The organism is Crocinitomix algicola (assembly GCF_001661595.2).
In the GTDB taxonomy this organism is placed as follows: Bacteria; Bacteroidota; Bacteroidia; order Flavobacteriales_D; family Crocinitomicaceae; genus Crocinitomix; species Crocinitomix algicola.
In genome coordinates this window covers 57,044-114,066 of record NZ_LYPF02000018.1, presented here as the reverse complement: position 1 = coordinate 114,066, position 57,023 = coordinate 57,044, and the positions used below count along the sequence as shown (strand labels likewise).

The window sequence follows — 57,023 nt, the reverse complement described above, 5'->3', positions numbered from 1 at the left end:
GTTATGCTTCAACATTTGGTGATTGGAGAAATCGACTGGTGTTAATGGCGGATGACGAAGATTCTGGTCAATTTATTTTAGATTGTGAGTCGATGAGTGATACAACTGAAAAATATTTTCCTGAAATGAATATTGTAAAGGTGTATTTGGATGCTTATAAACAAATTGTTACTTCAGGAGGTGGACGATACCCCGATGTAGAAGAAGCAATTAATCAAAATATGAACAAAGGTGCACTTGTTTTTAATTATGTTGGACATGGTGGTGAAACAGGTTTGGCTCATGAGCGTGTGGTAACCATTCCAATGATCCAAAATTGGGCCAATGTTAATAACATGACAGTCTTCATTTCTGCTACTTGTGAATTTAGTCGGTTTGATGACCCAGCTCGAGTATCAGCTGGTGAATTTACTTTAACAACACCTTATGGAGGTGCCGTTGGATTATTGACAACTACGCGTTTGGTGAATATTGGGACGAATACAACGATGGTTAGAAATATGTACACCCAATTGTTTAAGGAAGAAGATGGAAAGGCGCTAACATTAGGTGAAATTATCAGACGAACAAAGAATTTGACGGCTGGCGATCAGAATATGAGAAATTTTACGCTTTTAGGTGATCCGGCTATGGAGTTAGGTAAACCAAAACCACGAATTGTAACCGATAGTATTAATGGAGTCAGCATCACAATGGAAACAGATTCCATTAAGGCGCTTTCAAAAATTACAGTGAAAGGTCACCTTGAAAATGAAATGGGTGAGTTGTTAAATAGTTATAACGGGTATGTAACACCTACCGTTTATGATAAATGGAAAACACGCTATTCTTTAGGGCAAGATCCTGAGTCTCCGGTTTTACCATTTGAAACTCAAAACAATATAATTTATAAAGGAAAATCCACGGTTACCAACGGTGAGTTTGAGTTTACTTTTGTTGTACCAAAGGACATTGATTATGCTTACGGCAAAGGAAAAATAAGCTATTACGGGAATACTGAAAATGAGAATAATTACGGATATGATACATCTATAGTTGTAGGAGGTGTCAATCCAGATGGTCTTGATGATGAAATTGGTCCGGAGATTGAATTGTATATGAACGATGAGCACTTTGTGAATGGTGGGATGACCAATAAAAATCCACTTTTTATAGCTCATATTTCTGATGAAAATGGTGTCAATACAACGGGCAATGGAATTGGTCATGATATTACTTTGATATTGGACGGGAACACGTCAGATCCAATTGTGCTGAACAATTTTTATGAAGCCGATTTGGATACCTATCAAAGTGGTAAAGTTAATTATCAACTGTCTGAACTAGAGGAAGGTTCACATACAATTACTTTTAAAGTGTGGGACGTAAACAATAACTCATCAGAATCTACTTTGGAATTTGTGGTACATAATGAAGAGGAAATAGGGATTTCACATTTGTTAAATTATCCAAACCCATTTACAACCAATACCGATTTTTACTTCGAACATAACCAAGTTTGTAATTCTTTGGATGTAAAGGTTGAAATTTTTACAGTTTCAGGAAAATTAGTCAAAACAATTCTTCAAACTGTTCATTCGCAAGGTTTCAGAAGTGACGGTATTAATTGGGATGGAAGAGATGATTTTGGAGATCGTTTAGGTCGTGGAGTTTACGTTTATCGTTTATCTATTGAAACAGAGGAGGGTAAAAAGGCTGAAAAAATTGAGAAGTTAGTTTTGCTCTAGACGGCAATTGAACGATTTTAAAAATAGATTCAACGAAATTTTATATTCGTTTACAATAAAGCTTTGATTAATACGTATATTTGGGTCAAGTATAGAGATTCAGTCAGTTTGAGGCGGCAGAACAGAGCTTTAGGCTTGATGAAATTGAACTGAAATATTTACAACAGATTATTTTTAAATGAAAAAAAGTATAGCTTATATCGCATCGCTGCTATTTGTAACCGGTGTAAATGCGCAAAATGTGTCTAAGGATGGAGATGAATTTCCTATCCAACTAAACACGATAACCACTGCTGTTCCATTCGCGATTATCGCTCCCGACTCACGTGCAAGTGCTATTGGTGATGCCGGTGCTGCGACTAGCGCTGATGCAAATTCTTTTCATTGGAATACAGCAAAATTGGCTTTTTCCAAAGAGAAAGCTGAATTTGGGGTGTCTTATTCTCCTTGGTTAAAGCAACTTGTTGATGATATTCACCTCTCGTACATTAGCGGGTATACAAAAGTTGGTAAAAACCATACCTTTGGAGGTTCGATGCGATACTTTTCACTTGGTAACATCACATTTACAGATAATCAAGGAAATTTAATTCGCGAATTTAGTCCAAATGAATTTGAAATACTCGGAGGTTATGCCTTTCAAATGTCTGATCGAAGTGCAATAGGTTTTAATGGTAAATTTATTTACTCGAACTTAACTGGTGGTGTAAATTCTGGTAATACAGCGACAAAAGCTGGGTTGGCAGGAGCGGTTGACTTGTCATATTCTTATGTCAATGAAGATGTTGATGTGGCTGATTATGATGCTGTTTTCTCTTGGGGTGCGACAATCTCTAATATTGGAAATAAAATGTCTTACACCGATGAAGCAGATAGGGATTTTTTACCCACCAACTTAAGACTGGGGTCAGCAATGAAGTTTATTTTTGATGACTATAACTCATTAACAACAACAGTAGACTTTAATAAACTTCTTGTGCCAACATTGCCAAGAAGAAATGGAGATGGCGAAATTTTGTCGGGATATGAAAACAACGTCGGGGTAACATTAGGGATGTTGCAGTCATTTTATGATGCTCCAGGTAATGTAATTGAAGATGATAATGGTGATTTTGAAGTACAAAGTGGCAGCCGATTAAAAGAAGAATTAAATGAAATAAATATTGGAGGTGGTCTAGAGTATTGGTATGGTGATGTACTCGCATTAAGAGGAGGTTACTTTTATGAGCATAGAGCTAAAGGAAATCGTAAATATTTTACATTTGGAGCAGGTTTATATTATAGCGTTTTTGGTATTGACGTTTCATACTTAGCAGCTCTTCGAAGAAATAATCCGCTTTCTAATACTGTCAGATTCTCGCTTAAATTTAAATTTGGTAACAATAAATTAAATAATGCAGCTGGAGAATAGTTCGATGCCTAATATTCGAATTGGCTTTGGTGTAGATATTCACCAACTTGTACCTGGCCGTGATCTAATTATTGGAGGGGTGAAATTTGATTCCGAATTTGGTGCGCTTGGACATTCTGATGCCGATGTATTGCTCCATGCAATATGTGATGCTATTCTAGGTGCGGCAAACTTGAGAGACATTGGATTTCATTTTCCAGATACTGATCCACGATATAAAGGTGCAGATAGTAAGAAGCTCCTAAAAGAATCGTATAAATTAATTAAAGATAAAGGGTATAAAGTTGGAAATATTGACTGCACGGTCTTACTTGAGGCGCCAAAAGTTAACCCCCATATTCCTGCGATGCAAAATGTGATTGCAGAGCTTTTGCAGGTAGATATTGACAGGATTTCTATAAAGGCTACGAGAGGAGAAAAAATGGGGTTTGTAGGAAATGGTGATGGCATACAGGCGTATGCTTCGGCTTTAATCTATGTTTAGTTATTACTTACAACCACTTCAAAATCAACATGCGTTTGATTACCTTTTTCATCAATTATCATTAATCGGTGTTTTCCGGTTGTTGGCTTAAATTCTATTTGATGAATTTTATTAGTTTGACCAATGAAATTTTCATCTAAATGCCAGTATAAAGTGTGAGCACTATTCACTAAAGTAGCTTCAAAGAAAATAGATTCATTTTCCTCTTCAAAATTTAAAGGTATAAAAATCGTACTATTAGATTTGGGGTAAAGGATTGCTAGTTCTTCATTGTCATTTTTTCCGCTACACCCTGGGAAATAGCTTGGGGGTTTTTTGAAGTTGGGATCGTGATTCTTATAATAAAATTCGGCAATAGCAGGAAGTTTAAACCAAGGTGTTTTTATTGCGTTAGATAATGGGTAGCAGGATGCATTGACTTGATACTTTTTTGTACTGTCCAGATGAATGAATTTATGATAGATACATTCTTTAGTTTTTAATGACGATTTGGGTACATAGGATAGATTGATTTGCTCGCATGCGGAATTAGCTCGATAACCAGTTTTACTACAAATTTTTACTTGCTCTAATTCGTCAAATGGCGGATTAAACCATTCAGCTTTTGGTAAGCTCGAAAAAACGTCAAATAGTATGGGGGCAGCAGCTGTTCTTCCAATTAGACCAGGTCTTCCTTCTCCATCGGCATTGCCTACCCAAACTCCTACTACATATTTTGAGTTGGTACCCACGGCCCAAGCATCTCTGAATCCAAAACTAGTTCCTGTTTTCCATGCTATTTCTTGTGAGGTATTGAATAATTCCCAGTTTATATCTTCTTCTGGTCGTTCAACTTCGCGCATAGCTTTGAAAGTGAACCAGCAAGTGGCAGCCGAGAAAATGGGGCGTTCCATTTCATAATTGTGGTCTTTTTTTAAATAACTTGCATCACGATTTACGCCTTTTTCAATAGTTGGGTATTGATTCAAACAACGAGCCATTTTAGCATAGATATTTACTAAATCCCATAAGTTAACTTCTGCTCCGCCTAAGATTAACGATAGTCCATAATGTTTAGGGCTTTTAGTAATCGTTGTAAAGCCAATTTTTTTTAAAGTATAGTGAAATTTTTCAATTCCAAACTGGGTTAATAATCTAACCATTGGAACATTTAATGATCGTGATAGAGCTTCGTCAATAGGAACGATGCCGTCATACTTCAAGTTATAGTTTTTTGGAGAATAACCTGACATGACTGTTGGAATATCTTGAACTGCCATACTAGGTGTAATAGTACCACTTTCAAGGTTTGAGGCATATAAAAATGGTTTTAATATGCTCCCCGATGATCTTGGAGCTGTTATAATATCTACGTCTTTACTGTGTTCAGTTCCCGTGCTTAAAACGTTTCCGTTGTAGGCTAAAACCTCACCTGTTTTTACATCCATTACCATAACGGCAGCATTATGAATTTCATTTTCTGATAATTGGCGATGGTGATGTTTTAAAATTGCATTAATTCGCGCCTGTAAACCTGCGTTTACAGTTGTTTTAACTACCTGACCAGATAGCCCGTCGGCAATTGCACGATTCATTAAATGTGGTGCTATTCTAGGTATTGGATGTGGCTTGCTGGGGAGTGGTTCAAGCTTCGATAATTCCCACATGATAGAGTCCATTTCTCCAACCTCATAAAGTCTATCGAGTAAGCGGTTTCTTTTTGCTTTAAGGGCAACTCTATTTTTTCCAGGATGCATCAGAGATGGTGCATTTGGCAAAACGGCAAGAGTCGCAGTTTCTGCCCAAGACAACTCGTTAGCGGATCGCCCAAAATATCTCCAAGCTGCTGCATCTAATCCTACAACATTCCCACCCATGGGCGCATTTGAAGCATATATTGCTAGTAATTCATCTTTGTTAAAACGCCATTCTGCTCTACTCGCCCAGAACATTTCAATTATTTTTTGCCAAATAGTTCTCGACCTATTTCCTCTGCTCATGCGCATTATTTGCATGGTAATAGTACTTCCTCCACTTACTTTTTTACCTGATTTTAAATTTTGATACAATGCTCTGCCTATTCCTTTAACGCTAATTCCCAGATGATTCCTGAAATTCCTGTCTTCAAATTGTATTATAGCTTTTTCAAATTTATAAGGTACAGAATCGTTTTGAGGAAACCTCCATTGACCGTCTTCTGCAATACTCGCAGCTAATAAATTACCGTCTTGATCCAAAATAACAGTGCTTGTAGGTTTGTCGAACAATTGGTCTGGTAGGCAAAAATACCATGTTGTGAATAGAATAATAGAGAATAGAGCAATAGGATAGCGCTGTTTTTTTATAAACATCATGAATCCGTCTTTTATTTTTTTTATCCGTTTCAAATAGTATCTTTAGATTGTTTAAACTTATGCGATTTTTATGTTTTTATTGACATACTTCGAAACGAATCTAATGAAATAATCTAATAATTAAAACGACTTTTATTATCCGAGTACGTTCATTTTTTATACGACCGTTTGTGCCTAATTTGTTGAAGAGCTTATTTGTTTCTTTTCTAATAATAATTGGATCCTCACAATTATTTGCACAGGCATATAATTTTAATTTTTTATCTATTCAAAACGGTTTACCGCAATCTCAGGCTTTTTGTTTGGATTTTGATGATGATAATCAAGTTTGGATCGGAACGCAAGGAGGGGGACTTTGCCGGTATGATGGTAAAGAGTTTCTATATTTCACTAAAAATGACTCTTTGTTGTCAAATAGAATATATTCTTTAGAGAATATTAATAACCAGCTATGGATTGGACAAAAAGGAGGGGTGTCAGTCTTTAATTCTGATGGTAGTTTTGTTTGCAACTATTATTCTGATAACCCAAATCAAACCATTCAAGATATAGTGTTTTTCGATGATCAGATCTACTTAGCAAGTAATGATGGCTTGTTAACTATAAATGAAAATAAGGTTGAGCCTTTTCTTGATAATCCGAATCTAAAACAACTGAACATTTTTAAGTTTTTTACCCCTGACTCATCAAATTTATGGCTCTGTACTGAAAAGGGCTTAATAAGTTTCGACAATGTTTTTGGTAAATTGAATAAAGGAAAGGGATTGTCTCATAATAATGTGCAAGAAGTTGTTGTTTTTAATGATGAATGGGTATTAGGTACTTACGGAGGTGGGCTTAATTTTTATAAGAAAAATGAAATTTATCAAAAGGAGAAATTCAGAGATTTAAATGATGCAATTATTTTATCGTTATATGTCTCTAAGCAGAATGAATTATGGATCGGAACATTAAACAAAGGAGTTTTTAGATATGTTGCTGAAACCGACGATCTTCGAAATTTTAAGACATCTAATGGGTTATCTGGAAATCATATCAAAACTATTAAATCTGATGTTTGGGGTAATATCTGGATTGGGACTAGTGGAGGAGGTATTTCAGTTTATCAAAATAGCCCTTTCCTAAAATATACTAGTTCTTCTGGTTTAAATGGGAATTATGTTTTCTCCGTATTAAATGATTCTAAAAATAATCTGTGGCTCGGAACGGAGGGTACAGGGGTCATGAGAATAAATGATACTTCGCGTGTTTTGTTTGATGAGGAGTATGGGTTTTATTCGGAAAAGGTCAAAGCAATTTTTGAAGATAGTCAAGGAAATATTTGGTTGGGTACAGAGGGTAAAGGCGTAGGTCTCTACAGTTCTGTTGATAATAAAGACACCATATATAAATTTAATGCAAGCGCTGGTCTTTATGGTAACTGGATAAGAAGTTTCGCTGAAGATCAGAAAAATAAACGTATTTATATCGGTTCATCCGAGAATGGAATTTTTTACATGAATTATAATTCTAAAAATTATCAGAATATTAGTTTCAAGCGTTTAAAGGATGAAACATTAGGTGATCTTAAAGGAGTGGGTGATTTGCATTTTAATAATAACCGCCTGTGGTATGTAACTGCTGCTGGAGATTATGGCTTTTATTCTTCAAATCAGGAATGTAAACGATTTTTTGAGCCGAAGGTTAGCTTTAGGAATATAGTTGGAAGTGATAGTGTTTTTTGGTTAGGAACAAAAGATAATGGTATTCTTAAAATTAAAATATCAGGTGACAGTTTAGTCCATACAAAGTGGATCACCGCTGCCAACTCTGGAGTAATTGCATCGAATAATGTGTATCAATTGGTATTGCATAAAAACCAATTATGGGTGGGAACAGAGAGAGGGTTGGATCGTTTGGAGTTGGATTCAAGCCATGTTATCCAAAAATCAGAGCATTTTGGGTATGAAGAAGGATTCGAAGGTGTTGAAACAAATATTAATGCAGGTCATTTTGATAAAGCAGGTAACTTTTGGTCTGGTACAGTTGACGGCTTGTATTTGTATAAGGGGCTAAGCCCAAATATATTGCGTGAAAATCCACCAACATTGACTTTAAGTGATTTTCGAATTGTTTTTGAATCAATTGAAAATACCAGATTTGCCAAGAATTTTGAGAAAGGTAAGGTGATTAAGTCAATTCTTTTGAATTATAATGAGAATCATATAAGCTTCTCTTTTAAAGCCATTCATTATAGTTTTCCTGAACGAATCAAGTACCGCTGGAAGTTAGATGGTGTTGAATCTGATTGGAACCCCGCTACTAAAGTTAATATTGCAACTTATCCAAACTTGTTACCTGGTAAATATACTTTTAATGTTCAAGCTTCAGTGGATGATCAATGGAAATTAACCCCATTGACTGTAGATTTTACTATCGACAAACCTTATTGGGATAAATTCTGGTTTAAATTTGCGTATTACTCCACTGGAGGATTGATTTTAATCTTAGTTATATTGCTCTTATTTAAAAGACAAAAACGAAAAAATAAAGAATTAAACGAGAAGTTAAAGCTTGAAAAAAATCTTCTTGAGTTAGAACAAAAAGCATTGAGGTTGCAGATGAATCCTCATTTTATATTTAATGTTCTCAATTCAATTCATAACCTAATAATATTAAATGACTCTGATAAGGCGAGGTATGCCTTGTCAAAATTTTCAAAATTGATGCGTCAAGTACTTGAAAATTCTCGCGAAAAACTGATTTCCATTGATGACGAGATGAAGACGTTAAAGAATTATGTTCAATTAGAGCGTTTAACATCTAATATTGACGTAGAACTTGAGTTTATAATAGGTGATTTAGTCGATACAGAAGAGGAGGTACTACCGCCATTAATGATTCAACCATTTGTTGAAAATGCTATTATCCACGGATTAATGGGAAGTGGTAAAAAAGGTAAGATTGTTGTTTCTTTCGATTGGATGAATGAAAACGTTTTAGTTTGCAGTGTTCAAGATAATGGCGTGGGAAGAATGGTTTCCGCAAAAAGAAATGCGCAAAAAGATGTCTATCATAAATCCACGGCATTACAAGTGGCACAAGAACGATTGGCTAATATCAATCAAAGCCAAAATTTCAATCCATTCGAAATTGTAGATCTATTTGAAGAGAACGGGACCTCAAAAGGAACAAAAGTAATTATGCGGCTTCTGGTCTAGTCTACAATTTCAAGTTTCGCGAATTTTAATAATAATTGTTTGTTTCCAGCTTTCGGAAAGAATACTGTTGCTTTTGAAGGTGGATTACCATCCAAACCTACCACTTTACCTTTACCGAATCGTTCATGAATTACATTATTACCTACCTTCAAATCTAAGTTATTCGCAGTTACACCCTTGGTCGCTTTTTTAGGTTTGGCTTGATTGACAGGTGTGAGTTTTCGCCTTTCTGAAAATAAAGGCTGTTTTTTCGAACCTATTTTTCTTTCCATGTTTACTTGATTCATGGATCTTCCTCCACCCAAACTGCGTCCGCCTGGTATATTCAATAATTCCAAATGTTCGTTGTCAATTTCTTCTATGAACCGGCTAGGTTCACTTGTGACTATATTTCCCCATCTAAATCGACTCGTCGCATAAGAAAGCGTAGCTTGCTTCTCTGCTCTAGTAATTGCTACATAAAATAACCGCCGCTCTTCTTCTAATTCCGTTCTAGAGTTTAATGCCAATTGCGAAGGGAATAGGTTCTCTTCCAATCCTACAATATAGACATAGGGGAACTCAAGTCCTTTTGAAGCGTGAATGGTCATTAATGTAATTTTGTCTTTGTCTTCTTCTGTGTCTTGATCTGCATCAGTTAACAAAGCTACATCAACCATAAAATCACTCAAATATGCGGTCTCATTCTCATCAGTTGATTCAACAAATTCCTTTATACCAGAAAGTAATGCTTGTATGTTTTCATGTCTGGACACACCCTCCGGCGATTTATCTTCATACAAGTCTCTTAATATTCCGGAGTTTTTTGCAATGTGCTCGGCAAGTGAGTACGCGTCAAGTTTTTCTAACTGTACAGCATAACTGTTAATAGAAGTCACAAAAGCATTAATTTTTTGCTTGGCAGTACTGCTAATTCCAACATTAAATTTTGGCAGATTGGTAATAATTTCCCAAAGACTTGTTTCATGTTCTACTGCGGCAATTATAATTTTTTCAATCGTAGTTTTACCAATCCCTCGTTTGGGGTAATTAATTACCCTTTTTAAGGCTTCTTCATCTGTGGGATTTGCAGTCAATCTAAAATAGGCTAATAAATCTTTAATCTCTTTACGTTGATAGAAAGATAAGCCTCCGTATATTTTATAGGGTAAATTTAATTTCCTTAAGGATTCCTCAAATGATCTCGATTGCGCATTAGTTCGATACAAGATGGCAAAATCAGAGTTGGCCGCCTGTTCCAAATTTTTTGTTTCAAAAATCATGTTACTTATCGCTTTACCTTCTTCATTGTCTGTTAAGGAGCGTAGTACTTTTATCTTATTCCCTTCATTATTGTCTGTCCAAACAGTCTTTTGGATTTGGTCTTTGTTTTTAGCTATTACGCTATTGGCTGCGTTAACTATAGTTTTTGTGCTGCGATAATTTTGCTCTAGTTTGAATATACGATGATCTTTATAGTCATTCTTAAAATTTAAGATGTTCTCAATATTTGCTCCTCTAAATGAATAGATACTTTGAGCATCGTCTCCTACAACACATATATTATTGAAGACGGCAGCGAGTTTTTTAACAATTAAATATTGGGAATAGTTGGTGTCCTGATACTCATCAACCAAAATATATTTAAACTTATGCTGATAGTAATGCAACACATCGGGATGGTCCCTTAAAAGGATGTTAGTTTTAAAAAGAAGGTCATCAAAATCCATCGCACCAGCCATAAAACATCGCTTTTCATATAAACGATAGACTTCAAAAAGCCGGGGTTTACCGCTCATTCGATCTTCAGCAACAATTTCAGTATTGGCCTCATAGGCTGCCGCTGAGATAAGGTTGTTTTTCGCTGATGAAATTCTACCTGAAATTAAATTCGGTTTATACATTTTATCGTCTAACCGAAGTTCTTTAATTATCGTTTTTAATAAACTTCTTGAATCTTGTGTGTCATAGATTGTAAAATTGGACGGGTAACCTAACTTATCAGAGTGATGTCGAAGAATTCGTGCAAACACAGAGTGAAATGTCCCCATGGAAATATTCTTCGCTTCACTACCTCCAATTATTTGAGAAATACGTTCCTTCATTTCTTTTGCTGCCTTGTTGGTAAATGTTAAGGCTAGGATGTTGAAAGGATCAACGCCATTTTTAATCATGTGCGCTATACGATATGTTAGTACTCTCGTTTTACCTGATCCAGCTCCTGCGATAACCATTGTTGCTCCTTCAGTATGTAAAACTGCATCCCGCTGTGCAGGATTTAACGTCGATAAATAATCCATAGGAACAAAAATATATAAATATTAATGATCCTGATTTATCTCTATTTAATTTAGTTCTATTTTTGTGTTTTTAAAGAGGATTTTTTCATCCGCTTCTTTTCATGCCATTTTATATTTTCAACAGTAATTTGTGAAAAATCAAAAAATTAACAAGGCAAAAGTTGTATAATAAAAAAAACTTAATACCTTTGCACTCCGAATTTTTACGAATTTGGGCGCAATATATTGTGAAATAAATAGATAAAAACAACATTTAAAGGTACTATGCCAACTATTCAACAATTAATTAGAAAAGGTAGAGTAGCGCAGGTGAAAACGAGTAAGTCAGCGGCTCTCGATTCTTGCCCGCAGCGAAGAGGAGTATGTGTAAGAGTTTACACTACCACACCGAAAAAACCGAACTCAGCTATGCGTAAAGTAGCTAGGGTAAGACTAACCAATGGTAAAGAAGTGAATGCTTATATCGGAGGAGAAGGTCATAACTTACAAGAGCACTCAATTGTTCTTGTGCGAGGAGGAAGAGTAAAAGATTTACCAGGAGTTCGTTATCACATTGTTCGTGGTGCATTAGATACTGCAGGTGTTGAAGGAAGACTACAAAGAAGATCTAAATACGGTGCTAAACGTCCTAAGAAATAAGTGAATCATGAGAAGAAGACAAGCAAAAAAACACACGATATTGCCTGATCCTAAGTATAAGGATGTATTGGTAACTAAATTTGTTAATAATTTAATGCTTCACGGAAAGAAGAGTGTTTCTTTCAAGATTTTCTACGATGCAATGGATATCGTTGCTGAAAAGAATGAGGAAGAGAGCCCTGTAGATGTATGGAAAAGAGCATTGAATAATGTTACTCCTAATGTAGAGGTTAGAAGTAGAAGAGTTGGTGGGGCAACTTTCCAAATTCCTACTCCTGTTCGAGATAATAGAAAACAATCTCTTGCAATGAAATGGTTAATTGGTTTCTCTAGAAAAAGAAACGAGAAAACAATGGCTCAAAAATTAGCATTCGAAATTATGGCGGCTGCTAAAGAAGAAGGTGCTGCTTTCAAAAAGAAAGAAGATATGCACAGAATGGCAGAAGCAAATAAAGCATTTTCACACTTTAATAGATTCTAGTAATGGCTAAGAAAAGAGATTTAACATATACAAGAAATATTGGGATTATGGCCCATGTTGATGCAGGTAAAACTACAACAACTGAGCGTATCCTTTTTTATACTGGTGTAAGCCATAAGATTGGTGAGGTTCATGATGGTGCTGCTACTATGGACTGGATGGAGCAGGAGCAGGAGAGAGGTATTACAATTACTTCTGCTGCAACAACTTGTTTCTGGAAATATCCAACGGTACAAGGGCAACCTGTTGATAATACAAAAGATTATCGTATTAATATTATTGATACTCCAGGTCACGTTGACTTTACCGTTGAGGTAGAGCGTTCTTTACGTGTTTTGGATGGTGCAGTAGCTCTTATTTGTGCTGCGTCGGGTGTTGAGCCACAATCAGAAACTGTTTGGAGACAAGCAGATAAATATGGTGTTCCAAGAATTTGTTTCGTTAATAAAATGGATCGTGCTGGTGCAGACTTCATGCGTTGTGTGAAAGAAGTGCGTGAGCGTCTTGGTGGTAATCCGTTGCCACTTCAAATTCCAATTGGAGCTGAAGATGAATTCAAAGGTGTTGTAGACTTAATTACAATGAAAGGAATCATATGGGATGATGAGAATTTCGGATCAACATATGAGGAAGTTGAAATTCCTGCTGATTTAGTAGATGAGGCACAAGAGTGGAGAGACAAGTTAATTGAAGCGGTAGCTGAATCTGATGAAGCGCTTATGGAAAAATTCTTCGAAGATTCTGATTCAATTACTAAAGAGGAAATGTTTGCTGCTATCAGAAAAGCAACAATAGATATGTCTATCCAACCTATCATGTGTGGATCTGCTTTCAAAAATAAAGGGGTACAAACTATGTTGGATGCGGTAATGGCATTCCTTCCTTCTCCAATGGATAAAGAGGCTGTTGAAGGGATCAACCCTAAGACTGATGAGCCTGCATTCAGAAAACCAAGTATTGATGAGCCTACAGCGGCTTTAGCGTTTAAGATTGCTACTGATCCATTCGTAGGAAGACTTTGTTTCTTTAGAATGTATTCTGGTAAAATTGATTCAGGTTCTTATATCCACAATACTAGAACGGATAAAAAAGAGCGTATTTCTCGTATCTTCCAAATGCACTCGAATAAACAGAATGCAATTGATATGATCGAGGCTGGTGATATAGGTGCCGGTGTAGGTTTCAAAGATATCAGAACTGGTGATACATTGTGTGATGAAAAACACCCAATCGTATTAGAATCAATGGATTTCCCAGATCCAGTAATTGGTATCGCAATCGAGCCTAAAACACAGGCTGATGTTGATAAATTAGGAATGGGTCTTAATAAATTATCTGAAGAGGATCCAACTTTCCAAATTTCTACAAATGATGATTCTGGTCAAACTGTAATCTCTGGAATGGGTGAGCTTCACCTTGAGGTTTTAATTGATCGTTTGAAAAGAGAGTTCGGTGTAGAAGTAAATGAAGGTGCTCCTCAGGTTGCCTACAAAGAGAAAATTAATGCTTCAGTTGAGCACAAAGAGGTGTATAAAAAGCAATCTGGTGGTCGTGGTAAATTCGCAGATATTTCTGTTAAAATCTACCCACAAGAAGATGCTGAAAAAACTGGACTTGAATTTATTAACAACATTAAAGGTGGTAACATTCCAAAAGAATTTATCCCTTCTGTTGAAAAAGGATTTAAGGACTCAATGAAGAACGGTGTATTAGCTGGGTTCCCAATTGATAGCCTTGTAGTTGAATTGAACGATGGTTCGTACCATGATGTTGATTCAGATGCACTTTCATTTGAAGTTTGTGCTAAAATGGCTTATAGACATGGATTGAAAAATGCAAGTCCTGAGTTATTGGAGCCAATTATGAAAGTTGAAGTGGTTACTCCTGAAGAGTATATGGGAGATATCGTTGCCGATTTGAATAAACGTCGAGGACAAATTAATGGTATGGATGATCGCTCTGGAGCGAAAGTTGTTAAAGCAGATGTTCCATTGGCAGAAATGTTTGGTTATGTTACGACATTAAGAACATTATCGTCTGGTCGTGCGACATCAACTATGGAGTTCTCGCATTACGCAACTACTCCTAAGAATATTGCTGACGCAGTAATTAAGAAAGTACAAGGTAAAATTGAAGCATAATAAAGAGCTATAAAAATGAGCCAAAAAATTAGAATAAAATTAAAGTCTTACGATCATAATTTAGTGGATAAATCTGCTGAAAAGATTGTAAAAGCAGTAAAAGCGACAGGTGCAGTGGTAAGTGGACCAATTCCTCTACCAACGCACAAAAGAATTTATACTGTATTGAAATCACCACACGTAAATAAAAAAGCAAGAGAGCAATTTCAATTGTCTGCATATAAGAGATTAATTGACATCTATAGCTCATCATCTAAAACGGTTGATGCTTTGATGAAGCTCGAATTGCCAAGTGGTGTTAACGTTGAAATTAAAGTTTAATTAGTAATAAGTAAAGTATGCCAGGGATTATTGGAAAGAAAATCGGGATGACTAGCATCTACAGTGCCGAGGGCAAGGCAACGCCATGCACAGTGATAGAGGCTGGTCCTTGCGTTGTGACGCAAGTTAAAACCGAAGAAAAAGATGGGTACAAGGCTGTACAATTGGCTTTTGGAGACAAAAGAGCTAAGAACACACCAAATGCCCTACAAGGTCATTTCAAAAAAGCTAAAACTACGCCAAAAGCTAAATTGGTTGAGTTTGACGGTTTTGAAGATTTAAATCTTGGAGATGTTGTCAGTGTTGATATTTTTGAGGAAAACACTTTTGTTGATGTAATCGGTACGTCAAAAGGTAAAGGTTTTCAAGGGGTAGTTAAACGTCACGGTTTTGGTGGTGTTGGACAATCTACTCATGGTCAACATAACCGTTTAAGAGCACCAGGTTCAATCGGTGCAGCTTCTTATCCTGCAAGAGTATTTAAAGGAATGAGAATGGCAGGTCAAACGGGTAACGCTCGCGTTACTCAACCAAACTTGCAAATATTAAAAGTTTTAACTGATAAGAATTTGATTTTAGTGAAAGGTTCTATACCTGGAGCGAAAGGTTCTTACGTAATAATTGAGAAATAAGATGGATATTAAAGTAGTTGACATAAAAGGTAAGGAGACTGCCGCAAAGGTTAAGCTTGCTGATTCTATCTACGGTATCGAGCCAAATGATCATGCAATTTATCTTGATGTAAAACAGTATTTAGCTGCTCAACGTCAAGGTACGCACAAGTCAAAAGAAAGAGCTGATATCGCTGGATCAACACGTAAGATCAAAAAGCAAAAAGGTACAGGTACAGCTCGTGCGGGTAGCATTAAATCTCCGGTTTTCAGAGGTGGTGGACGTGTTTTTGGTCCAAAACCAAGAAATTATGACTTTAAATTGAACGTGAAATTAAAACGTTTAGCACGAAAGTCTGCATTATCATACAAAGCTCAAGAAAAAAATATTATTGTCGTAAATAATATGGATTTGAATGAGGTTAAAACGAAAAACTTTATGAGTATCATGGCTGATATGGAGATCGCTTATGAAAAAGTATTGTTTGTTTTACCAGAAGATAACAAAAATGTTTTTCTTTCTGCTCGCAATATTCAAGGCGCTAATGTTGTGACTGTTGATAGCTTAAATACCTACGAAATTCTTAACGCTAATAAGTTAGTGATCGTAGAAGGAGCTGTTGAAAAAATTGAATCTATATTGAATTAATAGTTGAAGAGATGAACAGTATTATAAAAAAGCCTTTATTAACAGAGAAAGCAACGTTGGATAGCGAAGTAAACAACAGATATGCTTTTGTTGTTGATAGAAGAGCAAATAAATTGGAAATTAAAGATGCTATTGAGAAAGAATATAGCGTCACAGTAGAAAACGTTCGTACAATGACCTATGGTGGCGGGAAACCAAAAAAGAAGTATACTTCAAGAGGTATTTCCGAAGAGTCTAAACCGGTATGGAAGAAAGCAATTGTAACAGTTGCTGAAGGTCAGGATATTAACTTGTACGAAAACATTTAAGATTAGTTAAAATGGGAGTTAGAAAGTTAAAACCAACGACACCGGGTCAAAGACATAAAATCGCAAGTGATTTTAGTGAAATAACTAAATCAACGCCAGAAAAGTCTTTGTTAGCGAGCAAGAAAAAATCAGGCGGTAGAAATAATGCCGGAAAAATGACCATGAGATACCTCGGTGGTGGTCACAAAAAGAAGTACAGAATAGTAGACTTTAAAAGAGAAAAATTTGGTATCCCTGCAACGGTAAAAGCGATCGAATATGATCCAAATCGTTCAGCAAGAATTGCCTTATTGTTCTATGCTGATGGTGAAAAAAGATATATCATTCATCCAGAAGGATTAAAGGTTGGGGCAGTGATTAATTCTGGAAAGGGTGTTGAACCTGAAGTAGGAAATACACTTTATCTTGCTGATATTCCTCTCGGAACAGTTATTCACAATATTGAATTGAAACCTGGAAAAGGTGCAGCAATAGCGCGTGGAGCTGGAACTTATGCACAATTACAAGCACGTGAAGGTAAGTACGCAATCGTAAAATTGCCTTCTGGTGAAACAAGAATGATTTTAACGACTTGTTTAGCGACGATTGGTGCAGTTTCCAATTCTGAACACATGTTATTGGTTTCTGGTAAAGCAGGACGTTCAAGATGGAAAGGTCGTCGACCAAGAGTAAGAGGTGTTGTTATGAACCCAGTTGATCACCCAATGGGTGGTGGTGAAGGTAAGTCTTCAGGAGGTCACCCAAGATCAAGAAACGGTATGCCGGCTAAAGGATACAAAACAAGATCGAAGAAAAAATACTCTTCTAAGTATATAATTGAAAAGAGAAAGAAATAATTAAGGCATGAGTAGATCATTAAAAAAACCACCTTTTGTACATTATAAATTAATGCAAAGAGTAGAAGAAGCACAAGAGTCTCAGAAGAAAGCTGTGATTAAAACTTGGTCGAGATCTTCAACTATCACGCCAGATTTCGTGGGCTTAACAATCGCGGTTCATAATGGAAATAAATTCATTCCTGTTTATGTTACTGAAAATATGGTAGGTCATAAATTAGGTGAATTTGCTCCGACTAGAACCTTTAGAGGTCACGCGGACAAAAAGAAAAAGAAATAATTGGCTAAACATCAGATAACATGGGAGCTAGAAAAAGATTAAAGGCTGAAAAGCTGAAGGAAGAAAAGTCGCAAGTAGCAATTGCTAAATTAAACAATTGTCCTATCTCGGCTAGAAAAATGAGACTTGTAGCTGATATCGTAAGAGGTGTTGAAGTAAATAAAGCTTTAAATATCCTTTCTCACAATTCAAAAGAAGCAGCAGGTCGTTTAGAGAAATTGTTGCGTTCTGCAATCGCTAACTGGGAACAAAAAAATGAAGACAAAAATTTAGAGGATGAAACCCTAATTGTGTCTGAAATTCGAGTAGATGTTGCAGGTATGTTGAAGAGAATTCAACCAGCACCGCAAGGTAGAGCACATAGAATTAGAAAAAGATCAAATCACACAACTATCATCGTTGATAGTGTAAAAACAAAATAAGAATGGGACAAAAGACTAATCCAATAGGTAATAGATTGGGATTCATCCAAGGATGGGAATCAAACTGGTTTGGTGGAAATGACTATTCTGCTAAAATTGTTGAAGATCAAAAAATTAGAGAATATCTATCTGCTCGTTTGCAAAAAGCAAGTATCTCTAAAATTATCATTGAACGTACAATTAAATTAGTAACAGTAACAATTAATACGGCTCGTCCTGGTGTTATCATCGGTAAAGGTGGTCAAGAGGTTGACAAACTAAAAGAAGAGCTTAAAAAGATTACTGGTAAAGAAGTTCAAATCAATATTTTTGAAATTAAGCGTCCTGAGCTAGATGCAAAATTAGTTGCTGATAGTATTGCTCGCCAAATTGAAGGAAGAATTTCTTTTAGAAGAGCAATTAAAATGGCAATCCAATCTACAATGAGAATGGGTGCCGAAGGAATCAAGGTAAAGATTTCTGGTCGTTTAAATGGGGCTGAGATGGCACGTAATGAAATGTATAAAGATGGGCGAACTCCATTGCATACTTTTAGAGCTGACATCGATTACGCATTATCAGAAGCACACACAACTTACGGAAGAATCGGAATTAAAGTTTGGATTTGTAAGGGTGAGGTTTATGGTAAAAGAGACCTTTCGCCGAATGTTGGTTTACAACAAAAGAAAGGTGGGAAACGTAATCCTAAATTTCAGAATAGAAGAAAATAATTAGTTAAAACATTAGAGAATGTTACAACCGAAAAGAACAAAATTTAGAAAAGCTCAAAAGGGAAGAAACACTGGTCTTGCACACCGAGGAAGTCAGATCGCTTTCGGATCTTTTGGATTAAAGTCACTTGAGCCAGGATGGTTGACTTCTAGACAAATTGAAGCTTCACGTATAGCCGTTACTCGTTACATGAAGAGAGAAGGTAAAGTCTGGATTCGCGTTTTCCCTGATAAACCAATTACTGCAAAACCAGCAGAGGTACGTATGGGTAAAGGTAAAGGTGCACCAAGTCACTGGGTAGCAGTGGTACGACCAGGTAGAATATTGTTTGAAGCAGAAGGTGTTGACGTTGAAACTGCCAGAGAGGCAATGCGTTTAGCAGCTCAAAAACTTCCGCTTAAATGCAAGTTTGTGGTTCGTAAAGATTACGTAGGTTAATCTACGTGTAATAGTTAATATTAAGAACAAATGAAAGCAGCGGAAATAAGAGAATTTTCTTTGGAAGACCTAAAAGAAAAATTGGATGAAGCAATTGCACAACACAAAAGCCTTGTGCTTACTCATGCAGTTTCTCAACTGGAAAATCCAATTCAAATTAGAGAGGGGCGTAAAACAATCGCTCGTTTAAAAACAGAAATTAAAAGCCGTGAGCTAAAAGCTTAAGCTTTTATTTATTAATGACTTTCTAGTATGGAAAATAAAAGAAATTTAAGAAAAGAGCGTATTGGCGTGGTAACCAGCGATAAAATGGATAAATCTGTTGTCGTTTCGGTAGAAAGAAAAGTAAAACATGCCAAATATGGTAAGTTCGTGAAAAAAACTACTAAATTTGTCGCCCACGATGAAAAAAATGAGTGTAATCAAGGTGATACTGTGCGTATCATGGAAACGCGACCACTCAGTAAAAATAAGTGTTGGAGACTAGTAGAAATTGTTGAAAGAGCTAAATAATATACAATGATTCAATCAGAAAGTAGATTAGCAGTAGCCGACAATAGTGGAGCAAAAGAAGTTTTGTGCATCCGTGTACTCGGAGGAACAAAAAGAAGATATGCTTCTGTTGGTGATAAAATTGTTGTAACTGTAAAGAGTGCTATTCCTGCCGGAAACGTGAAAAAGGGACAAGTGACTAAAGCAGTTATTGTTAGAACAAAAAAAGAAATCAGACGTCCTGATGGGTCGTATGTTAGATTTGATGACAACGCTGTTGTATTGCTTAACGAAGCAGGAGAAATGAGAGGTACTCGTATCTTTGGACCTGTTGCAAGAGAGTTAAGAGATAAACAATACATGAAAGTTGTTTCACTAGCACCTGAGGTACTTTAAAATTAAAGAAAATGCAAAAGAAACTACACGTAAAAGTAGGAGACACTGTAAAAGTGATCAGCGGTACATCAAAAGGTAGCGAAGGAAAAGTGCTACGTATTGATAGAAAGAAAAATCGTGCAATTGTTGAGGGTGTAAACATCGTAAAAAAACATGTGAAGCCTAGTGCGTCTAATCCGCAGGGTGGTATTGAAGAGACTGAGGCTGGAATTCACTTATCAAATATCATGGTCGTGGTTGACGGTGTCGCTTCTCGAGTTGGAAGAAAAGAAGACGAAAACGGTAAATTAGTTAGATTTTTAAAAAAGAATGGGGAGGTAGTTAAATAATGAGCTATACACCAAGACTAAGAGAAAAGTACGCGAATGAAATCGCAAAAAAATTGCAAGAGCAATTCGGTTTCAAATCGAATATGCGCGTACCTAAACTCGAAAAGATCGTTTTAAGCCAGGGAGTTGGTGACGCGATCGCAGATAAAAAGTTAATCGAATCAGCTGTTAATGACATGACATTAATCGCAGGTCAAAAGGCTATCGCTACTAACTCTAAAAAGGATATCTCTAACTTTAAACTAAGAAAAGGGATGCCAGTTGGAGTAAAGGTTACTTTAAGAGGTGATAAGATGTATGAATTCTTAGATCGTCTTATTAACATTGCTTTACCTCGTACAAGAGATTTTAGAGGGGTAAAAGCGAATGGTTTTGATGGTACTGGTAACTTTAATATGGGAATTAAAGAGCATATCATTTTCCCAGAAATCGATATTGATAAAGTGAATAAAATATTCGGAATGGATATCACCTTCGTAACGAGTACTTCTTCTGATGAAGAAAGTAAAGCGTTATTAAATGAGTTTGGTTTCCCTTTCGTTAAAAATTAGTAAGATGGCTAAAGAATCAATGAAGGCGAAACAACGCAAAAAAATTAAAATGGCTGATCAATATGCTGAGAAAAGAGCAGCATTGAGAAAAGCTGCAAATGAAGGTGATTGGGATGCTATGATGGCATTACAAAAGTTACCAAAAAACTCTATGAAGATTAGAGTGCACAATAGATGTGGATTGACTGGTAGACCAAGAGGTTATATGAGACAATTCGGAATTTCAAGGGTAACATTTAGAGAAATGGCTCTTGCAGGTAAAATCCCAGGTGTAACTAAAGCAAGCTGGTAATTAGTATAAATTAGAAACTGCGGCTGTCGTTTGAAAAGTTCAAATTGATGGTCACAAGTCTAAAAATAAGAAAAATGAATTCAGATCCAATAGCAGATTATTTGACACGTGTGAGAAACGCACAATTGGCAAGACACAAAGTTGTGGAAATTCCAGCGTCAGGTATCAAAAAAGAAATTACAAAAATCCTTGAAGATAAAGGTTATATCCTTAGTCATAAATTTGAAGATGACAACAAACAAGGTATTATAAAGATTGCATTAAAATATACTAATGGTACGCCAGCAATTCGTAAAATCCAAAGAGTTTCTACTCCTGGATTAAGAAAGTATGTAGGTGCAGGTGAGTTACCACGTGTAATCAACGGTTTAGGAATTGCAATTCTTTCAACTTCGAAAGGTGTAATTACTGATAAAGAAGCGAGAAAAGAAAACGTAGGTGGTGAAGTCATTTGTTACGTTTATTAATAATTAGTAAAGAAAATTAGTTATGTCTAGAATTGGAAATGCACCGGTTACCATTGAAAGTGGAGTCGAAGTTAAAATTGAAGAGGGAGCGATTTCTGTAAAGGGACCAAAGGGCGAATTAACGCAGAGTATAGACCCGAGTGTTACAATTAAACAAGAAGATGGAACACTAACTTTCGAAAGATCAAGCGATCATAAAGATGTTCGTGCTAAACATGGTTTGTACCGTGCTTTAGTGAATAATATGATTGAAGGAGTATCGAAAGGTTTCACAAAGAAATTAGAATTCCACGGTGTTGGATATAGAGCTACTGCTAGTGGTCAAAAACTTGAAATGGTTATTGGATACTCGCACCCAGTTATTATCGAATTACCTTCAGAAATTAAATTAAGCGCAGAAACTCAAAAAGGTAAAGCGCCAATTGTTACATTAGAGTCGCATGACAAACAATTATTAGGTTTGGCTGCTGCAAAGATTAGATCTTTAAGAAAACCTGAACCTTACAAAGGAAAAGGAATCAGATACTCTGATGAGTTTATTAGAAGAAAAGCTGGTAAATCAGCTGCGAAATAATTGATATTATGGCTTTAGATAAAGTAGCAAAAAGAGCAAAAATAAAAAGAAGAATCAGAAAGAACGTTTTCGGTACTTCTGAACAACCAAGATTAAGTGTGTTTAGATCAAATAAACAAATCTATGCGCAAGTAATTGATGATAATAAAGGAGTGACCTTGGCGTCAGCTTCATCTTATAAAAACAATGCTGTAGAAGGTAAAAATAAAACTGAAGCAGCTGCAATCGTTGGAAAAGATGTTGCAGAAAAAGCGATTAAAGCAGGCGTAACGCAGGTTGTTTTTGATAGAAATGGATACCAATACCACGGAAGAGTGAAATCACTTGCTGAAGGCGCAAGAGAAGGTGGACTTAAATTTTAATAAAGATGAAAGCAAATATAGTTAGATCTACAGATTTAGAATTAAAAGATAAGCTTGTTGCACTTAATCGTGTAACTAAAGTTACTAAAGGTGGTCGAACCTTTACTTTCTCTGCTGTAGTAGTGGTTGGAAACGAAGAAGGTGTCGTAGGACACGGTCTAGGAAAAGCAAAGGAAGTTGTCGAAGCAATTTCTAAAGGTGTAGACGATGCAAAGAAAAATTTAATTCGTGTACCTGTTATTAAAGGTACAGTTCCTCATGCTCAAAAAGGTAAGTTCTCAGGAGCACGTGTTTTCTTAAGACCTGCAGCTCATGGTACTGGTGTTATTGCTGGTGGTGCGATGCGTGCGGTTCTTGAAAGTGCTGGTATTACTGATATCCTTGCAAAATCTCAAGGTTCTTCAAACCCGCACAATGTTGTGAAAGCGACTATGGATGCTCTCGAGCAGATGAGAGACGCCGTACAAGTGGCTCACGATAGAGGTGTTTCATTAGATAAAGTTTTTAACGGTTAATCAAGACAATTATGGCAACTATTAAAATTAAACAAGTAAAAAGTGCTATCAATCGTCCAAAAGATCAGAAAAGAACGATTGAAGCATTAGGGTTTAGAAAACTGAACCAAGTAATCGAAAAAGAAGCTACACCACAAATTTTAGGTATGGTGAAAAAAGTTTCTCATATGATTGAAATAATTGAGTAAGAATTCTATAAGCATTAGTACAATGAATTTAAATAATATTAAACCGGCTAAAGGAGCGACGAAAAGCACAAAACGAATCGGTCGAGGACAAGGTTCTGGACACGGTGGAACTTCGACAAGAGGACATAAAGGTGCTAAGTCACGTTCTGGTTACAGCCGTAAAATCGGTTTCGAAGGTGGACAAATGCCACTTCAAAGACGTGTACCTAAGTTTGGCTTCACTAATATGAACCGTGTAGAATATAAGGGAATAAACCTTGATACACTTCAAAATTTAGTTGAAAAGCTTAACATTAAGGAAGTTAATTTAGATGTAATCCGTGAAAATGGATTGGCGCAAAAGAAAGATTTGGTTAAAATTTTAGGAAGAGGAGAATTAAAAGCATCTATTAAGGTAACGGCAAATGGATTTTCTGCATCTGCAAAAGCGGCAATCGAAGCTGCTGGTGGTTCTGTAGAAACTGTTTAATTCTAATAAACACCTCGAATGAAGAAATTTATAGAAACAATAAAAAATATTTGGAAAGTTGAAGAACTTAGAAATAGAATAGGGTTAACTCTAGGGTTAATCCTAATCTATCGTGTGGGTTCATTCATCATTATCCCTGGTGTTGACCAAGGTGCTTTAGCTATTAATAGCAGTGGTGAAAGTGGTGGTCTCGTCGGTCTATTGGACTTGTTCGCAGGTGGAGCTTTCTCTAAAGCTTCAATCATGGCCTTAGGGATTATGCCGTATATCTCTGCTTCTATTATCATGCAATTATTGGGTATGGCCGTTCCTGTTGTGCAAAAAATGCAAAAAGATGGGGAAAGTGGTCGTCGAAAAATTAATGGGTATACCCGTTTCTTGACGATTGCGATTTGTGCGTTTCAAGCGCCTTCTTACTTAACGATGTATGTCTTAAATTATGAAGCAGCTGTAGATCCTTCTCTAATGTGGTGGACGACGTCTATCGCTTTATTAATCGCAGGAACAATGTTCGCAATGTGGTTAGGTGAAAGAATTACAGACAAAGGTATTGGTAATGGTATTTCATTGCTAATTACGGTTGGTATCCTCGCTCGTTTCCCTGGTTCTGTCCTTACCGAATTTGGTGTGCGTATTGATGGTGCTGGAGGTATATTCATGTTCTTAGTAGAATTAATCGTATTCTTTGCAATAATTATGGTAACTGTTCTTATCGTTCAAGGTGTAAGACGTGTTCCAATTAATTATGCAAAAGAAGTTGTTGGTGGTCAAGGTGCAAGTATGGGTGCTTCTTCAAGAAGTTATATTCCGTTAAAGGTAAATGCTTCTGGGGTAATGCCTATAATCTTTGCTCAAGCAATTATGACGGTACCTGCGATGATTGGTCAAGATTCAATTCTTGGGTTTATGGCTGACTTTAGAGGATTCTGGTATAACTTTATATTTGCTTTAATGATTATCATTTTTACGTATTTCTATACGGCAATTACAATTAATCCGAAGCAAATTGCAGACGATTTGAAGAGAAATGGTGGTTTTGTTCCTGGAGTTAAACCGGGGTCTGAAACAGCTGATTTTCTAGATAATATTTTGTCAAGAATTACACTTCCTGGATCTTTAATGTTGGCGGCAATTGCAATAATTCCAGCATTTGCTATGATGTTTGGTATTGGTGAAGGCTTTGCAATGTTCATGGGCGGTACATCAATGTTAATTATGGTTGGTGTGGTTTTAGATACCCTGCAACAAATAGAAACCTATTTATTAAATAGACATTACGACGGTTTGATGGAAGGCGGCGCCATTCGTGGGCGAAGAGGTGAGGCTCCAGTTGGTAATGTGATATAAAGATTTATGGCAAAACAAGCATCAATAGAACAAGACGGAACGATAATCGAGGCATTATCAAATGCAATGTTTAGAGTTGAGTTGGAAAACGGTCATACGATTACAGCTCACATTTCAGGTAAAATGAGAATGCATTACATTAAAATTTTGCCTGGGGATAAAGTAAAATTAGAAATGTCGCCTTATGATTTGTCGAAAGGGCGAATTACTTATAGGTATAAATAAAAAATTAGACGAAAGATAAAAGACAACGTGGATGACGAGAAAAGGCGATTAAGAAGATGTCTTTTTTCTTCGAAAAAGAAAACTATCTACGTCCAAAATTGGAAATTATGAAAGTAAGAGCATCAGTAAAAAAACGATCTGCTGACTGTAAAATCGTTAAAAGAAAAGGGAAAGTTTACGTGATAAACAAAAAGAACCCAAAGTTTAAACAAAGACAAGGATAAAATCTTCTGAGAAAGAATCGGTAAAATTAAATTATTAGTATTACTTTTGCCGAAAATTTTTTGGAAGCTATTAAATAAGAATTATGGCTAGAATCGCTGGAATAGATATCCCAAAGAACAAAAGAGGGGTAATTAGTTTGACCTATATTTACGGTATTGGAAACAGTACTGCTGCAAAAATTTTAGATGATTGTGGAGTAGATAGAAATATCAAAGTTCAAGATTGGACGGATGATCAGACTGGAAAAATTCGTGCTGCAGTTGCAGAAATGAAAGTTGAAGGTGCATTAAGATCAGAGGTTCAATTGAACATCAAACGTTTGATGGACATTGGATGTAACAGAGGAATCAGACATAGAGCTGGTTTACCTTTGAGAGGTCAACGTACAAAGAATAATTCAAGAACCCGTAAAGGGAGACGAAAAACAGTTGCAAACAAGAAGAAAGCAACTAAATAATTAGTAATCAGAATTTAAGTTCAAGCAAGAGTATTTCTTGTGGAGTGATTTATATTCTAACTAAATAAATATGGCAAAAGCAGGTAAAGTAAAAAAGAAAAATGTTAAAGTTGAAGCGGTGGGACAAGCTCACATTCAAGCTTCTTTCAATAACATTATTATCTCGTTAACAAACAATGCTGGACAAGTAATTTCTTGGTCAAGTGCTGGTAAAATGGGATTTAGAGGATCTAAGAAAAATACTCCTTATGCAGCGCAAGTTGCAGCTGAGGATTGTGCTCGTGAAGCACATGACCTTGGTTTAAGAAAGGTAAAAGTATACGTAAAAGGTCCTGGTTCAGGTAGAGAATCTGCCATCAGAGCAATTCATAATTGCGGTGTCGAAGTTACTGAAATTATAGACGTAACACCTATGCCTCACAATGGTTGTAGACCACCGAAACGAAGAAGAGTTTAATTAAGAATTTTGTAAAAAAGAGAACATGGCAAGATATACTGGCCCTAAATCTAAGATAGCTAGACGATTCAGAGATCCAATTTTTGGACCTGATAAAGCATTGGAAAGAAAAAATTACGGACCTGGTCAACACGGTCCTAACAAGAGACGAGGTAAACAATCTGAATATGCTATTCAGTTAATGGAGAAACAAAAAGCTAAATATACTTACGGTATTTTGGAAAGACAATTCTCTAATTTGTTTAAAAAAGCTTCACGAATGAAAGGAATTACTGGTGAGAACCTTCTAATCCTTTGTGAGTCTCGTTTAGATAATACAGTTTATCGTTTGGGTATTTCTCCAAGTAGACGTGGAGCAAGACAAATGGTAACGCATAGACACATTACTGTGAATGGAGAGATCGTAAATGTACCTTCTTATACATTAAAAGAGGGTGATGTTGTAGCAGTTAGAGAAAAATCTAAATCATTAGAGGCTATTTCTTCATCTGTTGCTGCGAATATTAACTCATTCGAATGGTTAGACTGGAATGCTTCTACAATGGAAGGTCGTTTCGTAAGTAAACCATCTCGTGAAATGATTCCTGAAGGAATTAAAGAGCAGTTAATCGTCGAATTATACTCGAAATAATAAAGCCTCTTTATAAAAGAGCATTAGATTAAATTAATCATTGCGTTTTAGCAGAAAGGGTTGATCGGTATAATCTTCAAACGGATTAACCGCGCAACTAAAACGCAATTAAAACGAAGATAAAACATGGCTATTCTAGATTTTCAGAAACCGGATAAGGTAATTATGATTGAATCGGATGACTTTCGTGGTCAATTCGAATTCAGACCATTGGAACCAGGATACGGTGTAACAATTGGTAATGCACTTAGAAGAATTTTACTTTCTTCTTTAGAAGGTTTCGCTATCTCATCTGTGAAGATTGAAGGCGTAGATCACGAATTTTCAACAATTAAAGGTGTTGTAGATGACGTGACAGAAATTATATTGAACTTAAAACAAGTTCGCTTCAAACAACAGATTGAAGGAACTGATTCTGAAAAAGTAATAGTTTCCGTTTCAGGTCAAGAAGCTTTAACTGCAGGAGATATCGGGAAATTTACAACTGCTTTCCAAGTATTAAACCCGGATTTGGTAATTTGTAAAATGGAACCAGGTGTTAAGTTTAATATGGAAATTGAAATCGTAAAAGGTCGTGGTTATTTACCAGCGGAGGAAAATAAAAATTCTGGTGCTGCATTTGGAACCATTGCGGTAGATTCAATTTTTACGCCAATCAAGAATGTAAAATATTCAATTGAGAATTATCGTGTAGAACAAAAGACAGATTACGAAAAATTGGTTTTCGATATTCAGTCAGATGGTTCAATTACACCAAAAGATGCGTTGCAAGAGGCGGCAAAGATTTTAATTCACCACTTCATGTTGTTCTCTGATGAGAGAATTACTTTAGATACGGAGATTAAATCAGAGACTGAAGAGTTTGATGAGACTTCTTTACACATGCGTCAATTATTAAAGTCTAAGTTGGTAGATTTAGATTTGTCTGTAAGAGCGCTTAACTGTTTAAAAGCTGCAGATGTTGAAACGCTTGGTGATTTAGTTTCTTACAACAAAAATGATTTATTGAAATTTAGAAACTTTGGTAAAAAATCTTTGACTGAGTTGGAAGATTTAGTTGAAGCAAAAGGTTTAGCTTTTGGAATGAATGTTTCAAAATATAAATTGGATAAAGAGTAAAAATTGGTTTAAGTATCACACAGGTGAGCTTTGAGAACTAATTCGAAATAATTTAAAGTACACGAAGATTTTGTCAACGTGTACTTTCTATTTCCCAAAATCCTTGTGAGGGAATTAAAACTAAAAGTAAGGTAAAGTTTAAGTTAAACAACATCTAAATACTAAAAGAGGTTTAGATGAAAATAAAGAGAAATGAGACACGGAAAAAAATTCAACCATTTAGGTAGAAAAACTGCTCACAGAAAAGCAATGTTATCAAATATGGCTTGTTCTTTAATCGAGCACAAAAGAATTACTACTACAGTTGCAAAAGCAAAGGCTTTAAGAGGTTTTGTTGAACCGTTAATTACGAAATCGAAAACGGATTCTACACATTCAAGAAGAATTGTGTTCCGTGCTTTACGTAATAAGTATTCAGTAACTGAATTGTTTAGAGAAGTAGCTCCAAAAGTGGCTGACCGTCCAGGAGGATATACTCGTATCATCCGTACAGGAAAACGTTTAGGTGATAACGCTGAAATGTGTTTAATAGAGCTAGTTGATTTCAATGAGATCTATGGAACTGAAACTAAAAAGAAAACAACAAGAAGATCTCGAAGAGGTGGAAAAGCTGCTGGTGCTGCAAAAGAAACAGAAGCAAAAAAAGAAGAAGAGTAAGATCGACTTTTCACATTATGTTAAAAAGGGAAACTATTTGGTTTCCCTTTTTTTCGTTTTTGCTGTTGTATAAAATGGTAATAAGTGATTATTAACAAGAATTGGAAAGACTTTTTAGGAATCTTATTAAGAAATTTTGCACATTCCTAGTTTGATCTTTTTATATATCTTAAATTTGCATTCCAATAACCAGATTTCGCATTCGAGTTTGAAATCGAATTAAAAAATAAAAAATGGAGCAACATCCAGCAGTAATTTTATTAGAAGATGGAACGGTTTTTCATGGCCGTGGAATTGGAAAAATTGGAACAACAACCGGAGAAATTGCCTTTAACACGGGAATGACAGGTTATCAAGAGGTTTTCACTGACCCTTCTTATTTAAAGCAAATTTTAATAATGACAACGGCACATATAGGAAATTATGGTGTGCACGAGGAAGAAGTTGAATCGGACTCAATTAAAATTTCAGGTTTAGTGACGAAAAAATTCTCTTCGATGTATTCAAGAGTTTCCGGTACTGATTCACTCCAAAATTTTATGGAGAATGATGGCGTGGTTGGAATTGCAGATGTTGATACTAGAGCCTTAGTGCGTCATGTGCGTAACAAAGGAGCTATGAATGCCATTATTTCAAGTGAAGATTTAAATATTGATAGCCTAAAAGCCAAATTAGCAAAAGTACCTTCTATGGAAGGGTTGGAATTGTCATCTGAGGTAAGTACTAAAACACCTTATATCGTTGGAGATGACAACGCAGCAAAAAAAGTTTCGCTTTTGGATTTGGGTGTGAAAAAGAATATCGTAAGATGTTTAGTTGAAAGAGGATGTCAAGTAAAAGTGTTTCCCTCTACTGCTACTTTGGAAGATTTAAAATCGTTTAACCCTGATGGAATTATGTTGTCAAATGGACCAGGTGATCCAGCAGCAATGCCAAACGTTAGAGAAAATATCAAAGAAATGGTTGAAAGTGATTTACCAATTTTTGGAATTTGTCTCGGTCATCAGTTGTTGGCGTTAAGTCAAGGCTTAACAACGGAAAAGATGCATAATGGTCATCGAGGAATTAACCATCCAATTAAAAACTTGATTACGGGTAAAGGTGAGGTTACTTCACAAAATCACGGTTTCGTGGTTTCAAAAGAGTCTGTAGAAAAAAGTGAAAATGTTGAGCTAACACATATTCATTTAAATGATGAGTCGGTTGCAGGTATTCGCTTAAAAGGGAAAAAAGTGTTTTCTGTTCAATATCATCCCGAAGCTTCTGCTGGTCCACACGACTCTAGATATTTATTCGACCAATTTGTGAAAAATATGAATTAATTCGCCTTTAAGGATTGGGCAAACTAAAATAAACTGACTATGACTTATATCGCAAAAGTAATTGCAAGACAAATTTTAGATTCAAGAGGAAACCCAACCGTAGAGGTTGATGTTTATTCTTCGAATGGTGTTATGGGAAGAGCTGCTGTTCCTTCAGGTGCATCAACAGGAATTCATGAGGCAGTAGAGTTGAGAGATGGTGATGAAGGCTTTTACCTTGGTAAAGGGGTGATGAAAGCTGTAAATAATGTAAACACAGTGTTAAACGAGGCGCTTGAAGGGCAATATTTATTTGATCAAGCTGCACTTGATAATTATATGCGTTCAATTGATGGGACTGTGAATAAGAGCAAGTTGGGTGCGAATGCTATTTTGGGTGTTTCGATGGCCATTGCAAAGGCAGCGGCTCAAGAAACAGGAATGCCTTTATACCGATATATTGGTGGTGTTGGAGCCAACACATTGCCTGTTCCGATGATGAACATATTAAATGGTGGATCTCATGCGGATAATAAAATCGATATCCAGGAATTTATGGTGATGCCATTTGGTGCAAAATCATTTAGTCAAGGACTACAGATTGGAACTGAAATATTTCACACATTAAAGGCCGTTTTAAAAGATAAAGGACATAGCACAAATGTTGGAGACGAAGGCGGTTTTGCACCGAATTTAGGTTCGAACGAAGAAGCAATTGAAGTTGTATTAGAGGCAATTTCTAAAGCGGGATATCGCCCGGGTGAGGATGTGTATATAGCCTTAGATGCCGCATCTTCTGAATTTTACAAAGATGGTCAATACAAGTTTGATTCGACTGGAGACGTGAGGACTTCAGGAGAAATGGTTGACTTCTGGAAAGAATGGACCAGTAAATACCCAATTGTGTCAATCGAAGATGGTTTGGCAGAAGACGATTGGGATGGCTGGAAAGCACTGACGGATGCGATTGGCGATAAAGTCCAAATAGTGGGCGATGATTTATTTGTAACCAATACACAGCGATTGGGACAAGGAATTCAAAATGGAATTGCCAATTCAATTTTGGTTAAAGTAAATCAAATTGGAACTTTATCAGAAACTATTGATGCCGTTAATTTAGCAACAAAAAACAGCTATACATCTGTAATGAGTCACCGAAGTGGAGAAACAGCAGATAGTACTATTGCGGATTTGGCTGTGGCTTTAAATACAGGACAAATTAAAACAGGTTCAGCCTCACGATCTGACCGGATTGCTAAATACAATCAGCTATTAAGAATTGAGGAAGAACTAGGAGCCATGGCTTATTATCCAGGTAAAAATTTCAAATTCTTATAGCAAAACTTTTGCTTAAAATTTATTAGATCCCGTTAAGTAATTATTAACGGGATTTTTTTATACCCTTTTTATGGTATTCACCATCAAGTTTAACAAAACATAATTGGTAACGCTAAATTAACATCAGGGAATTATTTATATTTGTTCTAAATAAAAAGTGAATGCGTTTAAGTGATTTAAAGAGTAATGAATTTGGTGTAATCAAAGAAGTTTTGGAACATCATTTATCAGCTAAATTAATTGAATTCGGAGTGATTCCTGGAGCGCAATTCGCTATCTTAAATAAAGCGCCGTTTAAAGGACCGATTTTTATTGAAATCGATAATAATCGAATCGCCTTAAGGAGAAAAGAAGCGGCTTTTATCATTGTAGAATGATTAAACAAGAACCCTTGAAAATAGCATTAGTTGGAAATCCCAACTTAGGTAAGACTACCCTTTTTAATAAACTTTGTGGCTTAAAACAACATACTGGGAATTATCCGGGTGTTACGGTCGACAAAAAAAAGGGAGAGTTTATTCGATCGAATAAAAAATATGTTGTAACTGATTTACCGGGTATTAATTCGCTTTATCCTACGTCTAAAGATGAAGAGTTGGTGGTGAAATACCTTATGAATCAACAATCAAATGATTTTCCGGATAAGATAGTCTTAATGCTTTCCGCTCTTAACTTAAAACGAAATTTATATCTCTATGAGCAAATAAGGGATTTAAATATTCCTATGGTTGTTGCTGTTAATATGGTGGATGTTGGCGCCAAAAGAGGGGTGTTTGTTGATATCGAACAATTGAAAGCAAAATTAGATGTTCCAGTTGTTCAAATTAGTGCTAAATCGGGAGAGGGTTTCGATGAGTTGTTTTCTTATCTCAATCAACCCTTGAAAATAAGCGAACGTCCTCAATTGTATATTCAACAGGAAGATCAAGAGTACTTAAAAAAGTTCGCTGATGTTAGAGCGGAAAAAAATTTATACATTAATTTTTTACGATTAACAGATGTTTCATTAGAAGCTGATAAGTCTCATAAAGATGCATTTATAGAAGGAAATAATCTCAATGTTCGGTCGTGGAAGAAAAATGCATCCATTTTACGCTATAAACACATTAAATCATATTTGAATGATGTTTTAACGATTGATAAAGCTAAAGCAACCGATTTTACATCACGTATTGATCGTATTTTATTACATCCTGTTTTTGGATATTTAATTTTCTTAGCAATTATCTTTTTAATTTTTCAATCTATTTTTTGGATAGCAGACTATCCAATGGGATGGATTGAAAGCCTATTTGAACAAATTCAAGTTTCGCTTACAGCGTTACTACCTGAAGGTTATTTGTCAAGATTGGTAACCGAAGGTTTGGTTCCCGGTATTGGAGGTGTGGTCATTTTTATACCACAAATATCAATTTTGTTTTTCTTTTTCTCGATCCTAGAAGAAAGTGGTTATATGTCAAGAATTGTATACCTCACTGATCGACTGATGCAGGGATTTGGAATGAGTGGAAAAAGTATTGTCCCATTAATATCCGGAATGGCTTGTGCTATTCCTGCTATAATGTCCGCACGTACCATTGAAAATAGTCGGGAACGTTTAATTACAATACTTGTTACACCACTGTTAACCTGTTCGGCCCGAATACCAGTTTATGTTTTACTGATTGCGCTAATCGTTCCGGATAAGGATATTGGCATATTTAATCAACAGGGACTAGCCTTAATGGCGATGTATTTATTGGGTGTTTTAATGACATTTATTGTCGCATTCATTCTAAAAAATATCATGAAGCCTACTTATAAAAGCTACCTTTTAATGGAGATGCCTGAATATTTAACTCCTGGTATTAAAAATGTACTCATAAGTATGTGGACCAATGTTAAATCATTTATTTGGAATGCTGGTAAGATTATAGTTGCAACAACAATTGTTTTATTTGTGTTAGTTACAAATGGAGGAGAAGATTTTAAAAATGCTGAATCTATAGTTACTGAAAATTACCCGGAACTGTCAGAGGAAGAGCTTGAAAATAAAATTGCGTCATACGAGCAAGAAAATTCTTATTTAGGAACAATTGGCAAAGCAATTGAACCAGCTATTGCACCTTTAGGATACGATTGGAAGATTGGGATCGCACTTATTTCTTCTTTGGCAGCACGTGAAGTTTTTGTTGGAACGATATCAGTTATTTATTCAGTAGGATCCGAAGAAATTTTACCAATTAGAGATCGTTTGAAAGCAGAAATTAATCCAAAAACAGGTTTACCGGCATTTAGTTTTGCAACTTGTATTTCACTGTTATTGTTCTATGCTTTTTCTTTACAATGTATGAGCACAGTAGCAGTGACTTATAAAGAAACCAAATCGTTAAAATGGACCTTGCTTCAATTTGGTTATATGACGTTATTAGCTTATTTTATGGCATTAATAGCCTTTCAGTTATTAAAATAGAATTTTAGCATATGACGCAAGAAATAATTGTTTATTTGCTTTTTTTCGGTGCAACAACCTTCTTAGGATTGCGAATGTATAAGAAGTATTTCAAAAAGAAATTAGTTGGTAATTCTGAAAAGTCTTGTGGAAGTGATGATTGTGGTTGTGGCTAGATTTTACCTTAACATCAGCCATAAAACACTTATTCCTAAACCGATACTAACAGCAATATTTAGTAGTGCAATCCAATAAAACCCTTCCTGAAACAATTTGAAAGTCTCAATACTAAACGTAGAGAAAGTAGAAAAACCCCCACAGAAACCAATAACCACAAGGTATTTTAACCAATCATTTTCTAAAAGTCTTTCTTTGAAAAAATAGAGTGTTAATCCCAAGATAAAACATGCTAATGTGTTGGCAATGAATGTGCCTACGGGAAATTTTGAATGTTCAAATAAGTTGAGTGCTAATTTCCCAACTCCATGACGACTTACACTTCCAAGCCCTCCACCTAAAAACACGAATAGAAACGCCGTTAAATCACTCATTATTTTTCCATTTAAAAAGGTTGACTCTTAGTGAGATCCAGTATAAGAAAGCTCCGATACTTCCTCCTAAAATCATACCTCCAATGATATCAGCAGGATAATGAACCCCTAAATAAATACGTGTGTAGGATACAAGAAGCATCCAAATAAAAATGAATACCCAGTACTTTGAGAATTGACGTAAATGTAAAAATGTAAAAACTGCCAAGGAAGCAGTGTTGGTAGCATGAGAAGAAACGAAACTAAATAATCCTCCTCTATATTCTTCACCATTAGGTTTAATAACGGTTTGTACTAATTCTCCAATCTCACCATTGTGTGTGGGACGGTACCTTTGGAAAACCTCTTTAAACAATTCCACTGAAATTCGGTCAGATAGAAGTATGCAAAATCCAAGTCCTAATAGAATCATTAACATAAAAGGCCAGCCTTTTTTTTTGTAAGAATAGAATAGAATATAGGCAAATACAGGAATCATTAAGCCTATCGAACTAAAATACCACATGACAGGGTCGAGCCAATCAGCACGTAAGCTGTTCAAGTATAAAAATAGGGATTGATCTATTCCTTCTAATTTCTCTAGCATAAAGGCGAATTTAAGAAATTTATGGGTTTATGGAATGAAAGAAAGTTAAGCATCTCTAAAATAAAATGAACCGGGAGAAGCATTAATTGTATGAATTAAAAACTTGAATTATGATTTCAATTCCATCGCCATGTAATGAAGATTTTAACAAAATGACGCCAACTGAAAGAGGAGCATTTTGTGCAAAATGTAAAATCGATACTTACGATTTTCGAAAAATGTCGAATGCAGCGGTCAATAAAATTCTTTTGAACAGTAAAGGAAAACACATTTGTGGTCAATTTAAAACGGCTCAGCTAAATCAGCTTAATCGTGAGTTTGTTCAATGGAAATCAAACCGTAAAAAAACATTTAGATCTAAGTTTTTATTTGCTTTAATTTTGGTTTTTGGAATAGGTTTATTCAGTTGTGCAAATGAGTCTGATCGTCAAATTATAGAAAGTTTTACCATTCAATTGGCAAAAGGGCCGAGTGAACGACCGCAATATATTAATTCGATTCATGACAGAGAAGAATTTGATCTTATTGATTTTGTAGACATTCCCGTTTTGGGAAAAACTGAATTAGCCGGAGAGGTGGAGTGCATAGCTGAAGAAAGTGAGTTGCTTGGAGACACAGTTATTCTGACAGAATCGTTAATTGGCCCATCAGAATTGGGAGGTGTACCACAGATGATCTTGTCAGGGGCTTTAGTAGTTGAGCAACCTACATATATGGCCTATTTGGAGGATACTTTGAAAGAGGAACCGAACACTGAAGAACCTATAATGGAAATTGATCTTAAAGTTTTTCCAAATCCTGTAGAAAGTATAACGAATGTAGTTTTTGAAATTGTGAATCGAGGGTATTATCAAGTTCAAGTTTATGATATGAATGGTCGCCAAATTCAAACTTTGTTCGAAGGGATGCTAGACAGTGGTGAGCATAATTTTGAACTTGATTTAAGCGAAAATGAATCAGGCTTATACCTGGTAAGGGTAATTTCATCGTATTCAGAGCAAACGATTAAAGTTCAAAAAGTTAATCAATAGGTCATAGAAAGGTTGAATTTTTAAATAAATAATTATTTTTGAAGTTCACCTACTTATTATTAATGAAGCGGTTATTTCTTTTTTGTATTCTGGCCGTAGGCTACAATGCTATTTCTCAAAATTTAAAAGTATCAGAAGAGATATTGGACGAATTAAAAACTGTTACACTCCACACAGAACTTGATACATTTACGTTACAAGTAAAATATCCTAAGGATTATAATCCTGAGAAATCGTACAATGTGTTTTTGGGATTATCTGGAGGAAATCAGTCGTTAAAAGTGGTCAATTATTGTTATGCTGCTTGGTTTAGATCTGGGTATTTTAACGATTATTTCACGATTATGCCAGTTGTTGATCGTGATACCATCAATTTTAAGAGTTTTACGAATGAGGAGGTAAAAGATCTTTTAAATGGTATTTCAAAAGAGTTTAATACAAAACCAAATTGGTTGATTGCAGGTACTTCGAATGGGGGGGAAGCCGCCTTAAATTTTGTTGAAGTTGATCCATATCGTTTTGCAGGTGTCATTGTAGCGCCTGGTAAATTAGGTGATAAAATCATTCCTACAGAGACTTGGCAGCATTTAAAAGTCATATTTGCCTACGGGGAAAAGGACGATAAAGAATGGTACGCGTCAGCTAAGGAAGATGTAAAAAGATTAAAAAAGAAAGTAAAAGAAGTTCATCTCATTAAAATGGAGGGGCAGGGTCATATCTTAACGATTGCTTATAACGCGGATAAACTATACGACCCATACTTTTTGAAAAAATAAAGTGTTATTTTACCCTACGTATCTGTTTAAAACTGATGTGTACTTTCTTTTCAATGGCTCTTATTTGTTTTAGTTCCTTTGAATTAATGAGGCTGATTGAAATACCTGATTTTCCACCTCTTCCTGTTCTTCCACTTCTGTGCGTATAATATTCGTCTGAGCTTGGTAGTTCATAATGTACAACAAAAGCGAGGTTATCAATATCAATTCCTCGTGCAGCAATGTCAGTAGCAACTAGAACTTTTAAATGGTTTTTGGTGAAATTTCTAAGTGCTTTTTCACGTTCTTTTTGAAGAAGGTCTCCATGAATGGTATCCGTTTTTATGTTTTTTGCGATTAACTGTTTGACGAGGGTCTGAGCCGTTTTCTTTGTTTTGCAAAAAATTATACCTCTTTCTTTACCCGTTGCGGATAAGAATTGTAGTAGCACAGAAAGTTTTTCGCGATCATCACACAATAAAAATTGATGTTCAACATGTTTGTTTACCCCACTTTTACCTTTTATATCAATTTTAATTGCTTCAGCCGATAAATGGTTATTTACAATTTGTAAAATACCATGTGGCATGGTCGCTGAAAACAACCACCGTCTTGCCAATGGTGAAACATAATTGAGAGCGATATCTATTTCAGATTTAAACCCCATGCTCAGCATCTCATCTGCCTCATCCAAAATTATTGTTCGAACATTACTCAGATCTAATATTTTTCGTTTAATCAAATCATTCAAACGGCCTGGTGTCGCAACTAAAATATGAGTAGTACGTTTTAAGTTTTTAATTTGGTCTTCAATTTTTCCTCCCCCATAAACACATTCAGTAAAAATTTTATCAGTGTATTTTGTGAATTTAAAGATTTGTTTGGCAATTTGTTGGCCTAATTCTCTCGTTGGACATAAGATTAAACCTTGAATTGTTTTAGAGTTTGGATTAATTTTTTCAATCAATGGTAATGCGTAGGCAGCTGTCTTCCCAGTTCCGGTTTGCGCTTTAGCGACTAAATCTACTTCTTGCTTTAATAATATTGGAATGGCCTGTGCTTGGATTTCACTTGGAGTAATAATACCCATCTCGTTGATGCCTTTAATTAGATCTTTTCGAATGCCAAGTGACTTAAAGTTTTCCATGATTTAGATTTTGTTCAAAAATAGTGAAATGCAAGAAAGATTGGATTATTTAGAATTGACTTCTCGTAATTTTCGGAATAAAGAGCACCATAACGAAATATTTTGTCCGTCCGTCGAAGGTTAAAACTACGTATTTATACTTATGTTAACTTTGAGAGAGAATTAAAAGCTATCCGATTTTATAAATAGTTTTGCATGAAAAATAAAAATGACGAAATGGAATTAGACGGAAGACTTTTAAATCATGTCAAAGTTGGGGCGTATGTAGAAGTGGTTAAAAAGGCTGACCAAGCTACAGGAACTCTAACAGATGGTGTTGTAAAAAGGATTTTAACGAATTCAAGAAAACACCCTCATGGAATAAAAGTAATGCTTGATACTGGAGAGGTTGGAAGGGTTAAAATTATTCATGACGAAAATTGAAAAAACAGCCATTTAATGAAAATCGCAAGGAATGAAAACTTTATTGAGTCTCCTATTTTTGATTCACTGCGGAATAGGTTTTTCACAGGATCAAGACCCCTATTTGTGGGTGAATCAGATTTATAATCCAAATCTGCTTGCTGAGCATAGCATGTTTGAATATCAAAACTTAAATGGAAATGTAGAATCGGTTAAAGTAAAACTTGATTTTATTGGGAATAGTCAATTTTCAGAGTATCGCTATGAGTATTATACTTTCGATCAAGCAGGTTTATTTAAAAAAATAGAGGTAATTGAGCCAGATGGCTCAGGTTTAATTCGACAATTTTATCATAAGGCAGAATCGACCTATGACCACGAAGATATTATTTACTTTTTGGAAGGAAATGCAATGGTAGATACTATACGTGGTAGAACAATGACGACTACAATTTTACAAAACGAACCAGATTCAGTCGGTTACAGCTCATTGGGCGAGGTTGTTTATGCGTCTTTTGATGAACAAAAAGTATACAGCAAATACGATCGGAAAGGTCGTAAAATTAGAGATTATGTAACCGGAACTGCGAAGGAGGAATCTCACTTAATTACATATCATTATAAACGTAATCGTGTCGTTAAGCGTGTTAAATTTATGGACCATCGAATTCGAATTAAAACGACTTACTGGTTGGATGTAAAAGGGAATTGGTACAAAGCTGAATTATCTCATTCATCTCGTCCTACAAAAGCTATTGTGGAGCGCGAAATAGTATATTTTTAGTCTTTATTTGGAAAGGATTAAGACATGAAATTTACGATCTATTTCTTCTCCAGCATTTGATTTTACTTTTTCGTTATAAGTGTTTATGCGATAACTCTCAAAATGAGAATCATCGCATAAACGCTTAATTTTTTGCTCAGGGTATAATGTAAATCCATGTGCGGTAAAAGGAAGGTTTTTCATTGTGTCGGCATTTACATATCCTATTGCACATTGACCACCTGGTTTAAGAACTCTATATATTTCATTCAACAATTCGATTGGTTTTTCCCAAAAGTAAATTGTGTTCACGGTAACAACTTTATCAAAATTATTATTTGAAACCGGAATGATTTTTCCGTCATATAATTCAAATCGAGCTTTACCTTCATTAATTTCTTTTGCATTTGATTCTTTTGCAAGTTCATGCATGCTCTTAGAAATTTCAATTCCTTGATAGGTTGTAATATTATAGATCTTGATTAATTCAGAGAGGTGTTTCCCACTTCCATGGCCAATTTCTAATAAAGCATCATTGCGTTTAGGTTCCAAAATCTCATAACAGGTTACTGTCATGTTCTGGTTGGTTTCATGCATTTTGTCAGCAACAATAAGGCCGTTATCTCCTTTTGGGTGCGACAATTGACTCGCAAGCTCTTTAAGTTCTTCCTGATTTAAATTCATGTGGTTAAATTACTTAAAACAACTGGAATAGCATAACACCGCTCATTACAATCATTAAACCATCTTCAATAATTGTAATGTTACTCATTGGTAAATCAAAAACGGCTCCTAAACACGCACATTGAATCTTTTTTTTGTTCGCAACGGTCTCAATTGCGCCAATAATACTAATAGACATCACAATAAATGTAATGAGATGGATATAAAATGGCCATAAGTTTAACAAGAATGCAATTCCTAATCCTAGTTCTGTAAATGCATAGATATAGCCCCATGCTTTAAATCGTTTTGCCACCACATCATACATTTGATAGCTCATTGCGAAGTCTTTTAAATTGAGCATTTTAAAGAATGAGAAGGTAATAAAAAAACCAGCCATGAAATGCCGCATCCAGTCGGCTAAATTAAAGTCTCCACTGCTGAATTGAAGTAAAAATGTTATACCCGTGATATAGAAGAATATCATAAGGACTGGTTTATAGGTTTGAAACCAGGTTTTTTTCGCCTCACTTTGGTCTATGAATCTGTTAGTAATCGTGTATTTTTCGGGTAAAACTGATTTAAACTGGTTAAGAGGGATATGGTTTTCCATTGTAATGGTAACCAAGTTTTCATCTTTTTTTGCATTAACTTTTACAACACCTTCGACTGATGTTAAGGCGTTTTCAACTTTTGATTCGCAACTTCCACAGGTCATGCCTGTTACTGTATATTGATGTGTCATTGTTTTTTATTAACAAAGATACATGCTAATCAAATCGACTTACTTACATAATTATGGATAAAAATTGTAAGATTTAAAGGTGTTCAATTTTTTGACGCTGATCAATTGGTAGCTTTCGAAATTGCGAAGGCGTGAAACCTGTTATTTTTTTAAATTGATTAGTAAGGTAAGCATTGCTGCTATAGCCTAATTGATCTGCAATTTCTTCTAGGTTTAGTTCTTGGTATGTTAAAAGTTCTTTTACGCGTTCAACTTTTTGTAAGATATAATACTTTTCAATTGTTATGCCTTCAGAATTTGAAAAAAGTTTACTTAAATAACTATATTCCTGTCCTAATTTTTGCGCAATGTGAGTTGATAAATTCACTTTCAAATTGGTCTTATTGTAATGAACCAATTCTATGATTTTTGTTTTTATTTCATTGATAAGTTTAGAATCTTTGTTCTCAATTATTTCAAAACCTATGGCCGTTAATTTTTCATTGATGGAATCAATTTGTTGCTGGGTAATAGAATGCTTGGTAACAACTCTGCCAAGTTGAATGGATTTTATTTCAACATCTGCTTGCTGAAGTATATTTTTTACGGCCATAATACATCGGTCGCATACCATATTTTTTATTTGTAATTCCATTACTTGACAAAATTACAGAATTTAAAAGTATAAAGTGGTATCCAATATTGAATTGTCTAACAACTAAAAATCCCCTCCGGGTTGCGAATAGAGGGGATTTATTACTGCTGGAATAATCAATTTGAGGTTATTGAATACTTAAAGCAGTGAAGAAGATAGCTGCGGTGATGACCAGTAGAATTATATATTGTTTATCATCTGATTTAATGTGCTTTTTCAATGCATCAATTTTGGTGAGAGAAGTATTGACATTTATTATTGGATGGATACTCTCTGCAAGTTCAGCGAAGAAGTTTTTGCTTTGTATTCGAATTAAATCACAGGCTCCGGCATCAACAATTTTTAATGCGTTGGATATTGAGTTTTCCCAAGAAAGTGCAATCCAATTAAATTTTTTTGGATTCGTACGTTCAAGGAATTTTTTAACGGAATTTTGATCTGTTTCTGAGATTAAAAGAGATTCATCATTCAATTCATTTAGATCTAATTCGCTTATTGATGCGTAATCAGCCACAGCAACACTAAATTTATCTTCGATAAACTCTTTTGTAAATTGGCGCAAATAATTGTCCTCTACTACTAATAAAATTGGGTTATGCGTTTTCATTTTTTATACGTTTTTTTAATAGGTGATTGCTGAGTAGGGTCTTGTTAAGTTTTTCTTGTTGCGAATGCATTTTTTGATGTCTCCGAATTTGCATTTTCCGAATTGCTATTGTTATTGCAGCGATTGTTAATGAAGTTGACATCATCAAACTCTTAAGTAATGACATTTCCCAATGATAGGTGAGAAGACTAAAACTTAAGATGATTATTCCGATTGTTGAAAAGGTGAAACTTATCTTTTTCGCATTGAGTCCCGCAATAGAGAGAATGTGATGTAAGTGAGTCCTATCAGCTTTAAATGGACTTGTCTTGTTAATGATTCTCCACATCATCACGCGAAAAGTGTCCATTGCAGGAAGTAGTAGCAGAGGGACAAGCGCGTAATTAATAGTTGGATAACTGGTTCCGCTTTCGTTTACCAAGCGCAAGGTGATATAAGCAAGCGAAAAGCCCATGGTAAGGGAACCAGTATCTCCCATAAATACTTTTGCTGGTTCAAAATTGAAATATAGAAATACTAATAAACTACCCAAGAGTAAGGTCGCCATTACAGCCAATTCTGAACTTCCAACAAAAAGTGAGGCTCCAATACTTACAATAAAAAATGTACTTCCGTATAATCCAGCAAGTCCATCTGAACCGTCAATTAAATTAACGGAATTTATAATTCCAACCATGAATACCACTGATAACACGTCGTTTAATGCAGAACTTTGTTGCGTGATTTCAGCAATAAATTCGTAGGGGCCATTTAAATAAATGATTAGCGTAGAAAAAGCGATTTGCAAACCAAATTTAAAAATTGCAGAAAGATTTTTTAAATCATCAACTAATCCTAAAATTGAAAATCCTAAGAAGACCAGTAGAACGATTAGATTTGTTGGATTTGGGTTGGTGATGTAAAATGCAAGCATAGGAATAATGAAAATAATTCCCCCTGCAGTAGGCGTAGGAATTTTGTGCTGCTTTCTTCCTTCAGGGTTGTCTAGTAATCCTTTTTTATGAAAGAAGATGATATGCTGTTTTAAAGCAAAAAATGACAGTAAAATCACAACGGGAAACGTAAAGTAAAAAGTCAGGTTATCCATAGCTAATCGTTGAGGTGGTTGAAATTGTAATTTTGTCTTAGTAAATGGGGATACTTAGCAGTAATCCATTTTTCATCCGCAAGATTTTTCTCATAATTTTTGTAGTTAGCTTTAAACCCTGCGATTTGTGTGAGGTACACCAATGAGCGGTATCGATTCGCAATTTTTTTCCAGGTATACTCTTGTTGTGCAATTTTGTATAATTCTTCAGCGGTTGTAGTGAGTTCTTTTCTTGTCAGTTGATTTACTTTTTGAATTAATTCTTGCTCATTTTTAAAGAAAATGGCTTTATTGTGAGTTGTAGCCCTGTTAAACGATACATCAAAGGACAGAATCGGTAATTTTAAAAACATGGCTTCTACTAAAGAAGGATTCGTTCCTCCCGCACTGTGGCCATGTATATAATATGTACAATTTCCTCGAAGCACGTTGAGTTGAGTTTGATCATAAATTGGATCAAGAAGATGCATATGCATGAATTTATTGTAGGTTGCTTGAAGTTCTGTCCCATAATCGGAAGACTTCCAGTTGCCGACAATAACAAGTTGCTGATTTGGTAATTGTGTGTATGCTTTTAGTATCAGGTCGATATTATTCTCGGGTTCAATACGTGCAACTTTGAAGGCGTAGGGTAATTTTAAGAATGGATATTTATTAAAGTCTGAAGCTTGAATTTTTGTGTTTATACAATGATCGGCTCCGTATGCAATCATATGGCTTATTGATCCATATTTGATTGCTGTATATCTTTTGATGGATAAATTGTCGGTAATATCTGCGTGTGAATAACGGACGGCAAGTCGTTCTGAGATTTGAAGGAATTTTTTAACGGGTTTTGACCATTTATCTCGTCTCCATTCCAAACCGTCTATGTTCACAATAATTTTTGCTCGTGAAATGAGGCGGATAAAAGGAATAAATAAACCACCCGATACACCTAAAACAATTAAGGTATCAGCGTATCGGATGGCATGTAGCATTGATAGAAAATCATATAATATACTTGAAATGCCATTGGCAGAAAGTCTTAAATAATGTATTCTAGCACCTTTCCAATATTGAGGTCGTTCATTTTTAGGATAGATTTTTTTACTTGCATAAACGTGAACATCAAATTCATTATTCAATTTTTCAACTAAATTGTGTGCAAGCGTTTCAAAACCACCGTACTTAGCAGGTACTCCTGCTGTTCCAATTAATGCTATTTTTTTTTGTTTTGGCATGACCACTTGAGTTCCAAATTTGTGCCAAACCTCTTAAACACCCTATTTTTGGGAGTTTTTACTTTTATTTGTAAGTTGAAGTTGTCGCAATTTGAACTAATTCTTCCCGTTTTGGGAAAAAAGTTTAGCGATTAGTTTTCGCCATTTTAAATTAAAATGTTCAAGGGTAAAATTTTCTTCAAAACGATCTCTTGCGTTATATCCCAGGTCTTTAGCTTCGTAGCGATTTTGAATGCAAAATTCAATGGCATCAGCAAACTTTTGAGGGTCATCTGGTGGAATAATTAAACCGGATTCACCATTAATAACAGCTTCTTTGGCTCCACCAGTATCTGTCGTAATGATTGTTTTTCCAATTGACATTGCCTCTAAAACGGTTGTCGGAAAAGGATCTTTCATTTGCGAAGGAATTAGGCAAACATCAGCCGAAGAAATAAGTGGAGTTATGTTTTCAGTAAAACCGATAAGAGATATAAATTCTTCCAGTTCATATGATTTTATTTTTGCTTTTAAATCATAAAGTAAGTCATCTCGACCAGCAGCCGTTCCTCCTACGAGGTTGAAATGTGCTAATTCCAGGGTGTTAGGGTTAATTTTTTTGAGAGCTTCTATCAAATACCATTGCCCTTTTTCAGGTTTAATCCTACCAAATAAAAAAAACTCCACTTGCATATTAGGGAGTTGAATTTCTCGATCTATCGGATCAATACCATTTCTTAGTACAATAATTTTGTCTGCGTCTTTTGTGTAATTCAGCAGGTTCTGCTTTACTGCATCAGAAACACATACAACACGATCTGCATACTTTGAAGCCAGCTTGGCAGTTACTTTAGCGACAATTTTAGGGTGTTCAAGAATTTCGTGTACATGAACAATTACCTTGTATTTGTTTCGATTTAATAAGGGAAGACACAATGAGCATGCTAAAGTGTTGACATAAACGAGATCAAAGTTCTTATTTTTGTGTTCTGACTTAAAATAGGATTTAAATTTGCGGTAATATTTAAGTGCCGTCTTAATTCCGGTCAGTGAAAACATCGAACGTTGAATTACCGGCATGAAATCAACAATTTTCACGTCTGCATTTGGAAGATTTTTATGTATGAATTCAATCAACGGACCTTCTTTAGGTAGGTATATCGTAATATTACCTTCGCGCATCGCATTTGCAGCATTAACCATAATGCGATCAGCACCGTAAAGTTCGGTGCTAGGATGGAAGATGGCAATATTTTTCATGTAGTTCTTGTTCTTTTAATTAGTAGGGATTCGTGCTTTTTGAGAGAGGCAGCATCATAAGCCTCATTTATTACATTTGATTTGTAGGACCAATTGAATTTTTCTTTGGCGTATTCAACCCCGGCTCTAGACATCTCTTCTCTTTTACCAGGATTTTGATAAAGCTCATTTAAGGCATTTGCAAAATTGTGAACGGCTTCATAGTAGGTAGTAGGATCAATTTTAATAGCGTTAGAATTATCACATAATTCTCCAGGCCCCTCATTATTAAAGCATATAACAGGCACACCATACCCCAGTGCTTCAGGAACAACCATTCCAGCACCTTCATGTGAGCCAAAAATAAAAGCAGATGAATCATGGTAAATGGAAGGCATTTCTTTGTGATCGACCCATTTTATGATTTTGACAGCACTGCTTAATCCTTCAGTTTGAATAAGAGCTTTGATTAAATTTGTTTCTTCCCCTTTTCCAACTAATGTTAATTTGACTTTGCGTTGATCAGATTTTTCAAGTTGGTGATAAAAAGTAGCGAATGCTTTTATTGTTAAATCGAAACCTTTCATATAGGTAAACCGTCCCACAGAAAGTACGTTAAAATAATTGTTATGCAAAACGGGTGGACTAGCGACATTATTGGTGGCTACCGCGGGTAAAATAATGATTTTTTTAGGGTTAGCTCTCACTGAATCATTGATTTTTGAGTTAATAACAAAGATTCGTTTTGCCGTCCATTTCGATATATAATAGAAAGGATCAAGGTTCCTCATGAGAAACTTAACCGAATTGTATAACCGATCTTTCCAAAACGTTTTAGTACTGTAGAATCTTTTAATAAAAGGCTTAGGAACCTTACGGTGATGTCCAATAGGACCCCACATTACAGGTTTTCCAAATACCCATAAAAATTGAGGATGACTATCACTGTGAAAGTTCAAGGCGTGAGCAATATCGAATTGAATTTTATTCGCTCGAATGAAGAAAGGTATAAACATTTGCCATAAATAGTAATAAAGCACATAACCTCTTTCTCCAATTTTTTTCTTCCAAAACATAGCCCATTTTGGCAAGTCGTAATAATAGAAAGTCAGATTTTTTAGGGCAGCTAGATTTGGATTTTCACGGTAAAATCGGTCAATTTCTGGTTGATTATTTTTACGTGTGATAACGCTAATATTATTCCTTTTTGCTAATTCTAATGGAATATTCCAACCAGTTCCATCCTCCGAACCTTTATATGGATTAACAGCATAGGCTGTAATTAATATATGCCGATTATGTGTACTCATAGTATAATTTTTAATCGTTGCATAATATTGTTCACCGTTTCATCCAAATAATCATTTTTAATTTGGATGTATTCTGAATTTGATTGCTGAGCCTGTAGTTCATTAAACAATTGCGCATAATTGGTGTTCAATTGAATGATATCCTCCGCTTTTAACTCTTTTTTTCGTGATAAAATAACTTGAGGAGTATTGTACAAATAGAAATTGAATTTTGGTTTATGTACCAAGGCATAAAGTAGTTTAATGAATTTTCTGTTAAGTTGAATATTTGATCGTTTTGCGTCATTGATAAAATCGAAATAATATCGGTCATAAATAATGATTTTACCTCTTAAACGATACTTGAAGAACACGAATACCTGACCAAAAATATAATCCATATAATAGTAACCAAAACGCAATAAAGAACTTAAAAAACTTTTGTTTTTTCCCTGTCTCGGAAGCCTATTTGACGCCGCATTTTCGGCCTTTTCTTTAGTCCCATATTTGAGTGTGGAAATAATTGGTAAAATGCCCGGTCGATGTCTTAAAATGACAACTTCTTTTCGATAAGTTTTGGTTAACTCTGTTTGAATTTTAGTCAAAACAGTTGTCTTTCCTGCTCCGTCGACACCTGAAAATGTGATAACTTTTCCATAATCAGTCAACATTCTTTTAAGGGTGAAGCTTAAATACCTAAAACGTCTTATTAAAAGTCCAAAAGAACTGTTGGATTGCTTCACTTGTTTTTGGAGTAATGTTCGGTCAGATTCTTTCAACAGAAAATAGAAATCGAGCTGTGAATAATTTAAACCAGTTTTTGCATTTATTTTAGTGAGGAGTGTCTCTTTTTCTTCTTCAGAATTTAAGCGGTCGCGAAGATAATTTTTATACTTAGTTGGGATGTTTTGGCCATTTAAATTGTAAAAATAAATGAGGTACAGAAAATCAAAATATAAAGTTGGTCTGTTGACATTGTTTACTGGTTCGGCAGAGGCAATATAATCTTCAATCTTAATAAATTTCACTCCTTTCCGAGATAATTCATGAATGAGATCTATCGATAAGAAAGAACCATTTTTAAAAAATAATTTTATCGTATGCATATGTGCGTCCTGAAACACTTTTGTCATTTCAACATACGGATGTGTTTTACAGAATTTAATCACTAACTCGATATCCTTTTTTGCGATAATCAAGTCTAAATCGCTGGTTTCAGGAATTTCAGTAAATTGTTTATGTAAAAATTTAATCGCAGCATAGGATTTGGCTTGTAGTACCCCCTCTATTTGTTGTAGGAAAGCTCTTCGTTGATCCACTGTAGTTGTTTGAGGTAAAAAGTGGTCTAAAATGTTCATCCATAAAATACGTAACATCTCATGTTCGTGATGGACAATACGTTGTTTGTTAAAGAGTACAAGTTGCTCGCTAATTTTGTGTAATAAATAAATTTTTAAGTTTGTTTCAATGTTTACGCGATACTTATTTGTAATTGTAGTAAGAGGGGGACTAGCAAGCACTTTCTTAATTTTTTTTAAGGCGTGAAGACCGTCCGTATTTCGGTTGATAAATAATTCTTTGCTTAAAATAAAATGGAAAAGGTCATAGAACAAAGGACGTTCGTTTTCGGCCATTTCCCAATCAATAATTTGTGGTTTTTCTCCTAATATGATATTCCAAGGAGTAAAGTCGCCATGGGCAATAGAGGTGAAAAGGTATTGGTGCTTATCCAGGTTTTCATACACTAATTCAAGTTTTTTAATTAATGATAAATCAGTATCATTTCCGTTGTTTTTTAACCATTCTAAACGCTTGTTGATATCAAAAGCTGTTTTAGAAAGACTAAATTTTACGTGCTTTTGCTGCGCAAAATTGATTTGAATTAAACTTTCGATTAAAATGTTATCATTAATTTTTGAATTGGATGTTTTAAACAATGGGGAAGTGGCTAATGAGATTTCACTTTTTGTTTCCAAAATTGAAGGAACACTTAAATTTGTAAACTCAATTTGATTTACTTTTCTCAGTATATTTCTTTCTTTTTCAATTTGAATGTGGCTATTCTGTGATACTGCCAACTTTACAAAAGAAACGGGTTTGTTGTTTTCTACTAGTTGTATAACCGGTTTTCTGTAAACGCCAGGAACACCACAGAAAATTGAATAATTATCATAGCTAATTTCAGGTAAGTTATTCTCGAAATGCAGTTTGTTCCCCTGATTGTAAACCTTAAAAGAAGTACTGATTAAGTGTGACAAACGCATCCAATTTAATGCTTTAAAACCCGTTCGAATTACTTTTGCTCGAACACTGTCTGTGTTAAGAAAGTTAAGAATAGAATTGGACCGGTCTTCTGATTTTGTAATCCATTTAACATCTTTCGCTTTAGTAGAAAATACCTGAAAGCTATGAGCTTTAAATGATTGAATATTTTTAACAGAACCAAAGTCAAGAATGGCATCAAAATCATTCAACTTGAACTCTTTGAAAGTCGTTACCTCTTGCCCAAAATTTACAAAAACATTTTTTGCATTTTTCTTAAAATTTCCCTCTTCATCATAAATTACTTGACCTAAGGGATCAAAGATGATTAAATTGGTTTTTGTTCCCACCATAATTTTTGAAATTAAGGCGAGATCTGAAAATTTAATTTTTTGAGGACCGAACATAATTCTGTTTTTCAAACCATGCGTACAGAATTGTGCCAAAGATGTTAAAACGTTGTTTTTCAACGGTTTAAAATGTTTCATGCTTGCAGTTTTGTCTCAATATGGACTAGCTATTCCCATTTTGGGAATCCTTAAATCGTTTTTCAAATCGTTTAATTGACGCTTTTTCCAAACTTGTTAAGTGCGCACGTTTTTCGAAGACAAAAAGAAAGATTAAAAATTGCCAAAAAAGAATGCCATAGTTGGCGTCCCCAAAGATTCCAAACTCCGTAAAAGAGTTTATCATAACAGGAATAAATAGAGCAATGAAAAAGCTGGCATAGCTGTCACTTCTATTTTTAAAATAATTTTTGACCGTAAAGAAGACTTGCATGAGGCCTATAAATAAACCTACAAATCCCAGATTCATCAGTATCTGCATGAAAGTATTGTGAGTCATTTTACCGGGATAAGTATTTAATCCTTGAAAGTATTCGGTATAGTTTATACGCATAAACCCATAGCCAAAAAAGGGTTCCTTCACGATTCCTTCATTCAACAATGCAGTCCAAAAAGGTAAACGACCTGTCATCGAAAGTACTTCTTCAACACCTCCACCATCTTTAAAAATGATTGTTTTAATGGCGAATGGCGCGGCTAATACAGTGAGAACTATTAAGGAAATTTTCAATTTTTTATTCTCGGATTGTAAAACTAATATTCCAATTATTAAGAGAAATCCAATGAGCGAAGAACGACTAGAAGTAAGGACTAAAATCACTAAAGCGGCAATAATTGATAAGATGGGGTAAAGTTGAGTCTTGGCTGTTTTTTTTTCTAATAAAACATAAGCTAATGCACCATTTAAACTGGCAAGCATTCCTAATTCATTAGGGTTCATTATCCATCCACCCAAACGAATTTCTTCACCACCTCTCATTTCCCGATAAAAGAATTCGGGTAAGGCAAAAGATCCAACGATAAAAATAACTAAAATCGGAAAAGTTGCTTTTGTAAATACTTTGACCAAATCGATAAAATGATGGTCAAAATAATGGTTAATTGTATAGACTACTTTAAAATAGATATAAACAAAAACAAAACTTTCGAAAGTCATAAACCATTGAAGAGCTGAGTATTTTGGGTCAGTAGACCAAGTAAATGACGCGAAACCTAATCCTAAATACAAGAGATAAAGTAGAACGCTCATACTATTTCTTATTTGTAAGATGTTAATGCAGCCAAGTGCTTTTAGTTTCATTAACAGTAATAATATAACTCCTGTCATCCCCACACGACTGATCACTTTAAATATTTGGGTTATAATTTTAATGTCTGTAATCGAAAAATAACCAGCAATTTTAATGAACAAAATTAAGGTGAGTATCCACTCAATATTACGCAAAAAATATGGCTCCTTTTTAAGCATATAAATCTCCTAATTCTTCGGCAATTTTACGCCATGAAAAGACTTTGTCTATCATACAGAGCGCATTTTCAGATTTTTCTAAAAGTGTATGATTTTGTTTTTCCTGGTTGATGTCTATTATGTGTTCAGCCAAAGCCTTAGCATTGTAATTCGTTAAAATCCAGCCTGCATTGTTTGGCTCAACATAAGGGCGCATATTTGTACCTATCGATATAATCGAAGGTACTCCAACGGCAGCAGCTTCCAACACGACTCCAGGTAACCCTTCATTCCTAGAGACTAAGCAAAAAACATCAAGTTGCTCAAGACACTTATATTTTTCTTCTCCAAATTTAGCGCCTTTAAAATCTATAAACTCTGACAGTCCTAGTTCATCAGCTTTTGTCTTTAAATCAATTAATTCTCCACCTTCACCGATAATACTTAGTCGTATTTCGACGGTATCTTTTACAATTGCTAATGCTTCAAACAAAATGTCTAATCCTTTCGTATGAATATCAATTCGTCCTAGATAGCCAAGGTTTAAAGGCTCACCTTTTGTTTTTGGTGGAATTTTGTCTAATAATTTCTCTTGTCCATTTGGAATGAAAGCATATTTTTTTGGTTTAAAATATCGGTTTAAACCTTCCACTTCTGATTGACCTATTAGTTGAATTCCGTGTGCATTATTGACCAAAAAACGTTCAAAAAAAACGATGTATAATTTTTTACGAAGATTGGATTTTTCAAGAGCTTTAAGGTTGTAACCTCCGTGAGGAGTATGAATGTAAGGAATTCGATACTTTTTTAATAAACGCGCTACACTATAAAGTTGAGGAGTAAATGCACCATGCAGATGGAAGCAATGATTGGTTTTATTTTTAAGACTTTTAATGGCTTCTTTTAAAGAATAATCTAATTTAAATTTAAATCGATAGTCTAAAAAAGTATACGTTTTAAAGTTTCTAGTCGGATAATTATGTGTTGTATTAAATGTTATTCCCCAAAGTTCTGCATCAACTCCCATTTCAACTTGCGCTGAAATTAAACTATGAATGACCTTGTTAACACCATTCATACGATTTGGATTTGCTTTTCCAAGAGCTATATGAATAATTTTTTTTGTCATGTCTTTTTATACTTTAGTGTGATGAGGTAAGTTGAGATAGCAATGACTTGTAGGATCATTAACCCATAAACATAGCCCATGACTGAGAATTGTGAAATTAAGTAGTTAGAGCAAGTAAGAGAAAAGAGTAGACTCAATAAATAAGCAATTAAAATTCCTCCGTTGATTTCTAAAGTTTTGAGATAAATCTGCAATAACGTGCCAACAAAAATAAAGAGATAGAGGAGTGTAAACATTTGTAAAATAGCCGTAGAAGACTTTAACTCCAGGCCATATAAAAAAGTTAAAATTTCTTCATCGAACAACCACAAAAGACCTAAAAGTGATAATATAACGGCCCCCATTTTAAAAGAAATGGATTTAAAATAATGTTGAAAATGTTGCTTTGAATGCTGATGAAGAAGAAATGAGGCTTTTGGAGGAATAATATTCTCTAATGTAGCGAAGAAAATATGAAGAACTCCCATTAAATTTTGAATGAGTTTAACTGTACCTACCACTTTAGTTCCGGCTAAGGTCGAGAGACTGACCAGCAGAAAATTAGTAGAAGACCATTGTATAATATTTGTGAAGATTAAATGGCGCGAAAAAATCCAATTTTCTTTAAATGGTACACCAGTCGTGGAGGTTAATTCAAAATTACTTTTAATGAGAATATGAAATGCGATATTAGCGAAAAGTCCAATGAAGCCATACGCAATGAATATTGTGGAAAGATCTAATTGTCCAATTACACCTAGAACAAGAAGCGTTAAACAAATGCCTCCATAAGCGATTATATCAATTATTAATAGTGGGTTATTTTGGTGCTTTGCCAAAAAATACCTGCGATGCTGTTCATGCATTACAAATAAACTGATTGCTAGAGGCAAGCTAAAAATAAGGTCAATGTTAATCGGAAAGAAATTCATCGAGCGTAAAGCAACTAAACCAATCACTCCAAGTATAAACACAAGTACCGTTAGCCGATTTAAAAGGACTAAGTTCGTCTTAAAATAGCGCTCATTATCTTTTTTTTTATTACCAAGCACCAGAAAAGGCAATCCTATGAATGATGTAAGAATAGCTTGAACGAGAAAAAAATACAACCAGTACAGCGAAAATTCACCATAAGTTTTAACACCAGCGAAATGAGAAATCATTATGGCGATAATAAAATTAGAACCCGACACTATTCCCTGGTCAGCAAAAGACAAGGATTTATAGAAATATGTTTTTATTTGGGCTCTCATTATTATTATTTGGTACTGATGTATGTTTTGTAATAGTATTTGAACAATTTGAAAATTCCTTTGGGTCTTTTGTTATAATTTAATCGAGAACCATTAAACGTTCCTGAGAAATTAGTTGAACGATCAACTCCGTTTAAAAGAATATATAGTTCACAATTAGGGTTTTCTTCTTGTAAAAGGTCTACACTTTTTGTGTACTGCGCTTTTGAAACATTTGAACGAACGATATATAATCCTAGGTTAGCGTATTGCATGAGTACCTCGGCGTCCGGAGTAATAATAGAACCAGGTGTATCAATTAAAACGATATCAAATTTATTTTGAATTGCTTCAATCACTGATTTAAAGTTTTTATGCGCCAAAACAAAAGATGCATTTTCTGTATTCGGTTTAAAGCCTATTGTAATACTGTCTTTTCCTTCAAGATTGTTTTCTTGCAATAGCTCCTCAATAAAAAAATCTGATCTTTTATTGGAATGATGTACATTGAAGTCTAATACCGCTACTGTGTATCCCATTTTTTTAAAGCTGTCAGCTAACGCAGTAGTGAGGTAAGTTTTGCCTTCCTTTTTTACAGCAGATGTGATGAGAACGGTGCGTTGATTTTCTTTCGTTTTTGCAACTAAATTTGCGGCAATTTGAGGGAATTCAGTTTGACTTTTCCTTTTAACTGTTCCAATTACCGGAATTGAAGATAGTTTTTCAACATCAGCTTTTGTCATTATTTTTCCACTGACCGATTTTCTGGTGAATACAAACAAAATTCCGATGAGTATGCTCAAAAACCCAGTTACAAATATGATTAAGGTCTTGTTGGGAGAAACAGGTTTTTTACTGATGGTAGCAGGTTGAATGATACGGTGAAAGGACATCAATGCCTGTGATGCTATTTGAGCTTCTAATCTTTTTTGAAAAAGGAAATTGTAGATCATCTCATTATTCATGAATTCACGTTCTAAAACGCGCATTTCTTTTTCTCGTGTTGGGATGTTTACAAATTGTTGTTCCAATTCTGCTAAAGCTGTACTAATTTCTTTTTGTTTGGTTTCAAGGTTGATTAGATTTCTGCGAACAGCTTCTTTGATGTAGTTTTCAATATCATCAATTTTTGCATTCACATTGATTACCTGCTCATCTTGTTCGGTGTACTTAATCAACAAATCTTTCTTTTGGTCGGTATAGAGTTTTAATTTTTTAACGAGCTCGGTTAAAACCAAGTCACCAAACCCAAAATTAATTGCGGTGCCTTCATAATAATCTCCGGTTGCGATATATGCTTCTAAATCTTTGGTAGCTTCTTGTTCGGTTTCGAGGTTGATCAGTTGTAGGCGAAGTTTTGAAATCTCCCTTAAGCCTGTTTCCGTTTCTTGTAAAGTATTAACAACGCTATTTTGAATTTTGAAATCTTCTAAATTATTTTCCGCTTTTGATAAGTTATTCGAAATGGACTGCATTCTTTCTTCAATGAAAGTGAGGGTTTTTTCAGCTGCTTTGGATTTCGAGCTAATGTAGTCATTGATGTAGGCATCACACAAAGCGTTAGTAAAGTCTGCTGCTAATTTGGGGTTTTCATGTTTATAAACTACTCGAATAACAGCAATTTCTTTGTCTATAGCTTTAACATCCAGGTCTTTTTGAGCTTCAGCAATTGCTTTAGAACGAGACGGGACCTCAAATAGGTAAACTCCGTTAAGATCTAATTTTCTTTTCTTCAGTAATTTAAGATTTTTTCGTAGAATGATATAATTTTCTTCATCCAGTTGAATTGGTAAGTTAAATTTTCCACTGGTTAATGTTGTTTCACTATCGGGATATTTTAGGCTGATTTTATCTCCGCTGATTAAAATTTCAAAAGGCTCATTGTGCAGGTTAAATTCAGGGCTTAGTTCGACCGAAAAAGGAAAGTCTTCGTAAAGTAAGGTGGTCTTGAGCCTACCTTTACGCCATATTTTATATTGAATATTTAACTTATCTAATGTTTGTCCTACCAGTAAGTGAGACTTTAAAATTTCCGCTTCTGTTTCTATTTTGTTTTCGGAGGTAAATACATCAAAGTCTTCGTATAGGTTATTTCCGGACATTCCATATTTAAAGTCATCCAGTTTTATTTTCGCCATGCTTTGAAACTTTGGCGTGGAATAACGAATTACCCGGTTGGCGATGAATAAGCCAATAGCCAAACATCCAATAATTATCGGCGAACCTTTAATTAGGGTTATGAGAATGTTTTTTATTTTATGTATTTCTAACATACTTTAATTATTCTCCAAGTACTGACACTAACACACCAATGGATGTAAGCATTGTTGCGAACGGAATTAAAGTAGGGGCTCTTTCATGCAGTTTTTTACTTCTTACTGCAGGAACATACAGAATGTCTCCTGATTTAAGGTAAATATTATTGGCATCAATATCCCGTATTCTTGTCAAATCAATTCTATAACTAATATTGTCACGAATGACTTGAATTTTTTTCTTTTGAGCAAAGGAGGTCAGGCCTTGTGCTTCAGCAATAAATTCAACTAAGGTGTTTAGGTCTTTTTCAATCAGGTATTTGCCTGGTTTTTTAACTTCTCCTAATATACTCACTTCTGCATTTAAAATCTTAATTTCTACAATGGGATTTTTAATTGTTTTACTTAGTTGCTTTTCAATGAACTGCTCGGCCTCTGAAAGTGTGAGACCTACAATGTTGATTGCTCCTAGATGAGGTACTTTTACGAGCGAGTCTTTCGAAACAATTAACCATTTTCCAAAGGCTTCATTGGTGTTGTAAATGCTGTATGCAGAACCGACACTCATATCATCATGATTCCAAACACTAAAAGATAGCTTATCGTCAGGAGCGATTGTTGGAGCATAGCTGTCATTAAGCAATTCAAATAGATCTTCATCATTACTTCGTTTATTCCCTTTAAACATGTTGTAATTGGCACAGCTGCTTAATTGAACGAGTATGATAATATAAAGTATTTTTTTCATAGGAAGCTTGGTAAAATACCTAATCTCTTTCTTTTCTTTTTGGGTTGGCTCTGTAGTTCATTAATTTTTATGCAGTCCCTAATAACCTCATTTATGCGAAGTGCGCCATCATCGGCATTTTTTACCAGGTAATCTGTTGCGCCAAATTTTAATGAATCAATGGCCACTTTTATTTCTTCTTGTCCGGATAACATTATGCACTGAATTTGAGGATAAGTGCTTTTAATTTCCTTTAAGATTGTCAATCCTTCATAGTCTGGTAGCACGTGATCAATAAATACAACACTTGGTTGATCGTGTATGTTCTCCATAAACGCTTCACCTGTGGTAAATAATTCTACGTCTAAATAACCTAAATTTTCTATTCTTGATTTAATGATACTTCCGTAAAAGAAGTTGTCTTCAATAATGTATACTTTGTGATTTTTCATGGTGGTGTGTTTTTTATGATGCTTTATTAGTGTTGTTTAATTTTTGAGTAATTTCTTCAATCATTTGCATTGAAAAATTATGTTTAATGATTTCAGTTCGATCGACAGTAAACTTTCGAATTGTCTCTCCTGCATACGAAGGGCTTAATAAGAAAAGCGTTGTTTTTCTACCGGAATTTCTAAGCGCGTTGAGTATGCTGAGCGTTATTTCTTGTTCTTCATCCAATGAAGTTTGACTAAAATAAAAGTCTACAATGATAGATTGGGCTACTGCTGCAGTTTGATTGAGATTTTCTTCAGAATAATCGAGTAGCGTAAATGTTTTGTCAAATCCTAACTTTGCAGACCAGAAATACTGGTCGAAAGTATTGAGTTTTAAAATTGTTAAGTTTTCCATG

66 protein-coding genes (1 of these 66 cut by a window edge) are annotated in these 57,023 nt (G+C 35.0%); 45 read left to right on the top strand and 21 right to left on the bottom strand.

The genetic code is table 11. The features are described 5' to 3' along the window. The 3 genes from porU to ispF all read left to right on the top strand — a co-directional run. Window positions 1–1,727: the end of a type IX secretion system sortase PorU gene (porU, locus tag A8143_RS12175; protein WP_083261364.1), read on the top strand. 2,113 nt of this gene lie to the left of the window's left edge; the window shows 1,727 of its 3,840 coding nt (coding positions 2,114–3,840); its start codon lies off the left edge, out of view; its stop codon occupies window positions 1,725–1,727. A gap of 178 nt (window positions 1,728–1,905) precedes the next feature. Next, complete coding sequence (gene porV, locus A8143_RS12170) at window positions 1,906–3,138, top strand: type IX secretion system outer membrane channel protein PorV (RefSeq protein WP_066759112.1); 1,233 nt, start codon at window positions 1,906–1,908, stop codon at window positions 3,136–3,138. Beyond that, window positions 3,122–3,622, top strand: coding sequence for a 2-C-methyl-D-erythritol 2,4-cyclodiphosphate synthase (ispF, locus tag A8143_RS12165; RefSeq protein ID WP_245676507.1), 501 nt, complete (start codon window positions 3,122–3,124; stop codon window positions 3,620–3,622). The genes porV and ispF overlap by 17 nt, the downstream gene beginning before the upstream one ends. Here ispF and pbpC read toward each other — a convergent pair. Then, window positions 3,619–5,955, bottom strand: a complete 2,337-nt coding sequence (gene pbpC / locus A8143_RS12160; protein WP_083261363.1) for a penicillin-binding protein 1C — start codon at window positions 5,953–5,955, stop codon at window positions 3,619–3,621. The two genes, ispF and pbpC, sit on opposite strands and share 4 nt — an antisense overlap. 170 nt (window positions 5,956–6,125) lie before the next feature. Between pbpC and A8143_RS12155 the strand changes: the two genes are divergently transcribed. After that, on the top strand, window positions 6,126–9,155 hold the full coding sequence (locus A8143_RS12155) for a two-component regulator propeller domain-containing protein (RefSeq protein ID WP_083261362.1): 3,030 nt from the start codon (window positions 6,126–6,128) through the stop codon (window positions 9,153–9,155). Here the strand turns inward: A8143_RS12155 and A8143_RS12150 are convergent. After that, window positions 9,152–11,434 carry an ATP-dependent helicase gene (locus A8143_RS12150; protein ID WP_066759109.1) on the bottom strand — a complete coding sequence of 761 codons (2,283 nt, stop codon included), beginning with the start codon at window positions 11,432–11,434 and terminating at the stop codon, window positions 9,152–9,154. The two genes, A8143_RS12155 and A8143_RS12150, sit on opposite strands and share 4 nt — an antisense overlap. Window positions 11,435–11,698: 264 nt before the next feature. On the opposite strand from A8143_RS12150, the gene rpsL reads away from it, so the two are divergent. From rpsL to A8143_RS16895, 37 genes are all read left to right on the top strand, one after another. Then, entirely contained in the window at window positions 11,699–12,073 is a 375-nt protein-coding gene (gene rpsL / locus A8143_RS12145; RefSeq protein ID WP_066759107.1) for a 30S ribosomal protein S12, read from the top strand. Between the two features lie 7 nt (window positions 12,074–12,080). Then, window positions 12,081–12,554 carry a 30S ribosomal protein S7 gene (gene rpsG, locus A8143_RS12140; RefSeq protein WP_066759105.1) on the top strand — a complete coding sequence of 158 codons (474 nt, stop codon included), beginning with the start codon at window positions 12,081–12,083 and terminating at the stop codon, window positions 12,552–12,554. Between the two features lie 2 nt (window positions 12,555–12,556). Further along, a complete protein-coding gene (gene fusA / locus A8143_RS12135) occupies window positions 12,557–14,695 on the top strand; it encodes an elongation factor G (protein WP_066759100.1) in 2,139 nt (712 codons plus the stop codon). A 15-nt stretch (window positions 14,696–14,710) separates the two neighbouring features. Then, on the top strand, window positions 14,711–15,016 hold the full coding sequence (gene rpsJ / locus A8143_RS12130) for a 30S ribosomal protein S10 (protein ID WP_066759098.1): 306 nt from the start codon (window positions 14,711–14,713) through the stop codon (window positions 15,014–15,016). A 17-nt stretch (window positions 15,017–15,033) separates the two neighbouring features. Continuing rightward, window positions 15,034–15,648: a 50S ribosomal protein L3 gene (rplC, locus tag A8143_RS12125; RefSeq protein WP_066759096.1), complete on the top strand. Its 615-nt coding sequence runs from the start codon at window positions 15,034–15,036 to the stop codon at window positions 15,646–15,648. Window position 15,649: 1 nt separating this feature from the next. Next, on the top strand, window positions 15,650–16,276 hold the full coding sequence (rplD, locus tag A8143_RS12120) for a 50S ribosomal protein L4 (RefSeq protein WP_066759093.1): 627 nt from the start codon (window positions 15,650–15,652) through the stop codon (window positions 16,274–16,276). Between the two features lie 11 nt (window positions 16,277–16,287). Beyond that, on the top strand, window positions 16,288–16,584 hold the full coding sequence (rplW, locus tag A8143_RS12115; protein WP_066759092.1) for a 50S ribosomal protein L23: 297 nt from the start codon (window positions 16,288–16,290) through the stop codon (window positions 16,582–16,584). 11 nt (window positions 16,585–16,595) lie between these two features. Then, complete coding sequence (gene rplB / locus A8143_RS12110; RefSeq protein ID WP_066759090.1) at window positions 16,596–17,420, top strand: 50S ribosomal protein L2; 825 nt, start codon at window positions 16,596–16,598, stop codon at window positions 17,418–17,420. Between the two features lie 7 nt (window positions 17,421–17,427). Further along, entirely contained in the window at window positions 17,428–17,700 is a 273-nt protein-coding gene (gene rpsS / locus A8143_RS12105; RefSeq protein ID WP_066759088.1) for a 30S ribosomal protein S19, read from the top strand. A gap of 20 nt (window positions 17,701–17,720) precedes the next feature. Next, window positions 17,721–18,122 (top strand): 50S ribosomal protein L22, encoded by a 402-nt coding sequence (gene rplV / locus A8143_RS12100; protein WP_066759086.1) that lies wholly within the window; start codon window positions 17,721–17,723, stop codon window positions 18,120–18,122. A 2-nt stretch (window positions 18,123–18,124) separates the two neighbouring features. Then, entirely contained in the window at window positions 18,125–18,832 is a 708-nt protein-coding gene (gene rpsC / locus A8143_RS12095; protein WP_066759084.1) for a 30S ribosomal protein S3, read from the top strand. Between the two features lie 19 nt (window positions 18,833–18,851). After that, on the top strand, window positions 18,852–19,271 hold the full coding sequence (gene rplP, locus A8143_RS12090) for a 50S ribosomal protein L16 (RefSeq protein ID WP_066759080.1): 420 nt from the start codon (window positions 18,852–18,854) through the stop codon (window positions 19,269–19,271). Between the two features lie 30 nt (window positions 19,272–19,301). Continuing rightward, complete coding sequence (rpmC, locus tag A8143_RS12085; protein ID WP_066759078.1) at window positions 19,302–19,496, top strand: 50S ribosomal protein L29; 195 nt, start codon at window positions 19,302–19,304, stop codon at window positions 19,494–19,496. A gap of 27 nt (window positions 19,497–19,523) precedes the next feature. After that, window positions 19,524–19,784, top strand: coding sequence for a 30S ribosomal protein S17 (gene rpsQ, locus A8143_RS12080; RefSeq protein ID WP_066759076.1), 261 nt, complete (start codon window positions 19,524–19,526; stop codon window positions 19,782–19,784). A 6-nt stretch (window positions 19,785–19,790) separates the two neighbouring features. Next, window positions 19,791–20,159, top strand: coding sequence for a 50S ribosomal protein L14 (rplN, locus tag A8143_RS12075; RefSeq protein ID WP_066759074.1), 369 nt, complete (start codon window positions 19,791–19,793; stop codon window positions 20,157–20,159). Window positions 20,160–20,170: 11 nt separating this feature from the next. Next, window positions 20,171–20,488 (top strand): 50S ribosomal protein L24, encoded by a 318-nt coding sequence (gene rplX / locus A8143_RS12070; protein WP_066759072.1) that lies wholly within the window; start codon window positions 20,171–20,173, stop codon window positions 20,486–20,488. Beyond that, entirely contained in the window at window positions 20,488–21,039 is a 552-nt protein-coding gene (gene rplE / locus A8143_RS12065) for a 50S ribosomal protein L5 (RefSeq protein ID WP_066759071.1), read from the top strand. Before rplX ends, rplE begins: the two co-directional genes overlap by 1 nt. Before the next feature lie 4 nt (window positions 21,040–21,043). Continuing rightward, window positions 21,044–21,331, top strand: a complete 288-nt coding sequence (gene rpsN, locus A8143_RS12060) for a 30S ribosomal protein S14 (protein ID WP_066759070.1) — start codon at window positions 21,044–21,046, stop codon at window positions 21,329–21,331. 74 nt (window positions 21,332–21,405) lie between these two features. Further along, window positions 21,406–21,798: a 30S ribosomal protein S8 gene (gene rpsH / locus A8143_RS12055; RefSeq protein WP_066759195.1), complete on the top strand. Its 393-nt coding sequence runs from the start codon at window positions 21,406–21,408 to the stop codon at window positions 21,796–21,798. 22 nt (window positions 21,799–21,820) lie between these two features. After that, complete coding sequence (gene rplF, locus A8143_RS12050; protein ID WP_066759068.1) at window positions 21,821–22,372, top strand: 50S ribosomal protein L6; 552 nt, start codon at window positions 21,821–21,823, stop codon at window positions 22,370–22,372. Between the two features lie 8 nt (window positions 22,373–22,380). Next, complete coding sequence (gene rplR, locus A8143_RS12045) at window positions 22,381–22,734, top strand: 50S ribosomal protein L18 (RefSeq protein WP_066759067.1); 354 nt, start codon at window positions 22,381–22,383, stop codon at window positions 22,732–22,734. Window positions 22,735–22,739: 5 nt separating this feature from the next. Then, a complete protein-coding gene (gene rpsE, locus A8143_RS12040) occupies window positions 22,740–23,249 on the top strand; it encodes a 30S ribosomal protein S5 (protein ID WP_066759066.1) in 510 nt (169 codons plus the stop codon). Window positions 23,250–23,260: 11 nt separating this feature from the next. Next, window positions 23,261–23,437, top strand: coding sequence for a 50S ribosomal protein L30 (gene rpmD / locus A8143_RS12035; protein WP_066759065.1), 177 nt, complete (start codon window positions 23,261–23,263; stop codon window positions 23,435–23,437). Between the two features lie 22 nt (window positions 23,438–23,459). Further along, window positions 23,460–23,906, top strand: coding sequence for a 50S ribosomal protein L15 (gene rplO, locus A8143_RS12030; RefSeq protein ID WP_066759064.1), 447 nt, complete (start codon window positions 23,460–23,462; stop codon window positions 23,904–23,906). An 18-nt stretch (window positions 23,907–23,924) separates the two neighbouring features. After that, on the top strand, window positions 23,925–25,253 hold the full coding sequence (gene secY / locus A8143_RS12025) for a preprotein translocase subunit SecY (RefSeq protein ID WP_066759063.1): 1,329 nt from the start codon (window positions 23,925–23,927) through the stop codon (window positions 25,251–25,253). Between the two features lie 6 nt (window positions 25,254–25,259). Then, window positions 25,260–25,478, top strand: a complete 219-nt coding sequence (gene infA / locus A8143_RS12020; protein WP_066759061.1) for a translation initiation factor IF-1 — start codon at window positions 25,260–25,262, stop codon at window positions 25,476–25,478. A gap of 107 nt (window positions 25,479–25,585) precedes the next feature. Further along, window positions 25,586–25,702, top strand: a complete 117-nt coding sequence (gene ykgO, locus A8143_RS12015; RefSeq protein ID WP_066759193.1) for a type B 50S ribosomal protein L36 — start codon at window positions 25,586–25,588, stop codon at window positions 25,700–25,702. Between the two features lie 83 nt (window positions 25,703–25,785). Next, window positions 25,786–26,160, top strand: coding sequence for a 30S ribosomal protein S13 (gene rpsM, locus A8143_RS12010; RefSeq protein WP_066759060.1), 375 nt, complete (start codon window positions 25,786–25,788; stop codon window positions 26,158–26,160). Between the two features lie 70 nt (window positions 26,161–26,230). Further along, complete coding sequence (rpsK, locus tag A8143_RS12005; protein ID WP_066759059.1) at window positions 26,231–26,617, top strand: 30S ribosomal protein S11; 387 nt, start codon at window positions 26,231–26,233, stop codon at window positions 26,615–26,617. A 25-nt stretch (window positions 26,618–26,642) separates the two neighbouring features. Next, window positions 26,643–27,248: a 30S ribosomal protein S4 gene (rpsD, locus tag A8143_RS12000; protein WP_066759057.1), complete on the top strand. Its 606-nt coding sequence runs from the start codon at window positions 26,643–26,645 to the stop codon at window positions 27,246–27,248. A gap of 126 nt (window positions 27,249–27,374) precedes the next feature. Then, window positions 27,375–28,367 carry a DNA-directed RNA polymerase subunit alpha gene (locus A8143_RS11995; protein ID WP_066759052.1) on the top strand — a complete coding sequence of 331 codons (993 nt, stop codon included), beginning with the start codon at window positions 27,375–27,377 and terminating at the stop codon, window positions 28,365–28,367. A 192-nt stretch (window positions 28,368–28,559) separates the two neighbouring features. Further along, complete coding sequence (gene rplQ / locus A8143_RS11990; protein WP_066759050.1) at window positions 28,560–29,024, top strand: 50S ribosomal protein L17; 465 nt, start codon at window positions 28,560–28,562, stop codon at window positions 29,022–29,024. 233 nt (window positions 29,025–29,257) lie between these two features. Beyond that, the gene (gene carA, locus A8143_RS11985; protein ID WP_066759048.1) at window positions 29,258–30,346 is read left to right on the top strand and encodes a glutamine-hydrolyzing carbamoyl-phosphate synthase small subunit; all 1,089 of its coding nucleotides are present in this window, start codon (window positions 29,258–29,260) and stop codon (window positions 30,344–30,346) included. Between the two features lie 39 nt (window positions 30,347–30,385). Further along, complete coding sequence (gene eno / locus A8143_RS11980) at window positions 30,386–31,663, top strand: phosphopyruvate hydratase (protein ID WP_066759043.1); 1,278 nt, start codon at window positions 30,386–30,388, stop codon at window positions 31,661–31,663. A 161-nt stretch (window positions 31,664–31,824) separates the two neighbouring features. After that, window positions 31,825–32,040 (top strand): FeoA family protein, encoded by a 216-nt coding sequence (locus A8143_RS11975; protein ID WP_066759041.1) that lies wholly within the window; start codon window positions 31,825–31,827, stop codon window positions 32,038–32,040. After that, complete coding sequence (gene feoB, locus A8143_RS11970) at window positions 32,037–34,115, top strand: ferrous iron transport protein B (RefSeq protein WP_066759039.1); 2,079 nt, start codon at window positions 32,037–32,039, stop codon at window positions 34,113–34,115. Before A8143_RS11975 ends, feoB begins: the two co-directional genes overlap by 4 nt. Before the next feature lie 11 nt (window positions 34,116–34,126). Beyond that, entirely contained in the window at window positions 34,127–34,270 is a 144-nt protein-coding gene (locus A8143_RS16895) for a FeoB-associated Cys-rich membrane protein (protein ID WP_139134344.1), read from the top strand. Between the two features lie 3 nt (window positions 34,271–34,273). Here the strand turns inward: A8143_RS16895 and crcB are convergent, their stop codons facing one another. Beyond that, window positions 34,274–34,645, bottom strand: coding sequence for a fluoride efflux transporter CrcB (gene crcB, locus A8143_RS11965; protein ID WP_066759037.1), 372 nt, complete (start codon window positions 34,643–34,645; stop codon window positions 34,274–34,276). Continuing rightward, entirely contained in the window at window positions 34,638–35,231 is a 594-nt protein-coding gene (locus A8143_RS11960; RefSeq protein ID WP_066759035.1) for a phosphatase PAP2 family protein, read from the bottom strand. The genes crcB and A8143_RS11960 overlap by 8 nt, the downstream gene beginning before the upstream one ends. Before the next feature lie 110 nt (window positions 35,232–35,341). Here A8143_RS11960 and A8143_RS11955 point away from each other — a divergent pair, with 110 nt between their 5' ends. Further along, window positions 35,342–36,262 (top strand): T9SS type A sorting domain-containing protein, encoded by a 921-nt coding sequence (locus tag A8143_RS11955; RefSeq protein ID WP_066759033.1) that lies wholly within the window; start codon window positions 35,342–35,344, stop codon window positions 36,260–36,262. 62 nt (window positions 36,263–36,324) lie between these two features. Next, window positions 36,325–37,038: an alpha/beta hydrolase gene (locus A8143_RS11950; RefSeq protein ID WP_066759031.1), complete on the top strand. Its 714-nt coding sequence runs from the start codon at window positions 36,325–36,327 to the stop codon at window positions 37,036–37,038. Window positions 37,039–37,042: 4 nt separating this feature from the next. Here A8143_RS11950 and A8143_RS11945 read toward each other — a convergent pair whose 3' ends face one another. Further along, entirely contained in the window at window positions 37,043–38,164 is a 1,122-nt protein-coding gene (locus tag A8143_RS11945) for a DEAD/DEAH box helicase (protein ID WP_066759026.1), read from the bottom strand. A 195-nt stretch (window positions 38,165–38,359) separates the two neighbouring features. On the opposite strand from A8143_RS11945, the gene A8143_RS11940 reads away from it, so the two are divergent. Together A8143_RS11940 and A8143_RS11935 are read left to right on the top strand one after the other, a co-directional pair. Next, the gene (locus A8143_RS11940) at window positions 38,360–38,587 is read left to right on the top strand and encodes a YwbE family protein (RefSeq protein WP_245676506.1); all 228 of its coding nucleotides are present in this window, start codon (window positions 38,360–38,362) and stop codon (window positions 38,585–38,587) included. 31 nt (window positions 38,588–38,618) lie between these two features. Beyond that, entirely contained in the window at window positions 38,619–39,350 is a 732-nt protein-coding gene (locus A8143_RS11935) for a hypothetical protein (RefSeq protein WP_066759025.1), read from the top strand. A gap of 3 nt (window positions 39,351–39,353) precedes the next feature. On the opposite strand, the gene A8143_RS11930 is transcribed toward A8143_RS11935, so the two are convergent. The 16 genes from A8143_RS11930 to A8143_RS11855 form a co-directional block, all read right to left on the bottom strand. Continuing rightward, window positions 39,354–40,013 (bottom strand): class I SAM-dependent methyltransferase, encoded by a 660-nt coding sequence (locus A8143_RS11930; RefSeq protein WP_066759024.1) that lies wholly within the window; start codon window positions 40,011–40,013, stop codon window positions 39,354–39,356. A 13-nt stretch (window positions 40,014–40,026) separates the two neighbouring features. Continuing rightward, entirely contained in the window at window positions 40,027–40,737 is a 711-nt protein-coding gene (locus A8143_RS11925; RefSeq protein WP_066759023.1) for a heavy-metal-associated domain-containing protein, read from the bottom strand. 73 nt (window positions 40,738–40,810) lie between these two features. Then, window positions 40,811–41,371, bottom strand: a complete 561-nt coding sequence (locus A8143_RS11920; protein ID WP_066759022.1) for a helix-turn-helix domain-containing protein — start codon at window positions 41,369–41,371, stop codon at window positions 40,811–40,813. Window positions 41,372–41,498: 127 nt separating this feature from the next. Beyond that, window positions 41,499–41,978, bottom strand: coding sequence for a hypothetical protein (locus A8143_RS11915; protein ID WP_066759021.1), 480 nt, complete (start codon window positions 41,976–41,978; stop codon window positions 41,499–41,501). Further along, on the bottom strand, window positions 41,965–43,065 hold the full coding sequence (locus tag A8143_RS11910) for a glycosyltransferase family 4 protein (RefSeq protein ID WP_066759019.1): 1,101 nt from the start codon (window positions 43,063–43,065) through the stop codon (window positions 41,965–41,967). The genes A8143_RS11915 and A8143_RS11910 overlap by 14 nt, the downstream gene beginning before the upstream one ends. Window positions 43,066–43,067: 2 nt before the next feature. Further along, window positions 43,068–44,288 carry a DUF1972 domain-containing protein gene (locus A8143_RS11905; RefSeq protein WP_066759017.1) on the bottom strand — a complete coding sequence of 407 codons (1,221 nt, stop codon included), beginning with the start codon at window positions 44,286–44,288 and terminating at the stop codon, window positions 43,068–43,070. 96 nt (window positions 44,289–44,384) lie between these two features. Further along, on the bottom strand, window positions 44,385–45,527 hold the full coding sequence (locus tag A8143_RS11900; RefSeq protein WP_066759015.1) for a glycosyltransferase family 4 protein: 1,143 nt from the start codon (window positions 45,525–45,527) through the stop codon (window positions 44,385–44,387). Further along, the gene (locus A8143_RS11895; protein WP_066759009.1) at window positions 45,524–46,816 is read right to left on the bottom strand and encodes a glycosyltransferase family 4 protein; all 1,293 of its coding nucleotides are present in this window, start codon (window positions 46,814–46,816) and stop codon (window positions 45,524–45,526) included. The genes A8143_RS11900 and A8143_RS11895 overlap by 4 nt, the downstream gene beginning before the upstream one ends. Next, window positions 46,813–49,545 (bottom strand): phosphotransferase, encoded by a 2,733-nt coding sequence (locus A8143_RS11890; protein WP_066759007.1) that lies wholly within the window; start codon window positions 49,543–49,545, stop codon window positions 46,813–46,815. Before A8143_RS11890 ends, A8143_RS11895 begins: the two co-directional genes overlap by 4 nt. Window positions 49,546–49,570: 25 nt before the next feature. Then, entirely contained in the window at window positions 49,571–50,872 is a 1,302-nt protein-coding gene (locus A8143_RS11885; protein ID WP_066759005.1) for an O-antigen ligase family protein, read from the bottom strand. Continuing rightward, the gene (locus A8143_RS11880; RefSeq protein WP_066759003.1) at window positions 50,865–51,980 is read right to left on the bottom strand and encodes a glycosyltransferase; all 1,116 of its coding nucleotides are present in this window, start codon (window positions 51,978–51,980) and stop codon (window positions 50,865–50,867) included. Before A8143_RS11880 ends, A8143_RS11885 begins: the two co-directional genes overlap by 8 nt. Further along, the gene (locus tag A8143_RS11875) at window positions 51,977–53,212 is read right to left on the bottom strand and encodes a lipopolysaccharide biosynthesis protein (protein ID WP_066759001.1); all 1,236 of its coding nucleotides are present in this window, start codon (window positions 53,210–53,212) and stop codon (window positions 51,977–51,979) included. Before A8143_RS11875 ends, A8143_RS11880 begins: the two co-directional genes overlap by 4 nt. Window positions 53,213–53,217: 5 nt before the next feature. Further along, window positions 53,218–55,464, bottom strand: a complete 2,247-nt coding sequence (locus A8143_RS11870) for an exopolysaccharide transport family protein (RefSeq protein WP_066759000.1) — start codon at window positions 55,462–55,464, stop codon at window positions 53,218–53,220. A 7-nt stretch (window positions 55,465–55,471) separates the two neighbouring features. Further along, complete coding sequence (locus tag A8143_RS11865) at window positions 55,472–56,194, bottom strand: polysaccharide biosynthesis/export family protein (protein WP_066758998.1); 723 nt, start codon at window positions 56,192–56,194, stop codon at window positions 55,472–55,474. Then, window positions 56,191–56,625, bottom strand: coding sequence for a response regulator (locus A8143_RS11860; protein WP_066758996.1), 435 nt, complete (start codon window positions 56,623–56,625; stop codon window positions 56,191–56,193). Before A8143_RS11860 ends, A8143_RS11865 begins: the two co-directional genes overlap by 4 nt. A 13-nt stretch (window positions 56,626–56,638) precedes the next feature. Further along, complete coding sequence (locus A8143_RS11855; RefSeq protein ID WP_066758994.1) at window positions 56,639–57,022, bottom strand: hypothetical protein; 384 nt, start codon at window positions 57,020–57,022, stop codon at window positions 56,639–56,641. Between the last annotated feature and the right edge of the window lies 1 nt (window position 57,023).

Bases quoted from the DNA above. Each gene is read 5' to 3' on its own strand.
- porV (WP_066759112.1), top strand. From the start codon at position 1,906: ATGAAAAAAAGTATAGCTTATATCGCATCGCTGCTATTTGTAACCGGT.
- ispF (WP_245676507.1), top strand. From the start codon at position 3,122: ATGCAGCTGGAGAATAGTTCGATGCCTAATATTCGAATTGGCTTTGGT.
- pbpC (WP_083261363.1), bottom strand. From the start codon at position 5,955: ATGATGTTTATAAAAAAACAGCGCTATCCTATTGCTCTATTCTCTATT.
- A8143_RS12150 (WP_066759109.1), bottom strand. From the start codon at position 11,434: ATGGATTATTTATCGACGTTAAATCCTGCACAGCGGGATGCAGTTTTA.
- rpsL (WP_066759107.1), top strand. From the start codon at position 11,699: ATGCCAACTATTCAACAATTAATTAGAAAAGGTAGAGTAGCGCAGGTG.
- rpsG (WP_066759105.1), top strand. From the start codon at position 12,081: ATGAGAAGAAGACAAGCAAAAAAACACACGATATTGCCTGATCCTAAG.
- fusA (WP_066759100.1), top strand. From the start codon at position 12,557: ATGGCTAAGAAAAGAGATTTAACATATACAAGAAATATTGGGATTATG.
- rpsJ (WP_066759098.1), top strand. From the start codon at position 14,711: ATGAGCCAAAAAATTAGAATAAAATTAAAGTCTTACGATCATAATTTA.
- rplC (WP_066759096.1), top strand. From the start codon at position 15,034: ATGCCAGGGATTATTGGAAAGAAAATCGGGATGACTAGCATCTACAGT.
- rplD (WP_066759093.1), top strand. From the start codon at position 15,650: ATGGATATTAAAGTAGTTGACATAAAAGGTAAGGAGACTGCCGCAAAG.
- rplW (WP_066759092.1), top strand. From the start codon at position 16,288: ATGAACAGTATTATAAAAAAGCCTTTATTAACAGAGAAAGCAACGTTG.
- rplB (WP_066759090.1), top strand. From the start codon at position 16,596: ATGGGAGTTAGAAAGTTAAAACCAACGACACCGGGTCAAAGACATAAA.
- rpsS (WP_066759088.1), top strand. From the start codon at position 17,428: ATGAGTAGATCATTAAAAAAACCACCTTTTGTACATTATAAATTAATG.
- rplV (WP_066759086.1), top strand. From the start codon at position 17,721: ATGGGAGCTAGAAAAAGATTAAAGGCTGAAAAGCTGAAGGAAGAAAAG.
- rpsC (WP_066759084.1), top strand. From the start codon at position 18,125: ATGGGACAAAAGACTAATCCAATAGGTAATAGATTGGGATTCATCCAA.
- rplP (WP_066759080.1), top strand. From the start codon at position 18,852: ATGTTACAACCGAAAAGAACAAAATTTAGAAAAGCTCAAAAGGGAAGA.
- rpmC (WP_066759078.1), top strand. From the start codon at position 19,302: ATGAAAGCAGCGGAAATAAGAGAATTTTCTTTGGAAGACCTAAAAGAA.
- rpsQ (WP_066759076.1), top strand. From the start codon at position 19,524: ATGGAAAATAAAAGAAATTTAAGAAAAGAGCGTATTGGCGTGGTAACC.
- rplN (WP_066759074.1), top strand. From the start codon at position 19,791: ATGATTCAATCAGAAAGTAGATTAGCAGTAGCCGACAATAGTGGAGCA.
- rplX (WP_066759072.1), top strand. From the start codon at position 20,171: ATGCAAAAGAAACTACACGTAAAAGTAGGAGACACTGTAAAAGTGATC.
- rplE (WP_066759071.1), top strand. From the start codon at position 20,488: ATGAGCTATACACCAAGACTAAGAGAAAAGTACGCGAATGAAATCGCA.
- rpsN (WP_066759070.1), top strand. From the start codon at position 21,044: ATGGCTAAAGAATCAATGAAGGCGAAACAACGCAAAAAAATTAAAATG.
- rpsH (WP_066759195.1), top strand. From the start codon at position 21,406: ATGAATTCAGATCCAATAGCAGATTATTTGACACGTGTGAGAAACGCA.
- rplF (WP_066759068.1), top strand. From the start codon at position 21,821: ATGTCTAGAATTGGAAATGCACCGGTTACCATTGAAAGTGGAGTCGAA.
- rplR (WP_066759067.1), top strand. From the start codon at position 22,381: ATGGCTTTAGATAAAGTAGCAAAAAGAGCAAAAATAAAAAGAAGAATC.
- rpsE (WP_066759066.1), top strand. From the start codon at position 22,740: ATGAAAGCAAATATAGTTAGATCTACAGATTTAGAATTAAAAGATAAG.
- rpmD (WP_066759065.1), top strand. From the start codon at position 23,261: ATGGCAACTATTAAAATTAAACAAGTAAAAAGTGCTATCAATCGTCCA.
- rplO (WP_066759064.1), top strand. From the start codon at position 23,460: ATGAATTTAAATAATATTAAACCGGCTAAAGGAGCGACGAAAAGCACA.
- secY (WP_066759063.1), top strand. From the start codon at position 23,925: ATGAAGAAATTTATAGAAACAATAAAAAATATTTGGAAAGTTGAAGAA.
- infA (WP_066759061.1), top strand. From the start codon at position 25,260: ATGGCAAAACAAGCATCAATAGAACAAGACGGAACGATAATCGAGGCA.
- ykgO (WP_066759193.1), top strand. From the start codon at position 25,586: ATGAAAGTAAGAGCATCAGTAAAAAAACGATCTGCTGACTGTAAAATC.
- rpsM (WP_066759060.1), top strand. From the start codon at position 25,786: ATGGCTAGAATCGCTGGAATAGATATCCCAAAGAACAAAAGAGGGGTA.
- rpsK (WP_066759059.1), top strand. From the start codon at position 26,231: ATGGCAAAAGCAGGTAAAGTAAAAAAGAAAAATGTTAAAGTTGAAGCG.
- rpsD (WP_066759057.1), top strand. From the start codon at position 26,643: ATGGCAAGATATACTGGCCCTAAATCTAAGATAGCTAGACGATTCAGA.
- A8143_RS11995 (WP_066759052.1), top strand. From the start codon at position 27,375: ATGGCTATTCTAGATTTTCAGAAACCGGATAAGGTAATTATGATTGAA.
- rplQ (WP_066759050.1), top strand. From the start codon at position 28,560: ATGAGACACGGAAAAAAATTCAACCATTTAGGTAGAAAAACTGCTCAC.
- carA (WP_066759048.1), top strand. From the start codon at position 29,258: ATGGAGCAACATCCAGCAGTAATTTTATTAGAAGATGGAACGGTTTTT.
- eno (WP_066759043.1), top strand. From the start codon at position 30,386: ATGACTTATATCGCAAAAGTAATTGCAAGACAAATTTTAGATTCAAGA.
- A8143_RS11975 (WP_066759041.1), top strand. From the start codon at position 31,825: ATGCGTTTAAGTGATTTAAAGAGTAATGAATTTGGTGTAATCAAAGAA.
- feoB (WP_066759039.1), top strand. From the start codon at position 32,037: ATGATTAAACAAGAACCCTTGAAAATAGCATTAGTTGGAAATCCCAAC.
- A8143_RS16895 (WP_139134344.1), top strand. From the start codon at position 34,127: ATGACGCAAGAAATAATTGTTTATTTGCTTTTTTTCGGTGCAACAACC.
- crcB (WP_066759037.1), bottom strand. From the start codon at position 34,645: ATGAGTGATTTAACGGCGTTTCTATTCGTGTTTTTAGGTGGAGGGCTT.
- A8143_RS11960 (WP_066759035.1), bottom strand. From the start codon at position 35,231: ATGCTAGAGAAATTAGAAGGAATAGATCAATCCCTATTTTTATACTTG.
- A8143_RS11955 (WP_066759033.1), top strand. From the start codon at position 35,342: ATGATTTCAATTCCATCGCCATGTAATGAAGATTTTAACAAAATGACG.
- A8143_RS11950 (WP_066759031.1), top strand. From the start codon at position 36,325: ATGAAGCGGTTATTTCTTTTTTGTATTCTGGCCGTAGGCTACAATGCT.
- A8143_RS11945 (WP_066759026.1), bottom strand. From the start codon at position 38,164: ATGGAAAACTTTAAGTCACTTGGCATTCGAAAAGATCTAATTAAAGGC.
- A8143_RS11940 (WP_245676506.1), top strand. From the start codon at position 38,360: ATGAAAAATAAAAATGACGAAATGGAATTAGACGGAAGACTTTTAAAT.
- A8143_RS11935 (WP_066759025.1), top strand. From the start codon at position 38,619: ATGAAAACTTTATTGAGTCTCCTATTTTTGATTCACTGCGGAATAGGT.
- A8143_RS11930 (WP_066759024.1), bottom strand. From the start codon at position 40,013: ATGAATTTAAATCAGGAAGAACTTAAAGAGCTTGCGAGTCAATTGTCG.
- A8143_RS11925 (WP_066759023.1), bottom strand. From the start codon at position 40,737: ATGACACATCAATATACAGTAACAGGCATGACCTGTGGAAGTTGCGAA.
- A8143_RS11920 (WP_066759022.1), bottom strand. From the start codon at position 41,371: ATGGAATTACAAATAAAAAATATGGTATGCGACCGATGTATTATGGCC.
- A8143_RS11915 (WP_066759021.1), bottom strand. From the start codon at position 41,978: ATGAAAACGCATAACCCAATTTTATTAGTAGTAGAGGACAATTATTTG.
- A8143_RS11910 (WP_066759019.1), bottom strand. From the start codon at position 43,065: ATGGATAACCTGACTTTTTACTTTACGTTTCCCGTTGTGATTTTACTG.
- A8143_RS11905 (WP_066759017.1), bottom strand. From the start codon at position 44,288: ATGCCAAAACAAAAAAAAATAGCATTAATTGGAACAGCAGGAGTACCT.
- A8143_RS11900 (WP_066759015.1), bottom strand. From the start codon at position 45,527: ATGAAAAATATTGCCATCTTCCATCCTAGCACCGAACTTTACGGTGCT.
- A8143_RS11895 (WP_066759009.1), bottom strand. From the start codon at position 46,816: ATGAGTACACATAATCGGCATATATTAATTACAGCCTATGCTGTTAAT.
- A8143_RS11890 (WP_066759007.1), bottom strand. From the start codon at position 49,545: ATGAAACATTTTAAACCGTTGAAAAACAACGTTTTAACATCTTTGGCA.
- A8143_RS11885 (WP_066759005.1), bottom strand. From the start codon at position 50,872: ATGCTTAAAAAGGAGCCATATTTTTTGCGTAATATTGAGTGGATACTC.
- A8143_RS11880 (WP_066759003.1), bottom strand. From the start codon at position 51,980: ATGACAAAAAAAATTATTCATATAGCTCTTGGAAAAGCAAATCCAAAT.
- A8143_RS11875 (WP_066759001.1), bottom strand. From the start codon at position 53,212: ATGAGAGCCCAAATAAAAACATATTTCTATAAATCCTTGTCTTTTGCT.
- A8143_RS11870 (WP_066759000.1), bottom strand. From the start codon at position 55,464: ATGTTAGAAATACATAAAATAAAAAACATTCTCATAACCCTAATTAAA.
- A8143_RS11865 (WP_066758998.1), bottom strand. From the start codon at position 56,194: ATGAAAAAAATACTTTATATTATCATACTCGTTCAATTAAGCAGCTGT.
- A8143_RS11860 (WP_066758996.1), bottom strand. From the start codon at position 56,625: ATGAAAAATCACAAAGTATACATTATTGAAGACAACTTCTTTTACGGA.
- A8143_RS11855 (WP_066758994.1), bottom strand. From the start codon at position 57,022: ATGGAAAACTTAACAATTTTAAAACTCAATACTTTCGACCAGTATTTC.